Below are 57671 nucleotides of genomic sequence, written 5' to 3'. Positions count from 1 at the left end.
TTGTCATTGCCCGGTTTGGTTCGCGGTCGAAAAAACATGGCCCGGCGCTGCATAGATGGCGGTTTGATGGCTCACTGTGCCTCAACTGCCAGGGCCTTGACCAGCCAGGCAGCGCGCAAGCCGCCGACCACGGGCGGTTGACTTGCCCGCCACAGCCCTTAAAGTGCTGCCCCATGCACAAGCACATCTGCCCAATTTCCGCGTTCTATTACGCCCTGCCCCCTCTCACCAGGCGGTAGATGCGTTGTTGCATGTCCGATCCGCCTGAGGCGGCCCGGATAGCACTCCCTCACTCCAGTCTCCTCAGGCCTTTGCCTTAACCAGGAGACACTTATGCCCAGCAACACCCTTGATCTGCTCGACCAGCTTGATGCCCGTGGTTTTATCCACCAGAGCACCGACCTCGATGGCCTGCGCCTGGCGCTAAGCCAGGGCCCGATCACCTTCTACCTCGGTTTCGATGCCACGGCGGACAGCCTGCACGTCGGCCATTTGCAGGCGCTGATGCTGATGCGCCACCTGCAACGCGCCGGGCATAAACCGATCCTGCTGATCGGCGGCGCCACCACGCGCATCGGCGACCCGAGCTTCCGTGATAGCAGCCGGCCCGTGCTGACGGAAGCGCAGATCCAGCACAACATCGCCGGGATTACCGGCTGCTTTGCCCGCTACATCCAGCTGGGCGACGGCCCCAGCGACGGCCTGGTGGTGGACAACGCCGACTGGCTGGACGGCATCGGCTACCTGCAGTTTCTCGATCAGGTCGGCCGGCACTTTTCGATCAACCGCCTGCTGACCTTCGACGCCGTGCGCAACCGCCTGGAGCGTGAGCATTCGCTGAGCTTTCAGGAATTCGGCTACACCCTGCTGCAGGCCCATGACTTCACCGAGCTGGCGCGCCGGCACAACTGCACCCTGCAACTGGGCGGTGCCGACCAGTGGGCGAATATCATCAATGGCGTGGAGCTGGGCCGGCGTCAGGGTTGCCAGCCGTTGTTCGGCCTGACCATGCCACTGCTGACCACCCGCGACGGGCGCAAGATGGGCAAATCGGCCAGCGGCGCGGTGTGGCTGAATGGCGACAAGCTTTCGCCGTACGACTTCTGGCAGTTCTGGCGCAATTGCGATGACGCCGATGTGGGGCGCTTTCTCGCCCTGTTTAGCGAACTGCCGCTGGATGAAGTGGCGCGTTTGAGCGCCCTTGCCGGCGCCGAGCTGAACCAGGCGAAAATTATCCTGGCCAACGCCGCCACCGCCCTGGCCCACGGCGAACAGGCCGCCCGCGACGCCGCAGCCACCGCCCTGGCGCTGTTTAGCGCACAGCAAACGGATGCTGAGTTGCCGCAGCTAAGCGTCAGCGCCGAAGATCTGGCTGGCGGTTTAAGCCTGACCGACCTGCTGCTGCGCCATGATCTGCAGCCCTCACGCAGCGCCGTACGCCGCCTGGCGAGCGGCGGCGGGTTGCTGCTGGATGGCGAACGCCAGAACAACCCGGACCAGCCGCTGCAAGCCTGGCAGTTGGGCCGACGGCTAAGCCTGGGCAAGAAGCGCCATTACCTGTTGCAGGCGCAGTAACTGGGTTTATCGCGGGCATGGAACTAGGCGTCCCCCGCTCCTACGAGGTAGCTACGTTCGTGGGAGGGGCTGGGCGGCATTCCGCTTTAGCCGCGATAACAGAGGTTACAAGCTCGCCGCTAAAGCGCCTCCCACAGACTGTGCCCGACGGGCTTAGCTGTTGTAGCGGGCCATGCCCGCGATGCTTTTATCAAGCGTATGCCGGCGGCGTGCATAGCGCCCGCCGGTTGCCCCCTGCGCGCAGCGCCACCCATAATCGGCCGCACCTGATTCTGGATGCGCAGCCACCATGGCCATTGCCCGCGACGACCTCGACCAACACGGCCTGATCATCGGCGTTTCGCCCGAGCGCTTCCGCGCCGTGGCCATGCCGCTGCTGTTCGACCATCTGAATGCACAGTGCGAGGGCACCATCGCGGTCAACCGCCAGGCGCGCATCGTCTGGATCAACGACAAGTACGCCGAGAAGGTCGGCATCAGCGACCCGCGCAGTGTGCTCGGCAAGGAGATCGAAGAAGTGCTGCCGGCCAGTCGCCTGCGCGAGGTGGTGGAAAGCGGCCAGCCGAGCATGCTCGACCTGATGGCCTTCGGCAGCGAGCATTTCGTGGTCACCCGTATCCCGTTGCGCGACGAAGACGGCACCCTGGTCGGCGCGCTGGGCTTTGTACTGTTCGACCGCGCTCGCCACCTAAAGCCGCTGATGGCCAAGTTCAACACCCTGCAAAGCCAATTGGTCGCCACCCAGCACGAACTGGCCAAGGCGCGCCGCGCGCGTTACACCATCGCCGGGTTTATCGGCGCCAGCAGCGCAGCCAGCGAAGTCAAACGCCAGGCCCGCCGCGCCGCGCAGCTGGACGCCACGGTGCTGCTGCGCGGCGAAACCGGCACCGGCAAGGAGCTGCTGGCCCAGGGCATCCACAACCTGTCGCCACGGGCCAACGGGCCGTTTGTCGCGGTCAACGTGGCGGCCATTCCGGAAACCCTGGTCGAGGCCGAACTGTTCGGCACCGCGCCCGGCGCCTTTACCGGCGCGGATCGCAAAGCGCGGATCGGCAAGTTCGAGGTGGCCAACGGCGGCACCCTGTTTCTCGATGAAATCGGCGACCTGCCGCTGCCGCTACAGGCCAAACTGCTGCGCGTCTTGCAGGAGCAGGAGGTTGAGCCGCTGGGCTCCAATCAGGTCAAACCGCTGAATGTGCGAGTGATTGCAGCGACGCATATCGACCTGGAAGCCAAGGTGGCTGCCGGGCAGTTTCGCGATGACCTCTACTACCGCCTTAACGTCCTAGCCTTGCGCGTACCGCCGCTGCGCGAGCGCCGCGAAGACATTCCGGCGCTGCTGGAACACCTGCTCGACGACATCGCCAATCGCTCCACCCAGGCCCCGCTGGAAGTCAGCGACGAGGCCCTCGCCCTGCTCAGCGCGCAGCCCTGGCGTGGCAATGTGCGCGAGCTGCGCAACCTGCTGGAACGCGCGCAATTGGACGTCGATGGGCGTCTGGATGCGCAGACTGTGCGGGCGTTGTTGGTTGATCCGGTGACGCCCGCAGCACACAGCCCTGCGCCGCAGCCAGCGGCCACAGTCACGCAAACATTGGCTGAACAGCTGGCGCAAGCCGAGCGCCAGGCGCTGATCGATGCCCTGCACGCCACGACCGGCAACCGCCAACAGGCTGCGGAACGCTTAGGCATCTCCCGCGCGGGGCTGTATGCCAAATTGGCGCTGCATGGGTTGGGTAAGCACGATTGAGCCAGTCGCGCGCCCTCCTAACGCGAACGCAATTCCCTGTAGGAGCGGGCAAAGCCAGCCGTGCGTGTGCTGTGGGAGGCGCTGGGCGGCATTCCGCTTTAGCGGCGAGTTTTTAACCGCTGTTGTCGCGGCTAAAGCCCCTCCCACGATCCATGCTCGCGTCAGAGTTGTAGCCCGGATGTAATCCGGGAAGTACCGCACAACCGAGCATTCCCCGGATTTCATCCGGGCTACGGAATATACGAACGCTCCTACAGGTGTAAAAAATCCAAAATTCTGGACTTAAAACCAACTCACCCGTCCAGTTATATGGACAAATTCCAAAAATAAAGACAAGCCCTCCTCCCCCAGCAACCCCGCCGTATCCCCTAAAAACCCACGCAACCCATCAAGCACAAGCCTTCCAGCCACCTAGACCAAAGTCGTAACCCCGTCTGGCACAGCTTTCGCTCTAGTCTGCTTAACGCTTTGCCTCGCTGCCTGACTTAACGAGCAAGCTCATCAGCGTCGCCATAGAGCGGTGCTTAAAACAACAACAAAAGGAACCAGCCATGGGTACCCTCGGTATTCTGATTTCCCTCGCATTGTTGATGTACCTCGCCTACCGCGGCATCAACGTGCTGATTCTCGCCCCGCTGCTCGCGCTGCTGGCCTTGCTGTTTGCCGGCGATATCGGCCTGCTGCTGCCCACCTACACCCAAGTGTTTATGAAGGCCATGGGCGGCTATGTAATTCAATTTTTCCCACTGTTTCTGCTCGGTGCGCTGTTCGGCAAGTTGATGGACGACTCGGGATCGGCCCGCGCCATCGCCCATGGCATCGTTGCCAAGGTCGGCAGCGAGCGGGCGATTCTGGCCATTGTGCTGGCGTGCGGCATCCTCACCTACGGCGGCGTTTCGCTGTTTGTCGTGGCCTTTGCGGTGTACCCGATTGGCGCTGCGTTGTTCCGTGAAGCGGGCATTCCCAAGCGGCTGATCCCCGGCGCCATCGCCCTCGGCTCGTTCACCTTCACCATGACCGCCCTGCCCGGCACTCCAGCGATTCAGAACGCCATCCCCAACCCATTCTTCGGCACCGACGCCTTTGCCGCGCCAGGCCTGGGAGTAATTGCCGGGCTGATCATGTTCGGCCTCGGCACCTGGTGGCTTACCGCGCAGTCGCGCAAGCTGATGACCGCCGGTGAAGGCTACGGCGAGCACCGCGACGAGCCGGTGGCCGACAAATCGGTCGTCGAGGACAACCGCACGATCCCCGGCTTCTGGCTGGCCCTGCTGCCGATCTTTGTGGTGATCGGCCTGAACTTCCTGATGGCCAAGCAGATTCTGCCGAGCATCGACACCAGCTACCTGGCCAAGCCGGAGTTCGGCGGCCTGCAGGACGCCAAGTCGCTGATCGGCATATGGTCGATCATCGTCGCCCTGAGCGCGGCCATCCTGCTGTTGATCGCCATGCACTGGAAGCGCTGGATGGACCTGAAGAAGAGCGTCAACGACGGCGCATTCGGCTCCATGCTGCCCATCCTAAACACCGCCGCCGAAGTGGGTTACGGCACGGTGATCGCCTCCCTGGCCGGCTTTGTGATCATTCGCGACCTGGTGCTCGGCGTCTCCGATAACCCGCTGATCTCCGAAGCTGTAGCGGTGAATATCCTCGCCGGCATCACCGGTTCGGCGTCTGGCGGTATGTCGATTGCGCTGAAGACCCTCGGCGAGCAGTACCTGACCCTGGCCAACGCCGCTGGCATCAGCCCCGAGCTGCTACACCGCGTCGCCGCCATGGCCTCCGGCTGCATGGACACCCTGCCGCACAACGGCGCGGTGATCTCGCTGCTGGCGATCTGCAAACTGACCCACCGCGAGTCGTACAAATTTATCTTCGTCAACACCGTGGCTTTCCCGATGGTGGCGCTGGTTGTCGTCATTACTCTGGGCACCATGTTTGGCAGCTTCTGATCCCAATACACGTAGGAGCTGCCCATGGCTGCGATGGGTTTCGCGGGCATGGCCCGCTCCTACGGCCGAGATCCCCTTTCGCTTTTCGAGTACCCGCTATGAGCAAGATCATGACCGCCGCCGCCGCTGTGGCGCGCATCCCGGATAACGCCAACCTGGCCACCGGCGGCTTTGTCGGCATCGGTTTCGCCGAGGAAGTTGCCATCGCCCTGGAGCAGCGCTTTCTTGCTGAACAAGCGCCACGCGGCCTAACTCTGGTGTATGCCGCCGGCCAAGGCGATGGCAAAGGCCGTGGCCTTAATCACCTGGCCCATGAGGGCCTGGTGCGGCGGGTGATCGGCGGCCACTGGGGCCTGGTGCCGGGGCTGCAAAAGCTCGCGGTGGATAACCGTATCGAGGCCTACAACCTGCCACAGGGGGTGATCTCCCAGCTGTTTCGCGATATCGCCGCCGGCAAGCCGGGACAGCTGTCGCGGGTAGGCTTGGGCACCTATGTCGACCCGCGCCACGGCGGCGGCAAGCTCAATGCGTGTACCACCACCGAGCTGGTGCGGCTGATGCCGATCGACGGAGAGGACTACCTGTTCTACCCGACCTTCCCGATTGACGTGGCGGTGGTGCGCGCCACCAGTGCCGACCCGGACGGCAACCTGAGTTTCGAGCGTGAGGCGCTGACCATCGAGAGCCTGGCCATCGCCATGGCCGCGCGCAACTCGGGCGGGCTGGTGATCGCCCAAGTCGAGCGCATTGTCGAACGCGGTTCGCTAAATGCCCGCGAGGTGAAGATCCCTGGGATTCTGGTGGACTGCGTGGTGCTGGCCGAGCCGGCCAATCACCAGCAAACCTTCGCCACCGCCTACAACCCGGCCTTCGCTGGCGAAACCCGGGTGCCGATGGACAGCCTGAAAGCCATGCCGCTGGATGTGCGCAAACTGATCGCCCGCCGCGCGGCGCTGGAGMTGAAAGCCGGTGCGGTGGTCAACCTCGGTATCGGCATGCCCGAAGGTGTGGCCGGGGTAGCCGCCGAAGAAGGGGTGATCGAGCGCCTGACCCTGACCGCCGAACCCGGGGTGATCGGCGGCATCCCCGCCTCGGGGCTGGATTTTGGCGCAGCGAGCAACCACAGCGCGCTGCTCGACCAGCCTTATCAGTTCGATTTCTACGACGGCGGCGGCCTGGATATCGCCTTTCTCGGCCTGGCCCAGGCCGATGCGGCGGGCAACCTCAACGTGTCCAAATTCGGCTCACGCCTGGCCGGGGCCGGCGGCTTTATCAATATCAGCCAGAACGCCAAGCAGGTGGTGTTTCTCGGCACCTTCAGCGCCGGGCCGCAGGATATCCGCATCGAGGATGGCCAGCTGCGCATCATTAAGGACGGCGAGCTGCGCAAGTTCGTCGCCGAGGTGGAACACCGCACCTTCGCCGGCCACCAAGCTGCCGAGCGCGGCCAGCCGGTGCTCTACGTCACCGAACGCTGCGTGCTGCGCCTGACCCTGGAGGGCCTGGAGCTGATCGAAGTAGCACCAGGCGTGGATATCCAGCGCGACATCCTCGACCGCATGGACTTCACCCCCATCGTGCGCGCACCGCAGCTGATGGATGCGCGGCTGTTTCTGCAGCCACCCATTGGCCTGTGCGAGCAGCTAAACGCTGACTAAAGCTTGAGTGTGAATTTACGGGCCCGATGGGCCCGTTTTTTATGGCGAGGCCTGAATTGGCTTTGGCCGACATGCTCAGTTCTTGTAGGAGCGGGGGGGACGCCTAGTCCTTGCCCGCGAATCAACGTGAATAATCAAAATCGCGGCCAAGGCCGCTCCTACAGGTTTCGCTGAGCCCATCAGGACGTAGCACCACCATGAGCAGCCGAAGTAAGTGCCAATGGAGAAAATAAACAGCCATTTCCACCCTAGGTTTTTTCGCCCAATTTATGCCGCGCCGCATACAAACACACCAATTCCATCGCCACCGTGGCGCCAGCCAGGGCAGTGAGTTCGGCGTGATCGTAGGGTGGCGAGACTTCCACCACATCCATGCCCACCAGGTTGATACCGCGCAGGGCACGCAGAATCTCCAGCGCCTGGTGCGTACTCAGGCCGCCGCACACCAGCGTGCCCGTGCCAGGGGCAAAGGCCGGGTCGAGGCAGTCGATGTCGAAGGTCAGGTACACCGGGTTATCACCGACTCGCTCGCGGATTTGCGCGGCGATCTGCTCCGGCGTGCTGCGGTGCACCTGGCGCGCATCCAGCACCTGAAAACCCATTACGTCGTCATTGGTGGTGCGCAGGCCGATCTGCACCGAGCGTGACGGATCGACCAGGCCCTCGCGGGCGGCGTGATAGAACATGGTGCCGTGGCTGACGCCCTGCTCGCTGGCGTCGCTGTCCGGCCAGGTGTCGCTATGCGCATCGAAGTGCACCAGCGACAGCGCGCCGTACTTGCGCGCATGGGCCTTGAGCAGCGGGTAGCTGATGAAGTGGTCGCCGCCCAGGGTGAGCATGGCGCAACCGGCCTGAACGATATGCTCGGCATGCGCTTCGATGGCCGCCGGAATCTTGTGCGGCAGGGCGTGATCGAAATTGCAGTCGCCGTAATCGATCACTGCCAGGTGGTCGAAGGGGTCGAACTCCCAGGGGTAATGCCGCTCCCAGGCACTGGTGATCGAGGCCGCGCGAATCGCTCGCGGGCCGAAACGTGTGCCGGGCCGGTTGGTGGTGGCGGTGTCGAATGGCACCCCACTGACCACCAGATCCACGCCCTGCAGGTCGCGGCTGTAACGCCGGCGCATAAAGCTGGTGACGCCAGCATAGGTCGGTTCGGAGAAGGTGCCGTAGAGGCTGTCGCGGGTAAATGCCAGGTCGTTGCCGTTAAATTCTTCCATTGCCTTGTACTCAATACTGACTGCGGAAAGTGGTCCAGATGCGCGTACGTTCGCGCTGTTGGCGCAGCGGCATCAGTTGTTCGGCGAACAGCCGCGCGCGCACCGCTTCACCGGGGTAGATATCGGCATCGCCGGTAATCGCCGGGTCAACCAGCTCAGTGGCCGCATGGTTGGCGTTGGCGAAGAACACGCTGTTGGTTAGCTCGGCGATGGCCTCGGGGCGCAGCATGTAATCAATAAAGGCGTGGGCGGCCTTGGGGTGCGGCGCGTCGGCAGGAATCGCCATGGTGTCGAACCACAGCAAAGTGCCCTCACGTGGGATGCGGTACTGCACCTCGAACGGCTGCTTGGCCTCGGCCGCGTTGGCAGCTGCCATATAGGCGTCGCCGTTATAGGTCAGCGCCAGGCAGATTTCGCCCTTGGCCAGGTCATTGATATGCCGTCCGGCACCGACGTAGCGCAGGTTCGGTTGCAGCTGGGTGAGCAGCTGCGCCACCGCATCGAGGTCGGCGCGTTCGCTGCTGTAAGGGTCTTTACCCAGGTAGTTGAGGACGATGCTGATCACTTCCTGCGGCGAGTCGATTACCGCGATGCCGCAATCCTTGAGCTTGCTGGCGTACTCGGGTTTGAACAGCAAATCCAGGCTATTCAGCGGTACACCGGGCAAGCGCTGCTCCAGCGCCTGGCGGTTAAAACCCACGCCGACCGTGCCCCAGGTGTACGGCAGGCCGTACTGGTTGCCGGGGTCGGTACTGGCAAGTTTGCCCAGCAGCTCACTATCAAGATTGTCGAGATTTTGCAGCTGCGTGCGATCCAGCGGCTGCACGGCCTTGGCCTGAATCGCTCGCGCCAGCCCGCTGGAGGCTGGGAAGACGACGTCATAACCGCTGCCGCCAGTCAGCAGCTTGCTGTCCAGGGCTTCGGCGCTGTCGAAGATGTCGTATTTGACCTTGATCCCTGTCTCGGCCTGAAAGCGCTGTAGCGCTTGCTCCGGTACATAAGCGGACCAGCTGTAGAGATTCAGGGCCTTCTCCTCGGCCTGCGCAGCAAATGCGCAACACAGCAGCAACAGTGGAATGACCGGGCGCATGGCGAACTACCTCATCGGTTTTTATCGGGCAAGGGCATCCTGCGCCGCCATTTGCGTTGTAAAAATATGAAGTGGCGCACGCTGACATTGCTATCAATCAATGTTTAACCGCGTGAACCCATCCGCTACATCAGCAGCCTACTAGTCTTGCTAGACCACCGCGGAGAACACCCCCATGACTGAGCTGCATGTCGAAGAACACTTCTGGCTTGATGCCGACCAAGACAAGCGTGACGTTGAAGGGCTATGCGCCGCCTTGCAGCAGCGCGCGCAAAGCGGCGAGGCCATGCGCGGCTTTCAGCTCAAGTACGCCAAGCTGGCTGGCGTCGATCTGGTCAACCACCACCAGCGCACCGGCTACGACCTGCGCGATACCGACCTGTACCGTGCCGACCTGCAGAAAGCCCACCTGTTTGGCCTCGACCTGCGCGGCAGCTCGCTGATGAAAGCCGATATGCGCGGCGCCAACCTGCATTGCTGCGACCTGCGCGACTGCAACCTGCTCGGCGTGCAACTCGACGGCGCGCGACTGGACAACGTGATCTGGGATCGGCGCCTGCGCCAGGAGCGCCAGGGCAGCGCGCACCAGCGCCTTGGCGACTACGACGCCGCTAAACGCTGCTTTGAAGAGGCCGAGGAAACCTATCGCAACCTGCGCCTGCACCTGGAGAAAGCCGGGCTGTTCGAACAAGCCGGCATGTTTTTCCACCGCGAAATGGTTATGCGCCGCCTGCAACTGCCGCGCTATGGCGGCAGGCGCCTGCTGTCCTGGCTGGTCGACCTGTTCAGCGGCTACGGCGAAAAGCCGCTCAACGTTGTGCTGTTCTCCATCGCGCTGATCGTTTTCTGCGGCCTGCTGTACTTTCTGGTCGGCGTACAACATGCCGGGCAATCCCTGGGCCTGGCCCTGGAACGCGGCTGGCTGGCCAATCTGGATGACCTCGGCGACTGCCTCTACTTCAGCGTGGTGACCTTCACCACCCTCGGCTACGGCGATATCACACCACACGGCCTGGCCCGCCCGCTTGCCGCCTTCGAGGCCTTCGCCGGCAGCTTTACCATGGCACTGTTTGTCGTGGTGTTTGTGAAAAAGATGACCCGCTAGCGTGCGGCACGGCGAGTTGCATTGAAGAAAAGCCAAGTGATCTACTCGCGCATCTATAACCAACAATGTTTGGAGCCGGCATGCTCAGCCAGTTGCGTGACCTTGACCTGCAGTTGCTGCGCCTGTTTGTCACCGTGGTGGAGTGCGGCGGCTTTAGCGCTGCTCAGGGTGAACTGGGGATTGGCCAGTCGACCATCAGCACGCAGATGGCCAAGCTGGAAACGCGGCTGGGCTTTCGCCTGTGCGAGCGCGGCAAGGGCGGTTTTCGCCTGACGCCCAAGGGCGAGCAGGTGTTGAGCGCCACGCGCAAACTGTTCAGTGCCATCGACACCTTCAAGGACGAAGCCCAGGGCATGGCCGATAAGCTTTTGGGCGAGCTACGAATTGGCCTCTCCGAAGGGCTGGCGGCTAACGTGCTGGAACAGGTAGCCGACGCCATCGGCCGCTTTCGCGGGCGCAATCAGGCGGTGCAGATCGAGCTGCTCACGGCCATGCCGGCTGAACTGGAACGGCGCCTGTTGCAGGACCAACTGCACCTGGCTATCGGCTACTTCTCCGGCAACCAGGCCGCGCTGGATTATCAGCCGCTGTTTCGCGAACGCCAGGTGCTGTTCTGCGCGGCAAGTCATCCATTGTTCAAGCACGCACACATCAGCCTGGCCGACCTGCAACAGGCCGACCGGGTGCATCACCCCTACCGTTTCGTGCAAGCCCGCGAGCCCTTTCAGAGTGCAGCCAGCACAGCGCAAACCGAGCAGGTGGACGGCACCCTGGCGTTTATCCTCTCCGGCCGGCATATCGGTTATTTGCCCGAACATATCGCCGCGCCCTGGCTCGCCAGCGGCCGTTTGCGCGCACTGCAGGCCGATGCGTTGAGTTTCGAGGTGCAGTTTCACCTGGCCAGCCATCGAGGCCAGCACCCCAGTGATGCCCAGCAGGCGTTTAGCGAAGATTTGCTGCAGGCCTTTGCGACGGCTGATAGATAAAGCGCCAGGCGACAGCCATGTCGCCTGGCGCGGGACTGCTTAGCGCATCTGCGGCGGATCAGGGGGCCGCTGCCAGTGCGCAGTCAGTTGGTCGATAGCGGCGATGGTGTGGATGATTTCCGCGTGGATGCTGGCGTCGTGCCGCTCAGCCTCAAGCGCATCAGGCTCGGCCTCAAGCTGTAGCTGCGGATCAAACAACCCAGCGGTGACGGGCTGCAACAGGTTCATGGCTCTCTCCTTGCCGCTTAAAAACGGCGTGACGGGGTCAGGAGGCAGTGCAATGAAGGGGCGAACGCCCTAAAGGTGGTTGTTATTGGCCAGTTCAGCATTGCCCGGTTTGATGACCAGGGCATGACAGTGCGCCGCCGTTTTACAGTCTACCGCCCGCGGCGCAGGGTCAAGCCGCACCGCCGGACGGTCAGCCGCGTGTGGCGAGCAAGGGCGGCATCGGGCAATCGAGGATATCTGCCACGGCGCGCATCAGCTCGGCCTCGGCGGGGTTGATCTGGCCGTCATGTTCGATGCAGCGCGCCATGGCCTTGAGCAGCTGCGGTTTCTGCAACGGCCAGAGCAGGCTCAGGCGACGTAGCGCAGGTTCCAGTGCCGCCAAGCCACTGGCGCTGGCCGGCAGCAGTTGCTCAAGCGGGAACGCCAGCTCGCTGCCAGCATGCTGGAAAGCCAGCTGCGCGGCCGGCTCATCCACCCCGCCGGCACGGGCCAGCAGCGACAGCACCACGCGAGTCTCAGCGGCCAGCTCCTGCAGCTGGTAGCGGCTGGTCTGCGCACGCGCGCCTTCGACATTGCGCTCGACAATCCGCAGCAGCGTCCATTCCAGCAGCGCGACCCGGCCGTCGGCACGAATCAGCAGAGCCAGATTGGCCTTGAGCGCAGCGAACTGATCGGCCGCCAATTGCTTGAGGGCCGGCATGGCCAGATCCAGCAACGACAAGCGCATTCCAGGCGCCAGCTGGCGCAGCGGCTCACGCAACTGCTCAAGCTGCGTGGCAACCTCGGCGGCGATACGCGGCTGCAACAGCTGTAATTGCTGCACAGCTTGCGTCTCGACAGGGTCGAGCAGCAGGCCGTAAAGCAATGCCTGGGCGCCACTGCAGCTGTGCGCCGCCTCACTCAGGGCCAGATCCAGCTGCGCCAGGCTGCTGCGCGCGGCCAGCAGGTGCGCTGCCTGTGGGTCGCCAATGGCGCCAATCGCCTCACTCGCCGCGGCGGCGCTCAGGCCGGGGACAAAGGCACTCAGGTCATACAGATTCACGGTCGAATCGCTGGCTGCCGCCACCGGCGTTGCCGCGCTAAGCTCCGCCACATGAGGATAACGACCGTCCCAACTTGGCGTGATGCGGCGGATGCGCTGATCTAGCGGTGGATGGGTCGCCAGCATGCCTTCCAGGGCCTGGCTGATGCCGGCGGCAAAATACATATGGCTGAACTCGGCAGCATGCCCGGCCTGCAGTTGTGAGCCATACAGATTGCCGCCGATCTTCTTCAAGGCCCCGGCGATGCTGTCTGGATTGCGGGTGTACTGCACCGCCGAAGCATCGGCGAGAAACTCGCGCTGGCGGCTTACGGCGGCCTTGATCAGGTTGCCGAAAAAGGTCCCGGCATAGCCCAGCACCCACAGCGTGACCCCAATGGCGAGCACGATCGCCACCGAGTTGTTACGGCTGGAGCGGCCACTGCGCCCGCTGCTGCGCAACAGAAAACCGCCTATCAGGCCCAGCAGCAGAATGCCGTGCAGCACCGACACCAGGCGCGTGTTGAGGCGCATATCGCCGTGGAAGATATGGCTGAATTCATGGGCGATCACGCCCTGCAATTCATCACGACTGAGCTGACAGATCGCCCCACGGGTAATCCCGATCACCGCATCCTGCGGCGTCAGGCCGGCAGCAAAGGCGTTGATCCCGGCATCATCGAGCACATACACCGGCGGCACCGAGGTGCCCGAGGCCAGGGCCATTTCCTCCACCACATTGAGCAGCCGACGCTCTTCAAGGTTCTGTGGCGACAGGTTGATCAAACGTCCGCCCAGGCGCTCGGCAATCGCCTGGCCACCACGGCTCAGCTGCAGCTGCTTGTATAGACTGCCCAGCAGCACCACACCGATCACCACCAGCGCCACACAACCCACCAGTGGCCAACTAGGCAGAACGCTGTTTGGCGCGTCACTGGCCAACCACAGCGAGGAGTGACTTTGGCCAAAGAGCTGCCAGACCAACCCAAGCACCAGACTGGTCAGAGTGATCAGGCTAAGCACCGCCAGCGCCATCAGAATCAGCAGACGCCCGCTGTTACGCCGGGCGCGATCCTGTTGCTCGAAGAAATTCATCGTGCCGGGCCCTTAACTCAGAACGACACCTTCGGTGCTTCCTGGATCGCCGCGCTGTCGGCGAACTCCAGCAGGCTGGCGTCCTGGGCATGGCCAAAGCTGGCGGCCAGCAATACTGGCGGGAACGCCTGCTTGTAGGTGTTGTAGGCCATCACTGCATCGTTGAAGGCCTGACGGGCGAAGGCCACCTTGTTCTCGGTGCTGCTCAGCTCTTCACTGAGCTGCTGCATATTCGCCGAGGCCTTGAGGTCGGGGTAAGCCTCAAGCGTGACATTCAGGCGGCCCAGGGCGCTGTTCAGCAGCCCTTCCGCGCCGCCCAGTTGCGCCATGCTCTGCGCGTTACCCGGCTGCGCCGCTGCGGCCTTGAGCCCGGTTACCGCGTTATTGCGCGCGGCAATCACCGCCTCCAAAGTTTCCCGTTCATGGGCCATATAGCCCTTGGCGGTTTCCACCAGATTTGGGATCAGGTCATAGCGACGCTTGAGCTGCACCTCGATCTGCGCAAAAGCGTTCTGAAAGCGGTTACGCAAGGTCACCAGCTGGTTGTAGATGCCAATCACGTAAAAGATCAGCGCGGCAACAACCGCCAGGAAAATCAGCGTGGAGATGGACATGGGGAAATCCTTATCGCATGCGGGAGAGAAGCAGATGGTAGCGGAAAAGCGCTAAAGGAAATGCTCACCGGCGCACTCTGCGCGGCACGCCTGAAGGTGCGCCGACAGCAAAGCCAACTTATGCCGCGCCATATCGGCTGGCTATGGCGAAGAAAATCCTTGGCAAAATAGACCGACCGGTCTATATATTTAGCCCATGAAAAAGACCTCAACCCGCGACAAACTGATTCACGCCATGGCCGACGCCCTGCAACGCAAGGGGCTGCACGGCGTTGGTCTGAGTGAACTGCTGGAAATTGCCGGCGCGCCCAAGGGCAGCCTCTATCACCACTTCCCTGGCGGCAAAAGCGAGCTGGCGGTGGCGGCTATCGAGCATATCAGCCGGCATATCGACGGCCTGTTCAGCCAGCTTTTTGCTCAGCAAACCGACCCGCTCAAGGCGCTGCACAACTGGTTGCAAGGCGCGCTGCAGCAGTTGGAGAGCAGCCAGTTCGAGCGTGGCTGCCCGCTGGCCACCATCGCCCTGGAAAGCGGCCCGGAAGATCTGGAGATTCGCGCCGCTCTGCAGCGCAGTTTTACCGCCGTGCGTCAGGCATTGAGTGCGCAACTGCATGCCTACGGCTACCCCAGCGAACAGGCGGATAACCTCGCCGCACTGTTTGTCGCGCTGTATGAAGGCGGGCTGCTGCAAGCCCGCGTGGCCGGCAGCAGCGAACCGCTCAAGCGCGCCGCCACTGCCCTGTTCAACCTGACCCGCGAACAGTTTCCGGGAGGAGTCCGCCCATGAATACCCCAGCCATTCTTAGCGAAAGCGTGCAGCTGCCGGCACTCGACGGTTATCCGCTGACCGCCACGCTTTATCACGCCCCGGAGCCGGTGGCGCAGCTGGTGATTGCCGGCGCCACCGGCGTGCCCCAGGGTTTCTACCGACGCTTTGCCGAGTACGCAGCGCAGCGCGGCTACAGCACCCTGACTCTCGATTACCGTGGTATCGGTCAATCGAAACCGGCCAGTCTGCGCGGCTTTGCCATGGATTATCTGGACTGGGCGCACCTCGACCTGGCGGCCGCCGTCGACCAGCACCGTCATCCGCAGCGGCCGCTGTATATGGTCGGTCACTCCTTTGGCGGGCATGCCTTCGGTCTGCTGCCGAACCATGATCAGGTCCAGGGTTTCTACACCTTTGGCACCGGGGCCGGCTGGCACGGCTGGATGCCCAAGGCCGAGCAGCTGCGCGTGCTGACCATGTGGCGGCTGATCGGTCCACTGCTGACCCGTTACAAGGGCTACCTGGCCTGGAGCAAGCTGGGCATGGGCGAGGATTTGCCGCTGGGCGTGTACAAACAGTGGAAGCGCTGGTGCGGCTACCCGCGCTACTTCTTCGAAGACCCGCAGATGCCCGATCTCGCCAAACGCTTTGCTCAGGTCAGCACGCCAATCATTGCCGCCAACGCCCTGGACGACCTGTGGGCCCCGCCCGCCTCGCGCGACGCCTTTATGGCCGCTTACAGCGCAGCGCCCTATCAGGCGCGCACCATCGACTCAGCCGCCAGCATCGGTGCCATCGGCCATATGGGCTACTTCCGTCCGGCGGCGCAGTCGCTGTGGGATGAAACGCTGAACTGGTTCGCCGAGTTGCAGGCGCAGCGCCAGGCCGCCTGAATATCCCAGAGCAAAGGAGGTTTCGCTGATGAACATGATCCCCGCAGGCTTTAGCCCGCTATTCAGAAGCAGCCCTTTCCTTGATCTGCTCGGGCCGATCTACAACCAGCGCAGCGATAAAGGCCTGGTGATTGGCCTGCACGTCGAGGAGAAACACTGCAATGCGCGCGGCCTGGTGCATGGCGGCGTACTCAGCAGCCTGGCGGATGTCGCCCTGGGCTATAACAGCGCCTTCGCCCAGGAGCCACCGACGCCGATAGTCACCAGCAGCCTGAGCATCGACTACGCCGGCACCGCCAAACTCGGCGACTGGATCAGCATCGAAAGCGATGTGCAGAAGGTCGGTAAAAGCCTGGCGTTTGCTAATTGCTACTTTGTCGTCGAGTCGGTGCGGATTGCTCGGGCGAGCGCGGTATTTAGCGTGATCACGCGATAGCTTCGGTAGGGCGAGAAGAGTGGCAGCAATGGATGGCGGGCCACAAAAACGTCGGGAGCGTTTTTGCGCGCAAGCCCCGGAGGGGTGAAGCGCATGGATGCGCTGAGCACAAAAAAGAAAACCCCGCATTGCGGGGTCTTTGCAGACTGTTTGCTGACATCCTTGATCTGCTTGCCATCCTGGCAGCTGTCCCACGTATCCCTGTTGCTAAAGTGCGCTTCCTGCGCGACGTCCATGGGTGGCAGATTAGTCGCCGGCCGGTTCCCGGCATAGTGGCGATCTGCAGCACGCTGTGTAAGCCATAGCTTACACAGCACCTTTCCCAGCAAAACCGAGCAAACGCTTGGCTTTATTTTGTGACGCAGGTCTTGTTAGACTCGATCTTGTCTTACAAAAACAACAGACCCCGTCAACGGCGGTCATTGGGGCCACACATGCGCTCATTGTTTCTTGCCATCGGCTGCCTGGCAGCCAGCATCAGCCTACCCACCCTGGCCAACGGGCAGAACCAGCTTTCCGATCCCAAAGCCGCCGTGCAACTGTTCTGGAGCCAGCTTTATGGCCAGGGCGGCAGCACGCTGTACTGCGGTAAAGAGTTCACCGAAGAAAGCGGCCAACTCAAGGCCAGCGCGATCTACAGCAGCAAACAGCTGAAAAGCGCGCTGCGCTGCGTCACCGACCGCCAGTGCGGAATTATGAACCCGCGCTACGTCTATATGGCCTCCGACCTGCACAACCTCTACCCAGCGCTAACCCGTGTCGAGTTGGTGCGGCGCAATGCGCAGTTCGGTGATCTGGATGACAGCGTGCCGAGCAAGTTCGCCGACATCGGCTGCGACATGAAAACCAGCTTCCAGCTAGTGGAACCGCGCGATGAAGCCAAAGGCAATGTGGCGCGGGCGATCTTCTATATGCATGTCGAGTACGACCTGCCCATCGTCGGCCAGGTGCAGATGTACAAGAAGTGGCACCAGATGGACCCGCCGGATGCCGAGGAAAAAGCACGCAACGACAAAGTCGCCGGCCTGCAAGGCACCCGCAACCGTTTTATCGACAATCCCGAACTGGTCGAGCAGCAGATCAACAACTGATCGGTTTTAGCGGCGCGGCTTGTGCGATGAACGCAGCTTGTAGCGATCGCCCGGATGGATCAGCCGGGCGTAGCTGATCAGATGCTCATCCGACCAGGTTCGGCGGATCACACTCAGGCACGGCGCGGCCACTTCGATAGCCAGCCAGGCGGCCACCTGCTGATCGACCAGCACCGCCTCGACCACATGCTCGACATCGGAAATCGGGCAGCTGCTAACCAGCACCTCGTTGGGCGTCTGCCGAGAGAAATCACTGTCCAGGTAATGCGGCACCCAACGCGGGTTGACGAAGCGATCTTCCAGCTGGATCGGCACACCATCCTCGCGGTGCACCAGAATGCTGTGAAACACCTCGGCCCCCAGACGCAGGCCCAGACGCAGCGCCACCTCATCATCTGCCGCCAGCGCTTCACAGCGAATAATGTCGTTGCTGTAGGCATGCCCACGGCCGCGCACTTCATTGGCGATATTCAGCACTTCATGCAGCGATGACTCGGCCTTGCGGTCGGTGACGAAGGTGCCCAGCCCGGCCTGGCGCTGCAGGTAACCCTTCTGCACCAGATCGCGGATAGCCTTGTTAGCGGTCATCCGGCTGACCCCAAAATCCCGCGCCAGCTGCTCTTCCGCCGGGATCTGATGATTGACCGGGTAAGCGCCGCTGTGGATGCGCTCCAGCAGGAACGCTTCAATCGCCTTGTAGCGCGGGGTTGTACTGCTCACAGCGGCTCCTTGGGGTGGTCCCGATGCGCGGATAATAGCGCGTCAACACGCTGCAACGTAGGGTGGGCAACGCTGTGCCTGCCCACCGTTGCCACACCTGAGCTGGTGGACAAGCTGCGCGTTGTCCACCCTACCCACTGCGCATATCCCGACGTAGCCCGGATGCAATCCGGGACGGACCACACCCGAGCCCCCGGATTACATCCGGGCTACGCCAGCGACGGCAATACCCCGCTCGGCAACAACGGGGTCAGCACGCGCTCGGCGAGCAGGGCATTGGCAGCCTCGATATCCGGGGCGAAGAAGCGGTCTTCCACGTAGTACGGCACCTGCGCACGCAGGGCCTGGCGCGCCTGCTCAAGCAGCGGTGAGCTTTTCAGCCCTTCGCGGAAATCCAGGCCCTGGCAGGCGCCCAGCCATTCGATGGCCAGTACGCCACGGGTGTTGGCGGCCATTTCCCACAGACGCTTGCCAGCAGCCGGGGCCATGGACACATGGTCTTCCTGATTCGCCGAGGTCGGCAGGCTGTCGACGCTGTGCGGGTGGGCCAGCGCCTTGTTCTCGCTGGCCAATGCGGCGGCGGTGACCTGGGCGATCATAAAGCCGGAGTTGACCCCACCATTGGCCACCAGGAACGGCGGCAACTGCGACATATGCTTGTCCATCATCAGCGAGGTGCGGCGTTCGCTCAGTGCACCGATTTCGGCGATGGCCAGGGCGATATTGTCGGCAGCCATGGCCACCGGCTCGGCGTGGAAGTTGCCACCGGAAATCACCTCGCCTTCGGCGGCAAACACCAGCGGGTTATCCGACACCGCGTTGGCCTCCACCGCCAGCACCTCGGCGGCCTGGCGCAGCTGGGTCAGGCAGGCGCCCATCACCTGCGGCTGGCAGCGCAGCGAATACGGGTCCTGCACCTTGTCGCAGGCTTCGTGGGAGCGACCGACCTCGCTGCTGTCGCCGAGCAGATGGCGATAGACCGCCGCTGCGTCGATCTGCCCACGTTGGCCGCGAGCCGCGTGGATGCGCGCATCAAAAGGCGCACGCGAGCCCAGCGCAGCTTCGACAGTCAGGCCGCCGCAGACGCTGGCCGCAGCGAACAGATCCTCGGCCTCGAACAAGCCGCGCAAAGCGTAGGCGGTGGACACCTGGGTGCCGTTAAGCAGCGCCAGACCTTCCTTGGCTGCCAGGGTCATCGGCTGCAAACCGGCGATGGCCAATGCCTCAGTTGCCGGCAGCCATTCGCCGCGATACCGCGCCTGGCTTTCACCGAGCAGCACCAGCGACATATGCGCCAGCGGCGCGAGGTCGCCGGAGGCACCGACCGAGCCCTTGAGTGGGATATGCGGGTAGACCTCGGCGTTGATCAGAGCGATCAGCGCCTCGATCACCTGACGGCGAATGCCAGAGAAGCCGCGCGCCAGGCTGTTGACCTTGAGCAGCATGATCAGCCGCACCATGGCGTCGTCCAGCGGCGCACCGATGCCGGCGGCATGCGACAGCACCAGCGAACGCTGCAGCTTTTCCAGGTCTTCATTAGCGATGCGGGTCGAGGCCAGCAGACCGAAACCGGTGTTGATGCCGTAAGCGGTACGGCCTTCGGCAATGATGCCGTTAACGCAGGCCACACTGGCCTCGATGGCGTTATGAGCGCTGGCATCAAGCCGTAACTGCAGCGGCGCCTGATAGGCGGCGCGCAGTTGGGCCAAGCTCAGTTGGCCGGGGGTCAGGGTAAACAGGCTCATGCATGGGCTCCTTGGGTTGCGCCAATCATAGGCAGGTCCAGGCCCTGCTCGCGGGCACACTCTACGGCAATCTCATAACCGGCATCGGCGTGACGCATCACCCCGGTGCCCGGGTCGTTGCGCAGCACGCGACCGAGGCGGACGCGGGCTTCTGGCGTGCCGTCGGCGACGATTACCACGCCGGAATGCTGCGAGTAACCCATACCAACGCCGCCACCGTGATGCAGCGACACCCAGGTCGCGCCGCCTGCGGTATTCAGCAGGGCGTTGAGCAACGGCCAGTCGGAGACGGCGTCGGAACCGTCCTGCATGGCTTCGGTTTCACGGTTGGGGCTGGCCACCGAGCCGGAGTCGAGGTGGTCGCGGCCGATCACAAKCGGCGCTTTCAGCTCGCCGCTGGCGACCATGTCGTTGAAGGCCTGAGCAAGGCGCGCGCGGTCTTTCAGGCCGACCCAGCAGATACGTGCCGGCAGGCCCTGGAAGCTGATGCGCTCGCGGGCCATGTCCAGCCAGTTGTGCAGGTGAGCGTCGTCCGGGATCAGCTCCTTGACCTTGGCATCGGTCTTGTAGATGTCCTCGGGGTCACCGGACAGCGCCACCCAGCGGAACGGGCCGATACCCTGGCAGAACAGCGGACGGATATAGGCCGGGACGAAACCAGGGAAATCGAAGGCGTTGTCGACACCCTCCTGCAAGGCCATCTGGCGGATATTGTTGCCGTAGTCGAAGGTCGGCACGCCCATCTGCTGGAAGGCCAGCATGGCGCGCACGTGCACGGCCATGGACTGCTTGGCGGCCTTGACCACCACGGCCTCCTCGGTTTTGCCACGGGCCACGTACTCGTCCCAGCTCCAGCCGGCCGGCAGGTAGCCGTGGCGCGGGTCGTGGGCACTGGTCTGGTCAGTGACCATATCCGGACGCACGCCGCGCTTGACCAGCTCCGGGAGGATCTCGGCGGCGTTGCCGCAGAGGGCGATGGACACCGCCTTGCCTTCGCTGCAGTACTTGTCGATACGCGCCAGGGCGTCGTCCAGATCGCTGGCCTGCTCGTCGACATAACGGGTCTTCAGGCGGAAATCGATACGCGACTGCTGACACTCGATATTCAGCGAACAGGCCCCGGCCAGAGTCGCCGCCAGCGGCTGCGCGCCGCCCATGCCGCCGAGGCCTGCAGTCAGTACCCACTTACCTTTGAGGTTGCCGCCGTAATGCTGGCGACCGGCCTCGACGAAGGTTTCATAGGTGCCCTGGACGATGCCCTGGCTGCCGATATAGATCCAGCTGCCAGCGGTCATCTGACCGTACATGGCCAGACCCTTGGCATCCAGTTCGTTGAAGTGCTCCCAGGTGGCCCAATGCGGCACCAAGTTGGAGTTGGCCAGCAGCACGCGCGGTGCGTCTTTGTGGGTTTCGAACACGCCCACCGGCTTGCCGGATTGAATCAGCAGGGTCTGGTTGTCTTCCAGGCGGGTCAGCACGTCGACGATCTTGTCATAGCATTCCCAGTTGCGCGCGGCGCGGCCGATGCCGCCATACACCACCAGTTCCTTGGGGTTCTCGGCCACTTCCGGGTCGAGGTTGTTCATCAGCATGCGCAGCGGCGCTTCGGTCAGCCAACTCTTGGCGGTCAGCGTGGTGCCACGGGCGGCGCGAATTTCGGTGTCACGGAAAAGGCTCATAGCAAGCTCCTTATCAACAGATCGTTAGGTGCGGGCGGCTTACAGCCAGCCCATGTAGAGCGCCAGGTAGCCCAACGGAATGCTGAACAACAGGCTTAAGAACGTGCGCTGCAGCCAGACCAGCAACAGGTCGCGCAGGCGCAGGGGAATTCGCGTGGCCAGCACGCAGGGAATCGAGGCAGAGAGAAACAGCACGCTGCTCACCGAGACGATGGCGGTGACGAACTTGACCAGCATGTCGGAGTCTTTCAGCAACATGGCCGGCAGGAACATCTCCGCCAGGCCGGACGAAATGGCGCGGGCCACCTGCATCGGCTCATGCAGGCCAAACAGCCAGGTCAGTGGGTAGAACAGCACGCCGAGGGCATCGAACAGCGGGGTGTATTTGGCGGCGAGTAAACCGAGCAGGCCGACGGCGAGGATGCTCGGCAGAATGGCGGCGGTCATGCGCAGGCCATCGACAAAGGTCTCGCGCAACGCGCTAAGCAGCGAGGGCGCGCAGGCCGCCTGGCTCAGGCCGGCACGCCAAGCATTGCCGAGGCGGCTTTCGCCCGCTTGCAGTTGCGGCTCGGGGCGGCTTTCGCTGGGCAGGCGTGACAAAGGATAGATACGCGCGCTGACCGCAGTGACGCTGAAGGTCACCAACATCGCGCTCCAGAAATACAGGTTCCAGATTTCCATCAGGCCCAGGGTCTTGGCGATGATCACCATAAAAGGCGCCGAAACGGTGGAGAAGCCGGTGGCGATAATCGCCGCCTCACGCACGCTGTAATGGCCCTGCTGGTACATGCGATCGGTGATCAGCAGGCCCACCGAGTAACTGCCGACGAACGAGGCCACGGCATCGATTGCCGACTTGCCCGGCGTGCGCCAGATCGGCCGCATCACCGGCTGCATCAGCACGCCGACCAGCTCCAGCAGACCGAAGCCGATCAGAAACACCAGGGCCAGCGCACCCAGCGGCACGATCAGCGCCAGGCTCAGCACCAGCTTGTCGAACAGAAACGGCAGCATGCCCGGCTGATACAGCGCTTCAGGCCCGACACGGAACAGATAGGCCACGCCGATCAGCAGACCGAACACCTTGAGCACGCTGAACACGGTGCGCGTCAGGTCGCCGCGCCAGCTGCCGCTAAACCAGGGCTGCAGCGCGCCGTAGAGCATAAATAGCATGGCAATAGTGATCACCAGCGGCCGTGCATGGGTTTGCAAGGCCGTGGCCGCATGGTCGAGGAGGATGGTGCTGCGCCCGCCGACTTCGAACGGCACAAAGAAGATCAGCAGACCGATCAGGCTGTAGCCGAGCAACCGGGCCAGGGCGCGCCCCTTGGACACGCTGGCAAACGCCGTGAGCTGTTCAGACATGACGGCTCTCCGCGCGCAACAAACAGGGTGCCTGGCTGCCGCCGCGGCGGTGCTGGGTGCTGGGTGTCATCTGTGCATTCCTCTGTATTTATTGTTGTCAGGGAAGTGGCCAAGTAGCGCTTAGCCGGTCAGGGTCAACAGGTGAATCAGCCGCGCCGCGACCTTGGCAGTGCGGCTGTCGATGTCGTGTTCGGGGTTGAGTTCGGCCAGGTCCATCAGGCGCAACTTGCCGCTGTCGCGCACGGTTTCCAGCAGCGGTTCGAGCAGCGCCAGGGGCACGCCACGCGCGGCCGGGGCGCTGACGCCTGGGGCTTCGCAGGCCGGCAGCACGTCGATATCGATGGTCAGGTAGATCGCGTCGCAGCCGGCGATAAAGGCCTGTAACTCGGCACTAAGCGCCGTCAGGCTGCCTTCGCGAATCTCGCGGTCTTCGCGCACCAGCACGTTCAGCTCGGCGGCGCGCTGGAACAAGGCGCGGGTATTGCTGGCGCGGCTGACGCCGAGGCAGGCATAGGCGAACGGCCAGCCACGTACGGCGCACTGCTCGGCAATCTGCGCGAACGGCGTGCCGGAGGAATGGGCATGGGCCGGGTCGCGCAGATCAAAATGCGCATCGAAATTGATAATGCCGATACGCGGCGCAGTGCCGCCCGCCATATGTTCGGCAATGCCCTGCCAACTGCCGAAAGCCACCTCATGGCCGCCACCTAGAACGACCGGCAGATGCCCCGCATCCAGCAGCGCGCAGACGTTATGGCCGAGGCGTGCCTGGGCGCTTTCCAGATCACCATCGGCGCACAGCACATCACCGGCGTCATAGGCCGCACCCTGGCGATGCCAGGCCAGGTTGGCCAACGCCTTGCGAATGGCCAGCGGCCCATTTACCGCGCCAACGCGGCCATGGTTACGGCGTACGCCTTCGTCGCTGGCGAAACCGAGCAGGGCGACGCCAGGCTGGCTGTCGGCGCTGAGCGCCTGAATGCGCTGGTGCCAGCGCGGGCTGTCGGCTTCCGGGTCGATACGGCCCTGCCAGAGCTGCATGGAATGACGATCAGCGTGCATGGCTGTTGGCCTCTTTGCTGTAGCTAATGGCGCCGTTGAAGATGCGCTGACGCAGCCGGCCCGGCTGGACTGCATAGGCCAGTTCGGCAGGTTGCTGCACATCCCACAGGCACAGATCGGCGGGGGCCCCAACCTCGATCCGCCCCAGGTCAGGGTGGCCGAGGGCGCGGGCGGCATGGGCGGTCATACCGGCCAGGGCTTCGCGCGGGGTCAAACGGAACAAGGTGCAGGCCTGGTTGAGGCACAGGGTCGGAAAGCAGATCGGCGAGGTGCCGGGGTTGGCATCGCTGGCCAGGGCCATCGGCACGTTGTACTGACGCAGCAGCGCGATGGGCGGCAACTGGGTTTCCCGCAGGGTGTAAAAGGCCCCCGGCAACAGGGTGGCCACGGTGCCGGCGGCAGCCATGGCCTGCACCCCGGCCTCATCGAGAAACTCGATATGGTCGGCCGAGAGGCCCTGATAACGCGCGGCCAGGGCGCTGGCACCCTGATTGGACAGCTGCTCGGCGTGCACCTTGATCGGCAGACCGTGGCGTTGCGCAGCCTGGAACACCAGCTCGCACTGCGCTGGGCTAAAGGCGATGTTTTCGCAGAACACATCCACCGCATCAGCCAGACCTTCGGCAACGGCCGCCGGGATCATCTCGTTGCACACCAGGGCGATATAGCCATCGCTATCGCCGGCGAACTCCGGCGGCAAGGCGTGGGCGCCGAGCAAGGTGGTGGTGATGCGCAGCGGCAGCAACTCGCCGAGGCGGCGGGCAACGCGCAGCATCTTCAATTCATCAGCGGTGCTCAGGCCATAGCCGGATTTGATTTCCAGGGTGGTCACACCGTCGTCCAGCAGCGCCTGCAAACGCGGCAGGCTCTGCGCCAGCAGCTCATCCTCGCTGGCAGCACGGGTGGCGCGCACGGTACTGAGAATGCCGCCGCCGGCCTTGGCGATCTCAGCGTAGCTGGCACCTTCGAGGCGCTGCTCGAATTCAGCGGCGCGGTTGCCGGCGTACACCAGATGCGTGTGGCAATCCACCAGACCCGGGGTCATCACCCCGCCACGCCCAGCTTCGAGCGCACCCTCAGCCATAGCTTCAGGAAACGCGCTGGTTGGCCACATGCCGGCTACCTTGCCATCCGCCACCAGCAGATTGATCGGCTCAGCCAGCGTGGCCAGGCCGTCGAACAGACAGAGCTCGCGCCACAACAGAGAGGGGGTGGATGAGGGCATGGAACGCTCCTTGATCGAAGTTGTATATACATTAGAAGCTGACCGGACAGTCGTCAACCCCATCCGTCGCCCAATAATTGCAGTCACGCCTCAGCCATGCCCCGGCCTTTGCCGCGAGAACCCACAGCAATCATCTAGATAGAGAGTGCGCACGAGGCTTTATTCGCCAGCAGGCGCAGACCAACGGCCGCATTCGACGCGCGCGCCATCTGGGCAGAACCGCCCATACAATGTATATACATATACCAAAGCCAACGATGAGATATCCCCGTGAGCATCCGCATTATCGACAGCCGTACTACCCGCCAAGTGCCGTGGAAGAATGGCCAGGGCGTCACCCTGGAACTGGCTATCGCCCCGCCCGGTGCCGGCCTGGAAGATTTCGACTGGCGTATCAGCAGCGCCAAGGTGGAGGCTGCCGGCGCCTTCTCGCACTTTCCCGGTATCGATCGCAGCCTGGCGCTGCTGAGCGGCGCGGGCTTGCGCCTGAATCTGCCGGAACCGGTGATCCTCGATGCGAGCAACCCCGTGCTGAGCTTTGCCGGCGAACTGGATGTGCAGGCCGAACTGCTCGACGGCCCGGTGCAGGACTTCAACCTGATGAGCCGCCGTGGGCGCTGGCAACAACGCCTGGAGTACAGTGAGCTGAAGGGCGAAGCAGGCTTCGACTGCAGTGAGGTGCTGTTTATCTACTGCATGGCAGGCAGCGCGCTGGACTGCCTGTTGCCGGATGGCAGCCGGATGCAGTTGACCGACGGCCAAGGCCTGCTGCTGGAGCAGGAAGCGGGGCGCTGCCGGTTGAGCAGCAGCGGCACTACCCGGCTACTGCTGGCCAGACTGGAGCGGGTGGGAAAATAGATTTTTGCAGCCTAAGAAAGGCTACGCACCCGCTAGCCATTGCATACATGGAGAGCGTGCGCCGTACGCCCCCCACGTAGGGCTCTTGCGGGTAGGTTGGGTTAAGGAGCAACGCGACGAAGCCCAACGAGACATGCCGCCGCTTGTTGGGCTTCGCTGCGCTCAACGCCAACCTACGATTTGTCGCCTCGCAACACGCAATGGGTACAGAGCCACAAAAAAGCCCCGGCTATTTAGGCCGGGGCTTTTTTGTAGCGACGCGGGCTTAGAACTGCGCAGCGTCGAGCAGGTACAGGCTCTCGCTACCAGCTTTGACCGAAGCAGTCAGCGAGTGGATACGCGGCAGCAGGCGGGCGAAGAAGAAACGCGCGGTGCCCAGTTTGCTCACGTAAAACTCGTCCTGATCCTGCTTGGCCAACGCGGTGCGTGCCATCAGGGCCCACATGTAGGCGTAGGCGGTGTAGCCAAACACCTGCAGGTACTCGACCGAGGCGGCGCCGACTTCGTTCGGGTTGGCCTTGGCGCGTTCCAGCAGATCGGCAGTCATCAGCTCCAGGTTGGCGATGGCGCCTTTCAGCGGCTCGATAAATTCGGCCAGGCTGCTGTCGGCGGAATCGGTGAAGGCTTTGATCTCTTCGGCGAAGTGCTTGTAGAACGCACCGCCGCTGCCAACCACTTTACGGCCGACCAGATCGAGCGCCTGGATACCGTTGGTGCCTTCGTAGATCTGGGTAATGCGGCAGTCGCGGATCAGCTGCTCCTGGCCCCACTCACGGATATAACCGTGGCCGCCGAAGATCTGCTGGCCATGGGTGGTGGTTTCCAGCGCCATGTCGGTGAGGAAGGCCTTGGCTACCGGGGTCAGCAGAGCAACCAGCTCTTCCGCGCGCTTGCGGGTGGCGGGCTCGATGCTGAACTTGGCGGTGTCGAGCTGCATAGCCACGTAGCTGGAGAAGGCACGACCGCCTTCGTTCAGCGCTTTCATGGTCAACAGCATGCGACGCACGTCCGGGTGCACGATGATCGGGTCGGCGGCTTTGTCCTTGGCGACCGGGCCGGTCGGCGCGCGGCTCTGGATACGGTCACGGGCGTATTCCACGGCGTTCTGGTAACTGCGTTCGCCCAGGGACAGGCCCTGGATGCCCACGCCCAGACGCTCGTAGTTCATCATGGTGAACATGGCGGCGAGGCCCTTGTTCGGCGCATCGACGATCCAGCCGGTGGCGCCGTCGAAGTTCATCACGCAGGTGGCCGAGGCCTTGATGCCCATCTTGTGCTCGATGGAACCGCAGGACAGCGCGTTCTTCTCGCCCAAGGAACCGTCGGCGTTGACCATGACTTTCGGCACCAGGAACAGCGAGATGCCTTTCGGGCCCGCTGGAGCATCTGGCAGCTTGGCCAATACCAGGTGAATGATGTTCTCGGTCAGGTCGTGCTCACCACCGGTGATAAAGATCTTGGTGCCGGACACCTTGAAGCTGCCATCAGCCTGCGGCTCGGCCTTGGTGCGGATAATGCCCAGGTCGGTACCAGCATGCGGCTCGGTCAAGCACATGGAACCGGCCCAGACGCCCGAATACATGTTCGGCAGGTATTTTTCTTTCAGCTCTTCGCTGGCGTGGGCGTTGATCGACAGGCAGGCGCCGGCCGTCAGCATCGGGTACAGGCCGAACGACAGGTTGGCCGAGTTGACCATTTCTTCGACCTGGGCCGAGATCGCCTTGGGCATGCCCATGCCGCCGAATACCGGGTCGCCACCGACGCCTACCCAGCCGCCTTCGGCGTAGGTTTTGTAGGCATCCGGGAAACCAGCTGGGGTTTTCACCGCGCCGTTGGCCCAGGAGCAACCTTCTTCGTCGCCGCTGCGGTTCAGCGGGGCGATCACGCCGCCGGTGACCTTGCCGGCTTCTTCGAGAATCGCCGCTGCAGTGTCTTCATCGACCACTTCAGCCAGGGCCGGCAATTGGGCCCACAGCTTGGAAACTTCAAACACTTCATTGAGCACGAAGCGCATATCGCGCAGGGGAGCTTTGTAGTCAGCCATGGGGCAAATCCTCGGACGAAGCAGCAGGTGTAAAGATGTGCAGGGAGTCTAACCGAACAACTTTTTAGACACATAGCGTCGCGTCATGACCGGCAGGTCACCATTCGTTTGTTAGGCCAGACAGGCTCTATGTAACGGCAAAACCCGCCGGATGGCGGGCTTTGCAGGGCTTGTAACCGTCGGTCAGAGGGCGAAGTGCTCGGCCGGCAAACGCATCAGGCACTCGCTGCCCGCCTCGGCACCGGCCAGGTGGGTGGCGGTACGCGGCAACAGGCGCTTGAAGTAGAACTCGCAGGTCGCCAGCTTGGCCTGATAGAACGCCGCCTCACCCGCACCCGCCGCCAGCTTCTGCTCGGCCACCAGGGCCATGCGCAGCCAGAAGTAGGCCAGGATGACGTAGCCGGAGTACATCAGGTAATCCATCGACGCCGCGCCGACTTCGTCCGGGTTCTTCATCGCAGCCATGCCGATCTTCTGGGTCAGCGTGCCCCACTGCTGGTTGAGCGTCGCCAGTTGCGCGACATAACCCTTGAACTGCGGATGCTCGGCCTGGGCCTCGCAGAACTTGTGGACGATCTTGGTAAAGCCGCGCAGCAGCTTGCCCTGGCTGCCGAGCACCTTGCGCCCGAGCAGGTCGAGGGCCTGGATGCCGTTGGTGCCTTCATAGATAGGTGCGATGCGGCAATCGCGGACCAGCTGCTCCATGCCCCACTCGCGGATAAAACCATGGCCGCCGAACACCTGCATGCCGTGGTTGGTCACCTCCAGGCCGGTCTCGGTCATAAAGGCTTTGCAGATCGGCGTGAGGAAGGCCAACAGGTTCTCCGCCTCTTCACGCTGCTCGGCGCTGTCGCCACGGTGCGCCTGGTCGATCAGCTGCGCGGTGAAATAGGCCAGCGCGCGATTGCCTTCGTTGAAGGCTTTCATGGTCAGCAGCATGCGCCGCACATCGGGGTGGACGATGATCGGGTCGGCGGCTTTATCTGGCGCTTTCGGCCCGGTCAGCGCACGCATCTGCAGGCGCTCAGTGGCGTACTTGATCGCGCCCTGGAAGCTGGTTTCACCCAGACACAGACCCTGCATGCCGGTGCCCAGGCGTGCGTGGTTCATCATGGTGAACATGCAGTTGAGGCCCTTGTTGGCCTCACCGATCAGGTAGCCGGTGGCACTGTCGAAGTTCATCACACAGGTGGCCGAGGCCTTGATGCCCATCTTGTGTTCGATTGAGCCGCAGCTGACGCCATTACGCTCGCCTGCCTGACCTTCAGCGCTGGGCAGGAACTTGGGCACGATAAACAGCGAGATGCCCTTGGTGCCGGCCGGCGCGTCGGGCAGTTTGGCCAGCACCAGATGCACGATGTTCTCGCTCATATCGTGCTCGCCGGCAGAGATAAAGATCTTGCTGCCGCTGACCGCATAGCTGCCGTCAGCCTGCGGTACGGCGCGGGTCTTGATCAGGCCCAGGTCGGTGCCGCAGTGGGCTTCGGTCAGGCACATGGTGCCGGTCCAGCTGCCTTCGGTGAGCTTGCTCAGGTAGGTCTGTTTCTGTGCTTCGGTACCGTGGGCGTGGATCGCCGACATTGCGCCGTGGGTCAGGCCGGGGTACATGCCCCAGGAGGTGTTGCTGGCGCCAACCATTTCGCCGATCAACAGACCGAGGGAATGCGGTAGTCCCTGACCGCCGTATGCCGGGTCCGCCGCCAGGCCGTTCCAGCCGCCTTCAACGTACTGAGCAAAGGCTTCCTTGAACCCCTTGGGCGTGATCACCACGCCGTCGTTGATCTGGCATTCCTCTTCATCGCCGGAGCGGTTCAGCGGGGCCAGTACCTGCTCACAGAACTTCGCACCCTCGGCGAGGATCGCGCTGACCATATCCGGGGTGGCGTCGCTGGCACCCATCGCGGCGTAGCCAGCATGAAAGTCGAAGACCTCGTCGATCAGAAAGTGCATATCGCGCAGGGGGGCTTTGTACTCGGGCATGCTGGCATCTCCGTCAGCTAGAGCGTGGATTAGCCCCCTACGCTACGGCTCACGCGCCGCCTCAACAATCACAGTGCAGATGCTGAATACACTGCCATTCGCCCTGGCAGCCTCAGGTGCGCGCGGAATCCAGCTTGACCGCGCCGCGCCGCTGACCATAACTGCGCACACAGTTACGCCCGGCGCCCTTGGCGTTATACAGCGCCTGGTCGGCGGCCTTGAGTACCTCCTCCGGGCTGCGTTGCTCCAATCCGCGCTCAGCCACGCCCATGCTGACGGTCACCGACACCTGACTCGCCGCGCTGCCGGCCCGCCGTGCACGCCCCTGTTTATCGTTCTGCGGGCGCTGCTGCTTGTCGCGCAGTTGAATGCGGTAGACCTCGATGGCCTGACGCACCACCTCGAGGTGCGGCAGACACTCGTCAAGCGTCTTGCCGGGGAACACCAAGGTGAATTCCTCGCCGCCATAACGGTAGGCCTTGCCCCCGCCGCCGATCTTGCGCAGCTGAGCCGCGACCAGGCGCAGCACCTGATCGCCGACATCGTGGCCGTGGGTGTCGTTGAATTTCTTGAAGTGGTCGACGTCGGCCATGGCGATCACATAGCTGCGGCCCAGGCGCTGCAGGCGCTCATTCAAGGCGCGGCGTCCCGGCAGGCCGGTAAGTTCGTCACGGAAGGCCATCTGATAGGCCTCGTGCGCCACGGCAGCAACCAGAATCAGCATGATCTGGCTGCTCATCACATTCAGTGCATTGGGCAGAATAAAGGTGTTCGGCAGCATCCACAGCAGGCCGCAAAGCCCCAGCAACTGCGCCGCATGCAACGGCCGCGGCGCACGCAGGTACTGCACCAGCAGCAGAATCAGACCGAGGATAAACACCGGGTAGGCCAGCTGCACCAGCGCCAGCCACTCGACCTGCAGCGCCGGCCAGCGCACCAGCGACAACCAGTGCAGCAACGCCTCGGGAAAGCGCTGCGCCAGGCCCACCGCTACCGCACTGACTGCCAGCAGCACAGCGGCGCGGGCGATCAGGTCCTGCAGCAGATGGGTACGCTCCTGCCAGGCGGCGTAAAGACTGTAGAGCAGCGGCAGCAACAGGCTACACAGATGAAAAATCAGCGCCGCATCACTGCGCACCTGTCCCGTGGCGCGGAAATGATCGACCTGGGTATCCAGCAGAAAGTAGCCGAGGTACAGCGTCAGCAGCAGAAACACTTCGCGCTGGCGGCCATAGACCAGGCAGAACGCGCCGCCGAGCAATAGCAGCAGGGTCGGCAGCACATTGAACAGCGAGGTGAAAAACTCGCTCAGCACCGCCAGCTGCGCCAACAGCAAGCCGCCGAGCAGAAGCAGCAGCGAAGGCAGAAAATGACTGAAGCGCACAGCAGCAAGACGCGACAAGACGGGCTCCACACAGCGATAAAAAGTGGACAACGCCGCGCAGTTTGCCTGTAACGAGCGCGATGCGCACGGAACCTGACAGGCAAATCGACAAGCTGCCTGGGACTTTTTATTCGCCCAAATAAAAACTGTCTGGAACAGTTTTAAACGTCGCGCGGCGACGGCCCGAAGGGTGGCTGCCAGGGATGGCCGGACACAAAAGCGCCGGGAGCGCTTTTGCGCGCAAGCCCCAAAGGGGTGAAGCACATGGATGTGCTGAACATAAAAAATGGCCAGGAGCGATTTTTAACGTCGCGCAGCGACGGCCCGCTGGGTGACTACCAAGGATGGCAGGCATAAAAAAACCGCCACCCCAAGAGGCAGCGGTTTTTCGACCTGCGCTGGAACTAAGGCTTAGTAGCCCAGAGCGAAGTGCTCTTCGTCCATGTCCATCAGGTTGTTGGCGCCGGACAGCATGGCCTCTACGTGGCTACGGGTACGCGGCAGGATGCGCGCGAAGTAGAAACGAGCGGTCTGCAGCTTGGCCTTGTAGAAGGCTTCGTCTTCAGTGCCGGCAGCGATTTTCTCGGCAGCCAGGCGCGCCATGTCAGCCCAGAAGTAGGCCAGGCAGACGTAGCCGGAGTACATCAGGTAGTCCACCGAAGCAGCACCGACTTCTTCGCGGTCTTTCATCGCTGCCATGCCCACTTTCATGGTCAGGTCGCCCCACTCCTTGTTCAGCTTGGCCAGAGGCTCGACGAACGCTTTAACGGCGTCGTTGGCTTCGTTGGCCTGGCAGAACTTGTGCACGATCTTGGTGAAGCCTTTCAGCGCTTCGCCTTGAGTCTGCAGCACTTTACGGCCCAGCAGGTCGAGTGCCTGGATACCGGTGGTGCCTTCGTACAGCATGGAGATACGGCTGTCGCGAACGTTCTGCTCCATGCCCCACTCGGCGATAAAGCCGTGGCCGCCATAGATCTGCACGCCGTGGTTGGCTGCTTCGAAGCCAACTTCGGTCATGAATGCTTTGGCGATAGGCGTGAGGAAAGCCAGCAGTGCGTCGGCTTGCTTCTTCTCGGCTTCGTCTTTGCTGTACTTGACGATATCAACCTGCTTGGCGGTGAAGTACACCATGGCGCGGTTGCCTTCGGCGAAAGCTTTCATGGTCAGCAGCATGCGACGCACGTCCGGGTGGACGATGATCGGGTCAGCGGCTTTTTCCGGCGCTTTCGGGCCAGTCAGGGAACGCATCTGCAGACGCTCGCGAGCGTACTTCAGGCCACCCTGGAAACCGATTTCAGCGTGAGCCAGACCTTGCAGAGCAGTACCCAGGCGAGCCGTGTTCATAAAGGTGAACATGCAGTTCAGGCCTTTGTTGGCTGGGCCGATCAGGTAACCGGTAGCGCCGTCGAAGTTCATCACGCAGGTGGCGTTACCGTGGATGCCCATCTTGTGCTCAAGCGAGCCACAGGAAACGGCGTTACGTGCGCCAACGGTGCCGTCAGCGTTAACCGAGAACTTCGGCACGATAAACAGCGAGATGCCTTTGGTGCCTTGCGGCGCGTCGGGCAGGCGGGCCAGCACGATGTGGACGATGTTATCGGCCATGTCGTGTTCGCCAGCGGAGATAAAGATCTTGGTGCCGGAAACCTTGTACGAACCGTCAGCCTGAGGCTCGGCCTTGGTACGCAGCATGCCCAGGTCGGTGCCGCAATGCGGCTCGGTCAGGCACATGGTGCCGGTCCACTCGCCGGATACCAGCTTGGTCAGGTAGGTGTGCTTCTGCTCGTCGGTGCCGTGCTCGGAGATGGTGTTCATCGCGCCGTGCGACAGGCCTGGGTACATGCCCCACGACCAGTTCGAGGTGCCGACCATTTCGCTGACAACCAGACCCAGGGACTCCGGCAGGCCTTGGCCGCCGTGGTCAACGTCGTGAGCCAGGCTCGGCCAGCCACCTTCTACATACTGCTTGTAGGCAGCTTTGAAGCCGGTTGGGGTTTTCACGCCTTCGGCGGACCAGGTGCAACCTTCGGTGTCACCTACACGATTCAGTGGCGAAAGCACTTGCTCACAGAACTTGGCGCCTTCTTCAAGGATGGCGTCGACCATGTCCGGAGTAGCGTCCTGGCAGCCAGGCAGGCTCTGATAATGCGCTTCGTAGCCGAGCAGTTCGTCGCGTACGAAACGGATATCACGCAAGGGGGCCTTGTAATCAGGCATAGCGGTTAACCTCTGCGGTGGATTCTTAGTGTGTAGGTGACCGGATATTCGGTCGTTTTCGGGAGCAATCCCGGCGCTCGCCTGCCCCTTGGCAACCGAGCTAATCAAACAAGCGTTTGAAACATACGTTTATGCCTATTTAATGTCAAGCACCCCTAACGCCGTTCAGGCCACCAGATCGACAACCGGGGCCGGCGTCTGCAAACCGCTGAGCTGCCTGTACAGATCAAGACTAGGTGGTGGCGGCAGATCCTGCTGGACGGGCGCGGTGGATTTTTCCTCCTCCTCGGGCTTCTTTTCGTCCTCTTGTTTACGCTGCTCGGCACGCGCTTCACTGGCGGCCTCTGCCTCACTGCGCTGCTGTTGCGCCAACTGGGCACGCGCTTCGGCCATTTGCGCCTGGGCTTGCGCCGCCACCTGACGATCCTGCGCCGACGGCTCGGCAGGTGCCAGGGCCGCGCGAATCACCACCTCCATCTTGCGCAGGGTGGCTTCGGGGTCGTTGGGGATCGGACTGGTATCGATGCCCACCTCACCGCCTACCGCATAGCGCTTGCCGTCCGGGCCGCGCTCATAAGTGTAAGTCGGTGCACCGGCATAGCGCCCACCGACGGCAGCGTGCGCCTGCTCGTGGGTGCGCACCTCCTGATCACGGCTGACCAGTTTGGCAATTTCCAGTTGCTCAAGGCGTTGCTGCTGCGGGCTGGGCTCGCCTTCGCGGCTTTTGGCTTTATCGGGATTGGCCGAGGTGTCGGCAGGTTTATCGGCCTCTTCACGCGCCGACGCCGATTGCTCATCGGCCAGCGGTTGGGCGGCAGTTATCGGCGCCTGGGCGGCGCGGGTAATATCGGGGGACACATCAGGGGAAACATTGGACGCAAGAGGCCGAGCCGGCAGTAGAGTTGCTGCAGGCGCAGGATAAGACGTTGCGCCGCCAATCTGCATGCAATGACTCCTCGCCCCTGACTGCTAAAACTCCGTAACAGAGCCGGACTACGCTAGGGGCAAGCGTATCAAGCCGTGGTGTCGATCAGGGTGCCGAGCACCTCATCGGCAGTCTTCACCACTTTGGCGCCCGCTTCCGCCTCATTCTGACCTTGGCGCAGGGCGACCAGACTTTCCGCCAGATCGGGGCGAGTCTGCTCGGCCGAGCTCGGCGCAGGGTTGACCTGATTGGCCGGCGGCGTGGAGGTCGGCTGCTGTGGCTGGGTAACCGCATTGCTGGCGATATCCGCCGCAGCCTGATCGACCCGGCGCTGGCCGGACTGAATGGTGCTGATGCCCGAGTTGAAAGCGCTTCCAGAAATTTCCATGCCCAAGCTCCCGCTATGGCAAACCACTAACGGCTTAATTGAAGCAGAAATTGCTCGAAAAACGTACAAGCAAAAGGCTATGGCACTTGGCCTGCTTATAGCGCGCGGTGCAATAGATCGAGATTGAGATAGCCAGAAACCGCAGCCGGCGTGGCCTCGGCCAGGCGCGGCAGATAACCCAGACAGGGTGCAGGCAGGCGCTCGGCCAGGGTCGCCAGATTGTCCCCAAGGCGCGAGGTGTGCGGGTCGACCAGATTGGCCACCCAGCCCGCCAGCGGCAGGCCGTCGCGCAGGATGGCTTCAGCGGTGAGCAATGCCTGGTTGATGCAGCCCAGGCGCACGCCGACCACCAGAATCACCGGCAACTGCAGGGCAATCGCCAGATCCGAAAGCGCCGCATCCCCGGCCAGCGGTACGCGCCAGCCACCCGCACCTTCGACCAGGGTGAAGTCCGCCTGCTTGTCCAGAATCGCCTGCACCGGCCCTTGCAGCGCGGCAACATCCAGCAATACACCCGCCTCGCGCGCAGCCAGATGCGGGGCAATCGCCGGCTCGAATGCCAGCGGATTGACCTCTTCATAGCGCAGCGCCAGGGTGCATTCACCAAGCAGCGCCAGGGCGTCGTCGTTGCGCAGGCCATCCACTGTGCGCACGCAGCCGGATGCCACCGGTTTGGCCGCCGCAGTCGACAACCCCGCCATTCGTGCCGCGTGCAGCAGCCCGGCGGCGATGGTGGTTTTGCCGATTTCTGTATCGGTGCCGGTCACGAAAAATGCTTGGCTCATAAAGATCTCTGGTGAGGAGTAGTGACGACGTGCTGCAGACATTCAGGGCAGGCCGCGCTTATCTCAACCCTTGCGCAATACGCCGTAAACCACCTGATAGGTCGCCGGCAGGCCTTGCGGCTGACGGAACTGTTCGTAGGCATTGAGCAGCGCCAGCATGCGCGCCCGCCCGGTCAGGCCACCTGGACGGCCGGGGTTGAGGTTATGCGCGCCGAGAGCTTTCAGCTCATGGGTCAGGCTGCGTACATCGGGGTAATAAAGCGTCTCAGACGTGGCTTGCAGGCTGAGCAGCGTCAGCCCGCTGTCACCGCACAGCTGCTGATAATCCTCAAAGCGGCGGAAGCGATTGACGTGGACAAAACCATCCACCGCCTGCCAGCTGTCGCGCAGCTCCTGCAGGGTGCCGACGCACAGGCTGCTAAAGGCCAATACACCACCAGGCCTGAGTACCCGCGCGGCTTCGCCAAGCACGGCGGAAAAGTCCGCGCACCACTGCAAGGCCAGACTGGAGAACAGCAGGTCGCAGGACGCACTTTGCAACGGCAAACGCTCGGCATCGCCGGCAATAAACTGCTGCGCGCCGCCCAGGGGCCGGGCGTGCTGCAACATACCTTCGGCGATATCCAGAGCTACGCCCTGGCTGGCAGGAAAACGCTCACCCAGCGCGCGACTGAAATAGCCGGTGCCACAGCCTAGATCGAGCCAACGAGCCGGGCTGATCGCCGCCGGCAACTGCCCTAGCAACTGCTGGCCGACACTGCGTTGCAGAGCCGCCACGCTGTCATAGCTCTGCGCCGCGCGGGAGAACGACGCCGCTACCTGACGTTTATCCGGCAGGCCGCCGAGTGGGTTATGCGCCAGATCAGTCATCACCGGCCTCATGCAGAAAGGCCTGAATCGCCGCGGCAATTTCATGCGGGCGCTCCAGGGCAAAAGCGTGACTGGCGTTATCGATCAGACCGATCTCGACATCCGGTAGCAGCGCCAGCAAGGCCGGGGCGGCAGCCGCAGGCACCAGCGCATCCTGGCCGGCAAACAGATGCAACTGCGGGCCGACAAAGGCTTGCAGCGCTGCGCGCGTGTCCAGGTTGGCGAGCAGATCCAGCCCGGCCAGCAGTGCCTCGGGCTGCACCTGCGGAGCCGCCGCTAGCAACTGCCGCGACAGGCCGCGAGCATCCGCCGCGCCCTGGGCGCAAAGTAGGGTAAACCGCTTCAGGGTGGCGGACGCATCAACGGCGCAGCCCTGGCGGAAAGCCTTAAACGTCTCGGCAGGCATAGCCGCAGGCCAGCCTGGCTCAGCAACAAAACGCAGATTGCTGGCCAGAGTCAGCAGCCCGCTGCAGCGTTCGCCACGCCGCGCCGCCAGTTCAGCGGCAAGCATGCCGCCGAGGGACCAGCCGCCAAGCCAGGCATCCTCAGGCAGGTTGGCGTCGAGTTCGTCCAGCCAGTCGGCTGGGTCGCTAGAAACCAATAAAGGCAGCGGTTCGACCTGCACCTGCAAACGCGGATCGAGGCCGCGCAAGGCCTCGGCCAGCGGCTGCAGAGGCGCAGTGCCAAGGCCCCAGCCAGGCAACAGAATCAGTCGATCACGCACGGGCGGCAGCCTCGCCAGTGAGCAACGGCCAGCATTCGGCCAGGGCTTCCAGCAGCAGCTCCAGCTGCGCCAGGCTATGCGCGGCGGAAAGAGTCACACGCAGACGTGCGCTGCCGGCCGGCACGGTGGGCGGACGAATTGCGGTGACCAACAGACCGCGCTCGCGCAGCATCTGCGACAGCTGCATGGCGAGGCCGCTGTCGCCGATCAGGATCGGCTGAATCGGCGTTGCACTGTCCATCAACTCCAGGCCGATGGCCTGGGCGCCCTGGCGAAAACGCTGGATCAGGGCATTCAGATGCTCGCGGCGCCAGTGTTCGCTGCGCAGCAACTCCAGACTTTTCAGGGTGGCGCAGGCCAGTGCCGGCGGCTGACTGGTGGTGTAGATATAAGGCCGGGCGAACTGCACCAGGGTCTCGATCAACTCCTCGCTGCCGGCGACAAAGGCGCCAGCGGTGCCAAAGGCTTTGCCCAGGGTGCCGACCAGCACCTGCACATCGTCGACGCCCAAGCCGAAGTGCTCGACGATGCCGCCGCCGGTGGCGCCCAGCGGGCCGAAACCATGGGCATCATCGACCATCACCCAGGCATTGGCGCGGCGCGCTTCGGCGCACAGTGAAGGCAGATCAGCCAGGTCGCCATCCATGCTGAATACGCCATCGGTGACGATCAGGGTATTGCCGCTGACCTTGCGCAGGCGATTGGCCAGGCTGACGCCATCGTTATGCAGGTAACGGGAAAAGCGTGCGCCACTGAGCAGGCCGGCATCCAGCAAGGAGGCATGGTTAAGCCGATCCTCCAGCACGCTATCGCCCTGCCCGACCAGCGCGGTGACCGCACCGAGGTTGGCCATATAACCGGTGGAAAACAGCAGCGCACGGGGGCGCCCGGTGAACTCGGCCAGCGCTTCTTCGAGCTGGTGATGCGGCGTGCTGTGGCCGATCACCAGATGCGAGGCGCCGCCGCCCACGCCCCACTTCTGCGCACCGGCGCGCCAGGCTTCGATCACCTGCGGATGATTGGCCAGGCCGAGGTAATCGTTGGAGCAGAAGGCCAACAGCTCACGGCCATCGACCTGCACCAGCGGCCCCTGCGGTGATTCCAGCAGCGGGCGTTGGCGATAAAGGTTGGCAGCGCGGCGCTCGGCCAGGCGAGTAGAAAGATCGAACGGCATGCAAGCCTCGGGGGAGCATGGAAGTAGGAGCGGGGGGGACGCCTAGTCCCATGCCCGCGAAATGCTCACAGCCTTCGCGGGCATGGCCCGCTCCTACCCTACCTGGGGAAATCAGACGGCGGCGTTATAGAACAGCTTGGAGTCGCGCTGTTCGACCAGCGCCTGCTCAATGGCCGCCTGGTGCACTTCATCGGCGTGCTCTTCGCGCTCTTCCGGTTTGATGCCGAGGCGGGCGAACAGCTGCATGTCCTGATTGGCTTGCGGGTTGGCGGTGGTCAGCAGTTTTTCGCCGTAGAAGATCGAGTTGGCACCGGCGAAGAACGCCAGGGCTTGCATCTGCTCATTCATCGCCTCGCGGCCGGCGGACAGGCGCACATGCGACTGCGGCATCATGATCCGCGCCACGGCGAGCATGCGGATAAAGTCGAACGGATCGACGTCCTGCTCATCGGCCAGCGGCGTGCCTTTGACCTTGACCAGCATGTTGATCGGCACCGACTCCGGGTGCTCCGGCAGGTTGGCCAGTTGAATCAACAGGCCGGCGCGGTCGTCTAGCGACTCGCCCATGCCGAGGATGCCGCCGGAACAAATCTTCATCCCCGAGTCACGCACATAGGCCAGGGTTTCCAGGCGCTCGCCATAGGTGCGGGTGGTGATGATATTGCCGTAGAACTCCGGCGAGGTGTCCAGGTTGTGGTTGTAGTAATCCAAGCCGGCAGCGGCCAGGGCCTGGGTCTGTTCTTTATCCAGCTTGCCCAGGGTCATGCAGGTTTCCAGGCCCAGGGCTTTGACGCCTTCGACCATTTGCAGCACGTAGGGCATGTCTTTGGCCGACGGGTGTTTCCAGGCCGCGCCCATGCAGAAACGCGTAGAGCCGATGGCCTTGGCCTCGGCGGCGGCCTCCAGCACCTTCTGCACTTCCAGCAGTTTTTCCTTCTCCAGACCGGTGTTGTAGTGGCCGGATTGCGGGCAGTACTTGCAGTCTTCCGGGCAGGCGCCGGTCTTGATCGACAGCAGGGTCGAGACCTGCACGCGGTTCTGGTCGAAGTGCGCGCGGTGCACGGTCTGCGCCTGGAACAGCAGGTCGTTGAACGGTTGCTCGAAGAGCGCCTTGACCTCATTGAGAGTCCAGTCGTGACGCAGGTTGGCGGCGGTGGTGGCGCTCATCGGTAATTCCTTATTGTTGGCTGCGCCCTGCTAGATTCAGCGGACGCGACACGGATGTTCGGCATAGTTATGGAAGGCGTATGCGCTGTCAACCCAACTCACAGCACTCGGTTTACAACTGGTCAAAAAGCAAACAAATCTGTTTACTCTGCGATGAAGCCGCCGATGCCGCACTGGCCATCTGCACCAGCTGCGAAGCCGAGCTGCCGTGGCTCGGCGGGCATTGCCAGGTCTGCGCCCTGCCGCTGCCCAGCCACGGCTTGGTCTGCGGGGCCTGCCTGAAAAAGCCGCCCAGCTTCAGCAAGGTCGAAGTGCCCTGGCGCTACGCCTTCCCCATCGACAGCCTGATCACCCGGTTCAAGCATCAGGCCAAGTGGCCATTGGGACGTCTGCTCGGCGAGCTTTTGTCACAGCATCTGCAACATGCCTTCGATGAAGGCCTGCCGCGCCCCGATCTGCTGCTGCCTGTGCCCTTGGCGGACAAGCGTCAACGCCAGCGTGGCTTCAACCAGGCCGGCCTGCTCGCTGAATGGCTGAGCGCCAGCCTACAACTGCCGCTGCAGGCGCACTGGTTGCAGCGGGTTGTCGACACCCCAGCGCAACAGCAACTGGACGCCGCCACCCGTAAACGCAACCTGCGTAAGGCCTTTGCCTTGGCGCCGGGCAGCGCAGTGAGCGGCCGGCATGTGGCGCTGGTCGATGATGTGCTGACCACTGGCGCCACCGCCGAAAGCCTGGCGCGGCTGTTAAACAAGGCCGGTGCAGCGCAGATTGACGTGTATTGCCTGGCGCGCACGCCAAAGCCCGGCGATTAACCCGCCTCGTAGCCCGGATAAGCCTTGGCGCAATCCGGGAGCGCTATCCGAAGTGCTATCCAGACAGCTATCCCGGATTGCGCTGCGCTTATCTAGGCTACGAACTGGTGATGGGTATCGCTGCGCTCAACGCCATCCTACGCAGCGCTCAAACACCGCCCGAGCCTGCATAAGCGCTACACTCTGCGGCCAATTACCCCGGAGTCGCCCATGTCCCATCCATTTGCCGCACTCACACCCGACCTGGTGCTGGATGCCGTGGAGAGCATCGGCTACCTCAGCGACGCCCGCGTACTGGCGCTGAACAGCTATGAAAATCGCGTCTATCAGGTCGGCATCGAGGATGAAACGCCGCTGATCGCCAAGTTCTATCGCCCAGACCGCTGGACCGATGAAGCGATTCGCGAGGAGCACAGCTTCACCTTCGAGCTGGCCGAGTGCGAAGTACCGGTGGTTGCACCGCTGGTGCGCGACGGCGAAACCCTGTTCAGTTACCGGGGTTTTCGCTTCGCCCTGTTTCCCCGGCGTGGCGGCCGCGCGCCGGAGCCGGGCAACCTCGACCAACTGTACCGCCTCGGCCAACTGCTCGGCCGCCTGCATGCGGTCGGCTCACTCAAGCCGTTTGCCCACCGTGAAGCCTTGCAGGTGAGCAACTTCGGCCACGCCTCGCTGGCCACCCTGCTGGACGGCAACTTTATTCCACGCAGCCTGCTGCCAGCCTACGAGTCGGTGGCGCGTGACCTGCTCAAGCGCCTGGATGTGCTGTTCGCTGCCAATCCGGTGCAGGCGATCCGTCTGCATGGCGATTGCCACCCCGGCAACCTGCTGTGCCGCGACGACACCTTCCATATGGTCGACCTCGACGACTGCCGCATGGGGCCGGCGGTGCAGGATTTGTGGATGATGCTGGCCGGCGAACGTCACGAGCGCCTCGGCCAGCTCTCGGAACTGATGGATGGTTATCAGGAGTTTCACGATTTCAACCCGCGCGAACTGCCGCTGATCGAAGGCCTGCGCGCCCTGCGCCTGATGCATTACAGCGCCTGGCTGGCGCGACGCTGGGACGACCCGGCGTTCCCCATGAGCTTCCCCTGGTTTGGCAGCGAGCGTTACTGGGGCGATCAGATTTTGATCCTGCGCGAGCAACTGTCCGCGCTGGACGAAGAGCCGCTAAAGCTGTTTTGACACTGCTTGCCTAGCCCGGATGTAATCCGCGAATGGCAACCCCGGATTGCATCCGGGCTACAGGGCTGACTTGTAGGGTGCGCCGCGCGCACCAAGATCCCTCGGCCCATGCAGTCCGTAGCCTGGATAAGCGCAGCGCAATCCGGGATAGCACTCCCGGATTGCGCCACGGCTTATCCGGGCTACAGGGCTGACCACTACAGTTAGCCGCACAGCCGTAACGTCTTTGTTACAGCCAAGCGGCCTAGACTGCCGAAGAAAATCCTGCCCATCCAGACAAGCCCGCGCCATGCCGACTAGAATCGCAAGCCTCTCGTTAGCAGCCTAAGCAAGGACCCTGCATGGCCACCGCCAACCCGCGCCGCGGGTATATTCTCGGCCTGACCGCCTACATCATCTGGGGCCTGTTCCCGCTCTACTTCAAAACCATCCAGAGCGTGCCGGCGCTGGAAATCATCGTCCATCGCGCACTCTGGTCCGCGCTGTTCGGTGCGCTGTTGCTGCTGGTGTGGAAACATCCCGGCTGGCTGCGCGAACTGCTGAATAACCCCAAACGCTTTGCCGTGCTGGCCCTGAGCGGCGTGCTGATCGCCAGCAACTGGCTGGTGTATGTCTGGGCGGTAAATAACGAGCGCATGCTCGAAGCCAGCCTGGGCTACTACATCAACCCGTTGGTCAACGTGCTGCTGGGCATGCTGATTCTCGGTGAGCGTTTGCGCCGCCTGCAGTGGCTGGCCGTGGCCCTGGCCGCGCTGGGTGTGCTGCAGCAGTTGTGGCAGGTGGGCAGCATTCCCTGGGTATCCCTGGTGCTGGCGCTGACCTTTGGCTTCTACGGGCTGATCCGCAAACAGGCGCCGGTGGCCGCACTGCCCGGCCTGGTGGTGGAAACCTGGCTATTGCTGCCACTGGCGCTCGGTTGGTTGCTAGTGCACCCGGCGGCCATGAGCACTCAAGCCGACTTCTGGAGCACCCCGGAAGCGCTGTGGCTGATTGCCGCCGGCCCGATCACCCTGGTGCCGCTGGTGTGTTTCAACGCCGCCGCCCGCCATCTGCCCTACACCACTCTGGGCTTTCTGCAGTACCTGGCGCCGACCCTGGTGCTGCTGCAGGCGATTTTCCTGTTCGGTGAGCATTTCGACCCAAGCAAGCTGCTGGCCTTTATCTGCATCTGGGCGGGCTTGGCGATCTACAGCGTGGATGCCTGGCTGAGCCTGCGCAAACGCCAGGCTGGCTAAAAAACAACCAACAGCTTGTAACGCCCGAAGCAGCTGGCCTGCAGCTAGTTGCCCCCGGCTTATCCACAGAAGCATCCCCGGCCTTTGTGCACAACCAGTTGCTAAGTGCTTAAAAAATAAGCACTTAGCAAAAAGCCCCGGGGCACTAAGCAGTGCCCGGGGGCTCCTCATGCTACGCACAGAGTTATCCACATGGATCGTGGATAAAGCTGCCTAGTCCTCGACCTGCAGCTTTAGCTCCACCATCAGATCATCCGCCAGGGTTTCCAGATGGGTCTGCAGCTGCTCCAGACTCAGACTCTGCGGCACGCCCAACACAGCCTGGGCCTGAAACAGCAGTTCGCCACTCATGGGCGCCGGCACCACTTCGGTGTTCAGGCTTTCCAGGTTGACCCCATGGCTGCTAAGCAGGCGGGTGATATCGCGCACGATGCCTGGGCGATCATTGCCCACCAGCTCCAGGCGAATGGCCTGCCAAACCGTTACCGGCTCGGTGCCGCCGGCAGCGATCTGCACACGAATGCCATGGCCCTGCAATTCCTCCAGCGCAGTGGCCAGGCCGGCATGCGCATCCAGCGGCACATCAACGCGCAGGATTCCGGCGAACTGCCCAGCCATACGCGACATGCGGCTCTCCAGCCAGTTACCGCCGTGCTCGCTGATGCACTGGGCGATGCGCTCGACCAGCCCCGGCTGATCCTGGGCAATAACCGTCAATACCAGATGATCCATAAACAACTCCTTATACGAGGCTTATTTGAGCGCCAGCCAATAGGTATAAAACACCTCATCACGCACATAACCCAGGCGTTCGTAGAGGGCTTGTCCTGGCAGATTGCTCTTTGCCGTCTCCAACTGCAAACCGCATGCGCCAGTAGCTTCGGCATGGGCGCGAGCAGCGTTCATCAACGCCTCACCAACACCCTGGCGGCGCGCCTGCTCGCTGACATACAGGTCACTCAGCAGCCAAGCCGGCTGCAGCGCCAGCGAGGAGAAAAAGGCATAGAGCTGGACAAAGCCCTGCGCCTTACCCTGCGCATCACGGGCCAGCAGGATGGTCGAATCACTGTTGCGCAGGCGCGCGGCGAGGAAGTCCCGCACCTGCGGCTGAGGCTTGGCCACCTCATAAAAGCGCAGATACGCGCCAAACAGCTCGGCCAGCTCATCCAGATCCACGGCAGTGGCTGCCTGTATATGCATGGTGATCACTCTCCATAAACGGTGGAGCAGCAGTATAGGCATGCGCGCCTATAGCAGTAGATCGAGCAACACGCGCAATAAACTGTGTACTGTTTTTTAACTTTTATGAAACAATATTCAAAGTTCACCGCGACAATACGCCACACACAGTGACTGCAAAGCACTTCTTGGTCGCAGAGCGACGCGCACCCACTGATTTTCCCCGGATCTTGATGTAGTATGCCGCGCCTCGGACTACATGACGTATTTCCCATGTCCGACGCGGCTATTGAGTAGAGCTGAGCAGAGTGAGGCAAGTGATGACTGAACGCGTTCAAGTAGGCAGCCTGCAGGTTGCCAAAGTGCTGTTCGACTTCGTGAATAACGAAGCCATCCCCGGGACCGGCATTGCTGCCGAGGCGTTCTGGGCGGGTGCCGAAGCGGTCATCAATGACCTGGCCCCGAAAAACCGTGCGCTGCTCGCCAAACGCGATGCGATTCAGGCGCAGATCGACGCCTGGCACCAGGCCCGCGCAGGCCAGGCCCATGACGCCGCTGCCTACAAAGCCTTCCTTGAGGAAATCGGTTACCTGCTGCCAGAGCCGGCTGACTTCCAGGCCACCACGCAGAACGTCGACGAAGAAATTGCCCGTCTGGCCGGCCCGCAGCTGGTCGTGCCGGTGATGAACGCGCGTTTCGCCCTCAACGCCTCCAACGCCCGCTGGGGTTCGCTGTACGACGCCCTGTACGGCACCGACGTGATCAGCGAAGAAGGCGGCGCCGAGAAAGGCCGTGGCTACAACAAAGTTCGCGGCGACAAGGTGATTGCCTTCGCCCGCGCCTTCCTCGACGAAGCCGCGCCGCTGGCTGCTGGCTCCCACGTCGACTCCACCGGTTACCGCATCGAAGCCGGCAAGCTGGTTGTCAGCCTCAAAGGCGGCAGCAACAGCGGCCTGCGTGACGACGCGCAACTGGTTGGTTTCCAGGGCGCAAGCGACGCGCCTATCGCCGTCCTGCTCAAGCACAACGGCCTGCATTTCGAAATTCAGATCGACGCCAACACCCCGGTCGGCCAGACCGACGCTGCCGGTGTTAAAGACGTGCTGATGGAAGCTGCGCTGACCACCATCATGGACTGCGAAGACTCCGTAGCGGCCGTCGATGCCGACGACAAAGTGGTGATCTACAAGAACTGGCTCGGCCTGATGAAGGGCGACCTGGCGGAAGAAGTGGTCAAAGGCGGCCAGACCTTCACCCGCACCATGAACCCGGATCGCGTCTACACCAAGGTCGACGGTAGTGAGCTGACCCTGCACGGTCGCAGCCTGCTGTTCGTGCGCAACGTCGGCCACCTGATGACCAACCCGGCGATTCTCGATGCCCAGGGCAACGAGATCCCAGAAGGCATCCAGGACGCGCTGTTCACCAGCCTGATTGCCATCCACAACCTGAATGGCAACACCAGCCGCAAGAACACCCGCACCGGTTCGGTCTACATCGTTAAACCAAAGATGCACGGCCCGGAAGAAGTCGCCTTCACCACCGAAATTTTCGGCCGCGTTGAAGACGTATTGGGCCTGGCGCGCAACACCCTGAAAGTCGGCATCATGGACGAAGAGCGCCGCACCACCGTCAACCTGAAAGCCTGCATCAAGGCCGCCAGCGAGCGCGTGGTGTTTATCAACACCGGCTTCCTCGACCGTACCGGTGACGAAATTCACACCTCCATGGAAGCCGGCGCCGTAGTGCGCAAGGCTGCCATGAAGTCCGAGAAGTGGATCAGCGCTTACGAGAACTGGAACGTCGACATCGGCCTGGCCACCGGCCTGCAAGGTCGCGCGCAGATCGGTAAAGGCATGTGGGCCATGCCCGACCTGATGGCTGGCATGCTTGAGCAGAAGATCGCTCACCCACTGGCCGGTGCCAACACCGCCTGGGTTCCGTCGCCGACCGCCGCTGCGCTGCACGCACTGCACTACCACAAGGTCGACGTGTTCGCCCGTCAGGCCGAACTGGCCAAGCGTGAGCGCGCGTCCATCGACGATATCCTGAGCATTCCGCTGGCCAAGGACACCAACTGGTCGGCTGAGGAGATCCAGAACGAACTGGACAACAACTCCCAGGGCATCCTCGGTTATGTAGTGCGCTGGATCGACCAGGGCGTCGGCTGCTCCAAGGTGCCGGATATCAATGACGTTGGCTTGATGGAAGACCGCGCCACCCTGCGCATCTCCAGCCAGCTGCTGGCCAACTGGCTGCGTCATGGCATCGCCACTGAAGAGCAGATCGTTGCCAGCCTCAAGCGCATGGCCCCGGTAGTTGACCGGCAGAACGCCAGCGATCCGCTGTACCGTCCGCTGGCACCGAACTTCGACAGCAACATCGCCTTCCAGGCCGCCCTGGAACTGGTGGTCGAAGGCGCCAAGCAGCCGAACGGCTACACCGAGCCAGTCCTGCACCGCCGCCGCCGCGAATTCAAGGAAAGGGACAAGGCCGCCAACGGCCTGTAACCCGCAGCTGTAGCCACATAAAAAACCGCCCCTCGGGGCGGTTTTTTATTGCGGCCAAATACCCGGCAGCAGGCCGCACCAGGACATGACTGACCTCTAGACTTACGTCCAATGGCCCGGGCGACAGCAAAGGCCGATCATGCCTATATAGCCAACTCCCGAGGCCGCCCATGAGCAGCGCAGACGCAATCGCCCAGGCAGGCAAGACGGCGGTGCTGCAGAACATCCATGGCACCATGGCCTTTCTGCAGAAATTCCCGCCGTTCAACCAGATGGATACCGCGCACCTGGCGTATCTGGTGGAGAACTGTCAGCTGCGGTTTTATGGCGAAGGCGAAACCATCATCAAGCCGACCGACGGCCCGGTTGAGCACTTCTTTATCGTCAAACAGGGCCGCGTGCATGGCGAGCGCCCGCATTCGGCGCGCCGGGGCACGGAAACCACCTTCGAGATCACCACCGGCGAATGCTTCCCGCTGGCCGCGCTGATTGGCGAGCGCGCCACCCGCACCGAACACCTGGCTGCCGAAGACACCTTCTGCCTGCTGCTGAACAAGCCGGCCTTTATCAAGCTGTTCTCGCTGTCCAACCCGCTGCGCGACTTTGCCCTGCGCGGGGTCAGCAGCCTGCTCGACCAGGTCAATCAGCAGGTGCAGATGCGCGCGGTGGAAACCCTCGGCGCGCAGTATTCCCTCGACACCCGCCTCGGCCAGCTGGCCATGCGCAACCCGATCAGCTGCGGCCCTGAAATGCCGATGCGTGACGCGGTGCAGCTGATGCACGAGCAGCAGGTCGGCAGCATCGTGATTGTCGACCCGGCGCAGAAACCGCTGGGCATTTTCACCCTGCGTGACCTGCGCCGCGTGGTGGCCGATGGCGTCGACCTGACCCAACCCATCGACCGCCTGATGACCCAGTCGCCCTTCCATCTGCCGCCGGATGCCAGCGCCTTCGACGCGGCGATGGCCATGACCGAGCGGCATATCGCCCACGTCTGCCTGGTCGAACATGGCCGGCTGTGCGGGGTGATTTCCGAGCGTGATCTGTTCAGCCTGCAGCGGGTCGACCTGGTGCACCTGGCGCGCACCATTCGCCACGCTGGCCGGGTGGAAACCCTGGCGGCGCTGCGCAGCGATGTGCGCCAACTGGTCGACAGCATGCTCGCCCACGGCGCCAGCTCGACGCAGATCACCCAGCTGATCACCCTGCTCAACGACCACACCGTCTGCCGGGTGATCGAGCTGACCCTGGAAGACATGGGCGACCCTGGCGTGCCGTTTACCTGGCTGGTGTTCGGCAGCGAGGGCCGCAGCGAGCAAACCCTGTACACCGATCAGGACAACGGCATTCTCTTCGAAGCCGCCGACGCAGCCGAGGCCGCCGCCATTCGCGGCCGCCTGTTGCCACTGGCCCATGAGATCAACCTGCGTCTGGCGCAGTGCGACTTTACCCTGTGCAAGGGCAATATCATGGCCGGCAACCCCGAGCTGTGCCTGTCGCGCCAGGAGTGGTCGCGGCGTTTCAGCAGCTTTGTCCAGGAAGCTACGCCGGAGAACCTGCTGGCCTCAAGCATCTATTTCGACCTGCGCGCGGTATGGGGCGAGACAGACGGCTGCGAGCAATTGCGCCAGGGCCTGCTGCTGCAGGTGGCCGGCAATAGCCTGTTCCAGCGCATGCTGGCCGAGAACGCCCTGCGCCAACGCCCGCCGGTAGGGATGTTTCGCGACTTTGTCGTAGCCCGTAAAGGCGCGGAGAAAGACACCCTGGACCTCAAGGTGCAGGGCCTCACGCCCTTTGTCGACGGTGCCCGCCTGCTTGCTCTGGCCCATGGCGTAACCGCCGTGGGCACCCTGGAACGGCTGCGCGCGCTGATCAAGCTGGAGGTCATCGACGCCCAGGATGGCGCGGCCTATGAAGAGGCCTACCACTACATTCAGCAGGCACGGATGCAGCAGCACCAGTTGCAGGCACGCAGCGGCCTGCCCTACTCCAATCGGGTCGACCCCGATAATCTCAACCACCTCGACCGACGCATCCTGCGCGAGTCCTTCCGCCAGGCGCAGCGGCTGCAGAGCAGCCTGGCTGTGAGGTATCAACTATGAGCAAGTTCACCTGGTTTAGCGGGCGCGGCCCGGCGCTGACCCAACTGCAACTGCAGCGGCGCGGCAAGCTGGCCGAGCCCTGCGCACTCGATGAGCGTCCGCTGCAGCAGCAGCGCTTGGTCATCCTCGACCTGGAAACCAGCGGCCTGAATATGCGCCGCGATCAGGTGCTATCGATTGGCGCGGTGGTGATCGACAACGGTGCCATCGACCTCAGCCAGCAATTCGAATGCACCCTGCAGCGCCTGGATCATCAGGCCAGCGCCAGCACCCTGATCCACGGCATCGCCCCCAGCGAGATCGCCAATGGCGAGGAGCCGGCCGAAGCGCTGCTGAGCTTTATGGAGTTTGTCGGCGACAGTCCGCTGCTGGCGTTCCACGCCGAATTCGACCAGCGCATGCTCGCCCGCGCACTCAAGCAGAGCCTGGGCTATCGCTTGCGCCATGCCTTCTTTGATGTCGCCGAGATCGCCCCGCTGGTCTGTCCCAAAGCCAATCTGCCTCACGCTGGGCTGGACGACTGGACTGCGCACTTCGGCCTGCAGGTGCAACAACGCCACCACGCCAGCGCCGACGCCCTGGTGACTGCCGAGCTGGCGCTGATCCTGTTTAGCAAGGCGCGCCAGCAGCAGCTCGACAGCCTGCCGGCACTGCTGCAGCAACTCAACAGCCGCCGCCGGCAGCGCGCGCATTCTATGTAGGCTGGGCCACCCAGACTGCCGGCTCTCTCACGACGCCTGTAGGGTGGATGACGCTCTGTTCATCCACCACAGGGCAGCCCCGCAACCCTGGTGGATGGATAAAGCGTCATCCACCCTACCCAACGCACCTTCATTAGGGCAGATAACACTCTTTCATCCACCACTGAGTAGACCGTCAATCCTGCTGGATGGATAAAGCGTCCCCCTACGAAAGCCCTACAGATCGCGCATCAACAAACCATATTCCAGCTGCACCTCAGGCGGCACCGGCAGGTACAGCACATGGCCGTCGCCCGGGGCGACCGCCATGCCGTGGCCCTGACGGTTTTCCAGCTGGTCCAGGGTAAAGCGCAGATTGCCCTGGGGCGTCATCAGCTCCAGGCCATCGCCTACAGCAAAGCGGTTCTTTACCCGCACCTCAGCCAGTTCACCACGCCGCTCGCCGGTAAGCTCACCGACAAACTGCTGCTGTTCGGACACCGAGCTGCCGCGCTGGTAGTTCTGATATTCGTCATGCACATGGCGGCGCAGAAAACCCTCGGTGTAGCCACGATGGGCGAGGGATTCCAGAGTATCCATCAAGCTCTTATCAAAGGGCTTGCCCGCGACGGCATCGTCGATGGCCTTGCGATACACCTGAGCGGTGCGCGCCACGTAGTAGTGGGATTTGGTGCGGCCCTCGATCTTCAGCGAATGCACACCCATCTGCACCAGGCGCTCGACATGCTGCACCGCGCGCAGGTCCTTGGAATTCATGATGTAGGTGCCGTGCTCATCCTCATAGGCGGCCATCTGCTCGCCAGGGCGGCTGGCGTCTTCCAGCAGAAACAGCTGCTCGGTCGGTGCGCCCACACCCAGGGTCGGTTCGACCAGCTGCACCACCTCGCCCAACTCATTCTCGCCAGCGGGCTGAGCCTGGTACTGCCAGCGGCAGGCATTGGTGCAGCTGCCCTGGTTGGGGTCGCGCTTGTTGATATAGCCCGACAGCAGGCAGCGCCCGGAATAGGCCATGCACAACGCGCCATGGACAAACACCTCCAGTTCCATGCCCGGTACTTCATTGCGGATTTCGCCAATCTCCTCCAGCGAAAGCTCACGCGACAGAATCACCCGGGAGAGGCCCTGCTGCTTCCAGAACTGCACGCTGGCCCAGTTCACCGCATTGGCCTGCACCGACAGGTGAATCGGCATCTGCGGGAAATGTTCGCGTACCAGCATGATCAAACCGGGGTCGGACATGATCAGCGCATCCGGGCCCATCAACACCACCGGCAGCAGATCGCGCAGAAAGGTCTTCAGCTTGGCGTTATGCGGCGCAATGTTGACCACCACATAGAATTGCTTACCTTGGGCATGCGCCTCACGAATACCCGCCTCAAGATTGGCGTGATCGAACTCGTTGTTACGCACCCGCAGGCTGTAGCGCGGCTGCCCGGCGTACACCGCATCCGCGCCGTAAGCAAAGGCGTAGCGCATGTTTTTCAGGGTGCCGGCTGGCGAGAGCAGCTCGGGGTAATACGGAGTCGATGCCATGGGTCAAGCGCTCAGCCAACAGGGCCGGTCACTCTAGCGCGCCAGTTGCCGGCGGCTATTGATCTGCATCTATGTCACAGCGCTGGCAGCACGCGGGCAACCACCCATCGCGGCAGCCAAACGGCTGATTGCAGCGCAGGGGGCGGGCCTGTCATCATATGCGAATAATTCTCGATTTGTTTCCTATCTCCTGTTGCGAGGTCCGCGTGTCGGCCGGCGATTCCACCCACCAGCAACTTGTTGGCCTGTTCTATCGCGATCACCGCGATTGGCTACTCGGCTGGCTGCGCAAAAGCCTGTACAGCCCGGAACGCGCCGAAGACCTCAGCCAGGACACCTTTGTCCGCCTGCTCGGGCGCAGTGATCTGGACCAGGCTCGCGAGCCGCGCGCGCTGCTGACCACCATCGCCCGGGGCCTGCTGATCGATCACTTCCGCCGCAGCGCGCTGGAACGTGCCTACCTCGAAGAACTCGGCCAGCAACCGCAGGACGTGCAACCCAGCGCCGAAGAACAGGCGCTGGCCCTGGACGCACTGCTCGAGATCGACCGCCTGCTCGGCCAGCTGTCGAGCAACGCCCGCGCGGCCTTTCTGCATAACCGCCTGGACGGCATGGGTCATGCGGAAATCGCCGAGCGCCTCGGTGTTTCCGTCTCCCGCGTGCGCCAATACCTGGCCCAGGGCCTGCGTCAGTGCTACATCGCCCTGTACGGAGAGCCACAATGAGCGCGGTATCGGCCCAGGTGCTGGATGCGGCCATCGAATGGCAACTGTGCCTGGACTCCGGCACGGTCAGCGCCGAACAACAGCATGCGTTCGCCGCATGGTTGGCGGCACATCCCGAACATGCGCGGGTCTGGCAGCAGCTCAATGGCCTGGATATCCGCCTGGCTTCGGCCGCCGCCGCACCAGCGCGCCAGGCCTTGCTGCACAGCGCGCGCAGCAAGAGCCTGCGCCGCCTGGGTGGCACCGCGCTCGGCCTGCTGCTGAGCAGCGCCCTGCTGCTCGGTCTGTTGGCGCAACAACGCACGCTTGGCGATTACCTGGCAGATGAACACACCGGCCGGGGCGAACAGCGCGAGCTGCTGCTTAGCGACCACAGCCTGGTGCGCCTGAACAGCGCCAGCGCCGTGGATATTGAATTCAGCGACAGCCAGCGCGCGGTGCGCCTGCGCAGCGGTGAAATCCTCGTACAGACCGCTCACGGCGATTCGCGGCCCTTTGTAGTGCTGACTGAGCACGGCAGCCTGCGCGCCCTCGGCACGCGCTTTCTGGTGCGCCGCGAAGGCACCAGCACGCGCCTCACCGTGCTGCAGTCGGCCGTCGCCGCGCACCCGGCCGAAGGCAGCAGCGAGCGGGTTATCCACAGTGGCGAGCAGGTGTTGATGCAGCGCCAGCGCCTTGGCAGCGTGCTGCCTGCGCCACTCAGCGCGGCGGCCTGGAGCCACGGCATGTTGGTAGCCGATAACCTGCGCCTGGCCGACCTGCTCGACGCCCTGGGCGAATACCGCAGCGGTTACCTGGGCCTCGACCCAAGCCTGGCTGACTTGCGCATCAGCGGCAGCTTCCCCCTGCATGACAGCGACAAGGCCCTGGCTGCGCTACCGCCGAGTTTGCCGGTGCAAATCGAACGCTTTGGCAACTGGTGGGCCAAGGTCGTGCCTGCTGCGCAGTAAGCGGCCGCCTAAAAACCAGGCGGACAGGGGCTGACGTGGGAGGGGCTTTATCCGCGACATTGCAGTGTCGCGGCTAAAGCCCCTCCCACAAAGAACCGGCGCCCGGTTAGGGGTCGACAACAGCGCCTTTGGATCTCGCTAAAAAATAATTTCAGCCGACCCTGTCACTTTTCCATTCTGCTTCGGCAACAGGTCATTGAGATGCATTCCCGCTTAGGAGAGTTTCGTAATGACCCGCGCCCTGCCCCTGTTTCGCCCCGGCCTGCTGGCCGCTGCCATCAGCCTCGCCAGCGTCTGCACACCGGCCCTGGCGGATAGCTACCAGCTGCCAGCCGCGCCATTGGCCAGTACCCTGACGCAGATCGCCAGCCAGGCCGGCATCGTCCTGAGCATCGACCCCGCGCTGACTGCCAATAAGCAATCGGCCCCGGTTGCCGGCGACTACGACGCCCTCGGCGCCCTGCAACAGGCGCTGCAAGGCAGCGGCCTGCAGTTGCAACAGAACAGCGCCGGCAGCTACAGCCTGGCGCCCGTGCCGCAAGCGGCCGTGGCGTTGCCGGACGTTACAGTGACCGCCGCGCAGAATGTGGAAAGCGCCTGGGGCCCTGCTCCCGGCTACCTGGCCTCACGCACAGCGGCTGGCAGCAAGACCGACACGCCACTGCTGGAAGCACCGCGCTCAATCTCGGTGGCCACCCGCGAGCAGATGCAGGATCGTGGCGTGCACAGCCTCGATGACGCGGTGAAATACATGCCGGGCATCGTCTCCAGCAGCTTCGGCAGCGACACCCGCTACGACTGGATGCGCGTGCGCGGCTTCGAGCCAACCCACTTCCTCGACGGCCTGCCGCTGCCCCGTGGCGTATACGCCAACCCGAAACCGGAAACCTGGAATCTCGACCGCCTGGCCTTGCTGCGCGGCCCGGCATCGTCGGTCTATGGCCAGACTCCACCCGGCGGCCTGCTGGACATGGTCAGCCGTCGCCCGAACGCCGAGACCGCCCATGAGATCGAAGTGCAGTACGGCAGCGACAACCATCGCCAGATCAACTTCGCCAGCACCGGCACGCTCGACGAGCAGGGCCAGTTCCTCTATGGCCTGAGCGGCGTGGTACGCGACAGCGGCACCCAGATCGATAAGGTCGACAACAAGCGCTACAACATCGCACCCAGCCTGACCTGGAATATCAACCCCGATACCAGCCTGACCCTGCTGTCGCAGTTCACCCGCGACGATACCGGCACCACCAGCCAGTTCCGCCCAATCCAGGGCACCAAGATCGACATGCCGTTCGGCAAGATCTCCCACCACAAGAACCTGGGCGATCCTGACTACGACTACTACGACCGCACTTACTACGCCCTGGGCTACGCCTTCGAGCATCGTTTCAACGACGTCTGGCAGTTCCGCCAGAACCTGCGCTACACCAAGTCCGACCTGTCGTTCCAGACCGTCACCGTTGGCTCCTACCCCTGGACCCTGATGGACAACGACGGCAACATCGGCCGCGGCACCACCAACACTGAGGAAGACATCAGTCAGTTCGCGGTGGACAACAACTTCCAGGCCGACTTCGCCACTGGCGAAATCAACCACACCCTGCTGCTCGGCCTCGACCACCAGCGCATCGACACCAACTACATGTCAGTCTTCGGTACCGCGTTCAATGGCTACGCCCCGCCGGACATCAACGTCAACAACCCGGTGCACGGCCAGCCTATCGTCCGCCCGCCGCGCTCCCTGGCGTTCTACGACTACAACCAGAAGTCCCACCAGACTGGCCTCTACGTCCAGGACCAGATGGCCTTCGACCAGTGGCGTCTGACCCTTGGCGGCCGCGAAGACTGGGTGCACACCGGCACCACGTTCTTTAACCAGGCCGATGCGACCAACACCGAACGCGACAAGGCCTTCAGTGGCAACGCGGCCCTCAGCTATGTGTTTGACTCGGGCTTCACCCCCTACCTGTCGTACGCCGAGTCGTTCCAGCCAACCAGCAACGCCACTGCCTCGCCGACGCAGTCGATCAAACCGACTGAAGGCAAGCAATGGGAGCTGGGCGTGAAATACCAGCCGCCGGGAAGCGACATCCTGCTGAGCGCGGCCGTCTACGACCTGACCCAACAGAACGTGTCGGTCACCAACCGTATCAACGGCACGGCGGTCACCAGCCAGACCGGCGAAGTGAAGGTCAAGGGCCTGGAACTGGAAGCCGTGGGCAACGTCACCGACAACCTGAAGGTGGTCGCCTCCTACACTCAGGCGAAGTCTGAAGTGCAAGACGGTGAGTTCAAGGGCAAGCGCCTGCAACTGATGCCCAATCGCCAGGCCTCGCTGTGGGCCGACTACACCTGGCACAACGGTGTACTCGACGGTTTCGGCATCGCCGCTGGCGCTCGCTACACCGGCAATACCTTCGGTGACCAGGCCAACTCCGAGCTTGGCTTCGCCAACTCCTACACCGTGTTCGATGCCGCCGTGCACTACGACCTCGGCCGCCTGGACAACAGCCTTACCGGCGCATCGCTGGCGCTCAACGCAAGCAACCTGTTGAACAAGGACTACATCTCCACCTGCGACAGCTACTACTGCTATTACGGCGACCAACGCAGCGTAGTCGCCAGCGCCACGTACAAGTGGTAACCCACTGAGTTTTAACCCGCGCGCCATCGACGCCGCCCCATGGGCGGCCTTCGGCTTTTGGAAAAGCCTATGAAAAGCACCACCATCCGCCGCTGGTCCCAGGTGCACACCTGGACCAGCCTGATCTGCACCCTGTTTCTGCTGATGCTGGCCCTAACCGGCCTGCCGCTGATCTTTCACCATGAGCTGGAGCACCTGCTCGGTGAAGCGCCAGAGCTGCGTGAGCTGCCGGCCGAAACCCCGCATCTGAGCCTGCAACAGCTGGTCGAGGCCGCCGAGCGTTATCGCCCGGGCGAAGTGGTGCAGTACTTCGGTTTCGAGGACGACGAACCCAACGGCGTGGTGGCGATTACCGCCGCCACCGCCGGCACCGAGCCGAACTCCTCGCACACCTTTATGCTCGATGCGCGCAGCGGCGAGGCGATTGAGATGCCGGCGGCCAATGGCGGCATCCTGATGGTCATCCTGCGCCTGCATGTGGATATGTTCGCCGGCCTGCCCGGCAAGCTGTTGCTGGCGTTTATGGGCCTGCTGTTCGTGGTGGCGATCATCTCCGGCGTGGTGCTCTACGCGCCGTTTATGCGTCGGCTGAAATTCGCCGAAGTGCGCCGGGAGAAAGCCACCCGCACGCGCTGGCTCGACCTGCACAACCTGATCGGTATCGTCACCCTGACCTGGGCGCTGGTGGTGGGCGTGACCGGGGTAATCAGCGCCTGCGCCGATCTATTGATCAGCGCCTGGCGTACCGAGTCCCTGGCAGCGATGGTCGAGCCGTACCGCGATGCGCCGCCGCTGACCCAGCGCGCGCCGGTCAACCAGGTGCTGACTATCGCGGCGCAAGCAACGCCGGCTATGCAGCCGGACTTTATCGCCTTCCCCGGCACGCGCTTTTCCAGCGAACACCACTACAGCGTGTTTATGAAGGGCAATACGCACCTCACTGCGCACCTGTGGACGCCGGTGCTGATCGATGCGCGCAGCCTGGAAGTCACCGCCATCGGCCAACGGCCCTGGTATATGGACGCCTTGTCGATGTCGCAACCGCTGCATTTTGGTGACTACGGCGGCATGCCGATGAAAGTGCTCTGGGCAGTGCTGGATGTGCTGACCATCATCGTGCTCGGCAGCGGTCTGTACCTCTGGTGGGTGCGTAGACGCACTCCGGCCATACAGCGTGAACGCACGGAGGCGACGACATGAACTGGCGCCAATCGACCTTCGCCCTGCCGCTGCTGATCGGCCTGCTCAGCGCCATCGGCCTGATCAGTGCGCTATTGGGTGATGGTGGCTGGGATGCCGTGGCCTGGCTTGGCCTCGGGCTACCGGCCGTACTTGGCTGCTGGCCGTTGCTGCAGCGCAGCAAAAACCGGCGCCCGTAAACCCGCAAAGGGATCAGGGCGAGCCGGTCGGCAACCTGTATGTATTCGCGTGGGGAATCGGTGTCGGTGCTGCGGCCTACGACTGGCAAACCTGCAGGTAGAGCGCATCCTCTTTAGCTACGACCTTCAACTGATCCAGCAGCGGCTTTTTGCCTGCGTCCAAAGGCAGCAGTTCTGCCGTGGTGCAATTAAGCAGATGCGCCTGATGGCTGACGTGGTCGATGTGCTGCTTTTCAAAGCGGTAGAGGTTAAAGGCGCTGATCACGCCCGCCTCTGTCTCCTGGCGCTGCAGGCTTTTGCTGTCGAGCACGGTGAAGGCCGTGGTCATCGGCCAGTAAAACGTCCAGGGCCGCCAGAACACCTCACCGGTTTCACTGGCCACCAGTACGGACTCGGCCGGCTGACGCTGCAGCTGGTGCTCGAACCAGGAGTACTCGTAATAAATCTGGTAGCTCAGCATGCCCAAACCGCCAAACGCCGGAATAATCCACTTGGGCAAGCGGTTGCGCGTCAGTTTGCGCAGCAGCATGGCAATACCAGCCGCACCCAGCCCTGACACCACGATGGCAAGTATTGTCCACAACATTGACTGACTCCCGAAAATCAAACGGGCCTCCTAAGGAGGCCCGCTGGTAAGACCCTGATCAAACATGATCCGGGGGGATTATGCTCAGTGGCTTAATGCGCCACCAGCACCTTTGGGAGTACGTACGCTTTCCACCAATTCCTGAATCTCCTTCGGCGGCGCAACGCTGACCAGCGACACGCCGTAGGCAACCGCGAAGTTGATCACCGCACCCACAGTACCGATGGACAGCGGCGAGATGCCGAACATCCAGTTATCCGGGGTGTTGGCGAAGGTCGCAGTGCCAGGGATGAAGAACCAGCCCAGGTACAGGAAGATGTAAACGACGGTGA

50 protein-coding genes (2 of these 50 only partly in view) are annotated in these 57671 nt (G+C 62.9%); 22 read left to right on the top strand and 28 right to left on the bottom strand.

The genetic code is table 11. From position 1 onward, the window contains the following. Positions 1-38 carry the 5' end (the start) of a GGDEF domain-containing protein gene (locus P3C18_RS13495; RefSeq protein WP_275962362.1) on the bottom strand. It extends 1048 nt beyond the left edge of the window, so only the first 38 of its 1086 coding nucleotides appear in the window; the start codon lies at positions 36-38; its stop codon lies beyond the left edge, outside the window. A gap of 295 nt (positions 39-333) precedes the next feature. On the opposite strand from P3C18_RS13495, the gene tyrS reads away from it, so the two are divergent. The 4 genes from tyrS (at position 334) to P3C18_RS13475 (ending at position 6935) form a co-directional block, all read left to right on the top strand. Further along, on the top strand, positions 334-1575 hold the full coding sequence (gene tyrS / locus P3C18_RS13490; RefSeq protein WP_275962361.1) for a tyrosine--tRNA ligase: 1242 nt from the start codon (positions 334-336) through the stop codon (positions 1573-1575). A 289-nt stretch (positions 1576-1864) separates the two neighbouring features. Continuing rightward, positions 1865-3325: a sigma 54-interacting transcriptional regulator gene (locus P3C18_RS13485; RefSeq protein ID WP_275962360.1), complete on the top strand. Its 1461-nt coding sequence runs from the start codon at positions 1865-1867 to the stop codon at positions 3323-3325. A gap of 551 nt (positions 3326-3876) precedes the next feature. Further along, positions 3877-5277 (top strand): GntP family permease, encoded by a 1401-nt coding sequence (locus P3C18_RS13480; protein WP_275962359.1) that lies wholly within the window; start codon positions 3877-3879, stop codon positions 5275-5277. Positions 5278-5375: 98 nt separating this feature from the next. Continuing rightward, positions 5376-6935: an acyl CoA:acetate/3-ketoacid CoA transferase gene (locus tag P3C18_RS13475; protein ID WP_275962358.1), complete on the top strand. Its 1560-nt coding sequence runs from the start codon at positions 5376-5378 to the stop codon at positions 6933-6935. A 248-nt stretch (positions 6936-7183) separates the two neighbouring features. Here P3C18_RS13475 and speB read toward each other — a convergent pair whose 3' ends face one another. Next, positions 7184-8155, bottom strand: coding sequence for an agmatinase (gene speB, locus P3C18_RS13470; RefSeq protein WP_275962357.1), 972 nt, complete (start codon positions 8153-8155; stop codon positions 7184-7186). 10 nt (positions 8156-8165) lie between these two features. Beyond that, complete coding sequence (locus tag P3C18_RS13465) at positions 8166-9245, bottom strand: polyamine ABC transporter substrate-binding protein (protein ID WP_275962356.1); 1080 nt, start codon at positions 9243-9245, stop codon at positions 8166-8168. Positions 9246-9420: 175 nt separating this feature from the next. Between P3C18_RS13465 and P3C18_RS13460 the strand changes: the two genes are divergently transcribed. Together P3C18_RS13460 and P3C18_RS13455 are read left to right on the top strand one after the other, a co-directional pair. Beyond that, positions 9421-10350, top strand: coding sequence for an ion channel (locus tag P3C18_RS13460; RefSeq protein WP_275962355.1), 930 nt, complete (start codon positions 9421-9423; stop codon positions 10348-10350). 80 nt (positions 10351-10430) lie between these two features. After that, positions 10431-11336, top strand: coding sequence for a LysR family transcriptional regulator (locus P3C18_RS13455; RefSeq protein ID WP_275962354.1), 906 nt, complete (start codon positions 10431-10433; stop codon positions 11334-11336). 39 nt (positions 11337-11375) lie between these two features. Here the strand turns inward: P3C18_RS13455 and P3C18_RS13450 are convergent, their stop codons facing one another. The 3 genes from P3C18_RS13450 to P3C18_RS13440 all read right to left on the bottom strand — a co-directional run bounded on the left by P3C18_RS13450 (position 11376) and on the right by P3C18_RS13440 (position 14294). Further along, positions 11376-11564 carry a hypothetical protein gene (locus P3C18_RS13450; RefSeq protein WP_275962353.1) on the bottom strand — a complete coding sequence of 63 codons (189 nt, stop codon included), beginning with the start codon at positions 11562-11564 and terminating at the stop codon, positions 11376-11378. A gap of 190 nt (positions 11565-11754) precedes the next feature. Beyond that, complete coding sequence (locus P3C18_RS13445) at positions 11755-13680, bottom strand: M48 family metallopeptidase (protein ID WP_275962352.1); 1926 nt, start codon at positions 13678-13680, stop codon at positions 11755-11757. Positions 13681-13697: 17 nt separating this feature from the next. Further along, on the bottom strand, positions 13698-14294 hold the full coding sequence (locus tag P3C18_RS13440) for a LemA family protein (RefSeq protein ID WP_160014708.1): 597 nt from the start codon (positions 14292-14294) through the stop codon (positions 13698-13700). A gap of 196 nt (positions 14295-14490) precedes the next feature. Between P3C18_RS13440 and P3C18_RS13435 the strand changes: the two genes are divergently transcribed. The 4 genes from P3C18_RS13435 (at position 14491) to P3C18_RS13420 (ending at position 17483) form a co-directional block, all read left to right on the top strand. Then, positions 14491-15081, top strand: coding sequence for a TetR/AcrR family transcriptional regulator (locus P3C18_RS13435; RefSeq protein WP_275962351.1), 591 nt, complete (start codon positions 14491-14493; stop codon positions 15079-15081). Continuing rightward, positions 15078-15956, top strand: a complete 879-nt coding sequence (locus tag P3C18_RS13430) for an alpha/beta fold hydrolase (RefSeq protein WP_275962350.1) — start codon at positions 15078-15080, stop codon at positions 15954-15956. The genes P3C18_RS13435 and P3C18_RS13430 overlap by 4 nt, the downstream gene beginning before the upstream one ends. A gap of 28 nt (positions 15957-15984) precedes the next feature. After that, entirely contained in the window at positions 15985-16392 is a 408-nt protein-coding gene (locus tag P3C18_RS13425; RefSeq protein WP_275962349.1) for a PaaI family thioesterase, read from the top strand. Between the two features lie 434 nt (positions 16393-16826). Then, positions 16827-17483 (top strand): endonuclease, encoded by a 657-nt coding sequence (locus P3C18_RS13420; RefSeq protein ID WP_275962348.1) that lies wholly within the window; start codon positions 16827-16829, stop codon positions 17481-17483. 6 nt (positions 17484-17489) lie between these two features. Here the strand turns inward: P3C18_RS13420 and hutC are convergent, their stop codons facing one another. The 6 genes from hutC to hutI all read right to left on the bottom strand — a co-directional run bounded on the left by hutC (position 17490) and on the right by hutI (position 25279). Next, a complete protein-coding gene (gene hutC, locus P3C18_RS13415; RefSeq protein ID WP_275962347.1) occupies positions 17490-18203 on the bottom strand; it encodes a histidine utilization repressor in 714 nt (237 codons plus the stop codon). Between the two features lie 209 nt (positions 18204-18412). After that, a complete protein-coding gene (hutH, locus tag P3C18_RS13410; protein ID WP_275962346.1) occupies positions 18413-19948 on the bottom strand; it encodes a histidine ammonia-lyase in 1536 nt (511 codons plus the stop codon). Next, a complete protein-coding gene (gene hutU, locus P3C18_RS13405; protein ID WP_275962345.1) occupies positions 19945-21627 on the bottom strand; it encodes a urocanate hydratase in 1683 nt (560 codons plus the stop codon). Before hutU ends, hutH begins: the two co-directional genes overlap by 4 nt. A 39-nt stretch (positions 21628-21666) precedes the next feature. Further along, a complete protein-coding gene (locus tag P3C18_RS13400) occupies positions 21667-22992 on the bottom strand; it encodes a YjiH family protein (RefSeq protein WP_275962344.1) in 1326 nt (441 codons plus the stop codon). A gap of 120 nt (positions 22993-23112) precedes the next feature. Next, positions 23113-24054 (bottom strand): formimidoylglutamase, encoded by a 942-nt coding sequence (gene hutG / locus P3C18_RS13395; RefSeq protein WP_275962343.1) that lies wholly within the window; start codon positions 24052-24054, stop codon positions 23113-23115. Next, positions 24044-25279, bottom strand: coding sequence for an imidazolonepropionase (gene hutI / locus P3C18_RS13390; RefSeq protein ID WP_275962342.1), 1236 nt, complete (start codon positions 25277-25279; stop codon positions 24044-24046). Before hutI ends, hutG begins: the two co-directional genes overlap by 11 nt. Positions 25280-25549: 270 nt before the next feature. Here hutI and P3C18_RS13385 point away from each other — a divergent pair, with 270 nt between their 5' ends. Continuing rightward, complete coding sequence (locus P3C18_RS13385) at positions 25550-26137, top strand: HutD family protein (RefSeq protein ID WP_275962341.1); 588 nt, start codon at positions 25550-25552, stop codon at positions 26135-26137. Positions 26138-26402: 265 nt separating this feature from the next. Here the strand turns inward: P3C18_RS13385 and P3C18_RS13380 are convergent, their stop codons facing one another. From P3C18_RS13380 to bioB, 11 genes are all read right to left on the bottom strand, one after another. Then, positions 26403-28181 carry an acyl-CoA dehydrogenase C-terminal domain-containing protein gene (locus tag P3C18_RS13380; protein WP_275962340.1) on the bottom strand — a complete coding sequence of 593 codons (1779 nt, stop codon included), beginning with the start codon at positions 28179-28181 and terminating at the stop codon, positions 26403-26405. Between the two features lie 183 nt (positions 28182-28364). Next, the gene (locus tag P3C18_RS13375; protein WP_275962339.1) at positions 28365-30161 is read right to left on the bottom strand and encodes an acyl-CoA dehydrogenase C-terminal domain-containing protein; all 1797 of its coding nucleotides are present in this window, start codon (positions 30159-30161) and stop codon (positions 28365-28367) included. A 112-nt stretch (positions 30162-30273) separates the two neighbouring features. Continuing rightward, positions 30274-31563, bottom strand: a complete 1290-nt coding sequence (locus P3C18_RS13370) for a GGDEF domain-containing protein (protein ID WP_275962338.1) — start codon at positions 31561-31563, stop codon at positions 30274-30276. A gap of 393 nt (positions 31564-31956) precedes the next feature. Further along, complete coding sequence (locus P3C18_RS13365; protein WP_275962337.1) at positions 31957-33762, bottom strand: phenylacyl-CoA dehydrogenase; 1806 nt, start codon at positions 33760-33762, stop codon at positions 31957-31959. Between the two features lie 165 nt (positions 33763-33927). Beyond that, positions 33928-34620 (bottom strand): putative metalloprotease CJM1_0395 family protein, encoded by a 693-nt coding sequence (locus P3C18_RS13360; RefSeq protein WP_346015631.1) that lies wholly within the window; start codon positions 34618-34620, stop codon positions 33928-33930. Between the two features lie 155 nt (positions 34621-34775). Further along, complete coding sequence (locus P3C18_RS13355; protein ID WP_160014726.1) at positions 34776-35075, bottom strand: hypothetical protein; 300 nt, start codon at positions 35073-35075, stop codon at positions 34776-34778. A 95-nt stretch (positions 35076-35170) separates the two neighbouring features. Then, positions 35171-35860 carry a dethiobiotin synthase gene (gene bioD / locus P3C18_RS13350; protein ID WP_275962335.1) on the bottom strand — a complete coding sequence of 230 codons (690 nt, stop codon included), beginning with the start codon at positions 35858-35860 and terminating at the stop codon, positions 35171-35173. 63 nt (positions 35861-35923) lie between these two features. Beyond that, on the bottom strand, positions 35924-36730 hold the full coding sequence (gene bioC / locus P3C18_RS13345) for a malonyl-ACP O-methyltransferase BioC (protein ID WP_275962334.1): 807 nt from the start codon (positions 36728-36730) through the stop codon (positions 35924-35926). Continuing rightward, positions 36723-37454, bottom strand: a complete 732-nt coding sequence (locus tag P3C18_RS13340; RefSeq protein ID WP_275962333.1) for an alpha/beta fold hydrolase — start codon at positions 37452-37454, stop codon at positions 36723-36725. The genes bioC and P3C18_RS13340 overlap by 8 nt, the downstream gene beginning before the upstream one ends. After that, positions 37447-38628 carry an 8-amino-7-oxononanoate synthase gene (gene bioF / locus P3C18_RS13335; RefSeq protein ID WP_275962332.1) on the bottom strand — a complete coding sequence of 394 codons (1182 nt, stop codon included), beginning with the start codon at positions 38626-38628 and terminating at the stop codon, positions 37447-37449. The genes P3C18_RS13340 and bioF overlap by 8 nt, the downstream gene beginning before the upstream one ends. Positions 38629-38739: 111 nt before the next feature. Continuing rightward, entirely contained in the window at positions 38740-39795 is a 1056-nt protein-coding gene (gene bioB / locus P3C18_RS13330; protein ID WP_275962331.1) for a biotin synthase BioB, read from the bottom strand. A gap of 80 nt (positions 39796-39875) precedes the next feature. Between bioB and P3C18_RS13325 the strand changes: the two genes are divergently transcribed. The 3 genes from P3C18_RS13325 to rarD all read left to right on the top strand — a co-directional run bounded on the left by P3C18_RS13325 (position 39876) and on the right by rarD (position 43030). Continuing rightward, entirely contained in the window at positions 39876-40610 is a 735-nt protein-coding gene (locus P3C18_RS13325) for a ComF family protein (RefSeq protein ID WP_275962330.1), read from the top strand. A gap of 210 nt (positions 40611-40820) precedes the next feature. Next, positions 40821-41795, top strand: coding sequence for a serine/threonine protein kinase (locus P3C18_RS13320; protein WP_275962329.1), 975 nt, complete (start codon positions 40821-40823; stop codon positions 41793-41795). Positions 41796-42136: 341 nt separating this feature from the next. Then, complete coding sequence (rarD, locus tag P3C18_RS13315; protein ID WP_275962328.1) at positions 42137-43030, top strand: EamA family transporter RarD; 894 nt, start codon at positions 42137-42139, stop codon at positions 43028-43030. A gap of 213 nt (positions 43031-43243) precedes the next feature. On the opposite strand, the gene P3C18_RS13310 is transcribed toward rarD, so the two are convergent. Together P3C18_RS13310 and P3C18_RS13305 are read right to left on the bottom strand one after the other, a co-directional pair. Further along, positions 43244-43762: an ACT domain-containing protein gene (locus tag P3C18_RS13310; RefSeq protein ID WP_275962327.1), complete on the bottom strand. Its 519-nt coding sequence runs from the start codon at positions 43760-43762 to the stop codon at positions 43244-43246. A gap of 21 nt (positions 43763-43783) precedes the next feature. Next, the gene (locus P3C18_RS13305) at positions 43784-44230 is read right to left on the bottom strand and encodes a GNAT family N-acetyltransferase (RefSeq protein ID WP_275962325.1); all 447 of its coding nucleotides are present in this window, start codon (positions 44228-44230) and stop codon (positions 43784-43786) included. 299 nt (positions 44231-44529) lie between these two features. On the opposite strand from P3C18_RS13305, the gene P3C18_RS13300 reads away from it, so the two are divergent. The 3 genes from P3C18_RS13300 to P3C18_RS13290 all read left to right on the top strand — a co-directional run bounded on the left by P3C18_RS13300 (position 44530) and on the right by P3C18_RS13290 (position 49522). Next, the gene (locus P3C18_RS13300) at positions 44530-46719 is read left to right on the top strand and encodes a malate synthase G (protein ID WP_275962323.1); all 2190 of its coding nucleotides are present in this window, start codon (positions 44530-44532) and stop codon (positions 46717-46719) included. A gap of 170 nt (positions 46720-46889) precedes the next feature. Continuing rightward, entirely contained in the window at positions 46890-48821 is a 1932-nt protein-coding gene (locus P3C18_RS13295) for a putative nucleotidyltransferase substrate binding domain-containing protein (RefSeq protein WP_275962322.1), read from the top strand. Further along, the gene (locus P3C18_RS13290) at positions 48818-49522 is read left to right on the top strand and encodes a 3'-5' exonuclease (protein ID WP_275962321.1); all 705 of its coding nucleotides are present in this window, start codon (positions 48818-48820) and stop codon (positions 49520-49522) included. Before P3C18_RS13295 ends, P3C18_RS13290 begins: the two co-directional genes overlap by 4 nt. Positions 49523-49738: 216 nt before the next feature. On the opposite strand, the gene yegQ is transcribed toward P3C18_RS13290, so the two are convergent. Then, on the bottom strand, positions 49739-51055 hold the full coding sequence (yegQ, locus tag P3C18_RS13285; RefSeq protein WP_275962320.1) for a tRNA 5-hydroxyuridine modification protein YegQ: 1317 nt from the start codon (positions 51053-51055) through the stop codon (positions 49739-49741). A gap of 206 nt (positions 51056-51261) precedes the next feature. Here yegQ and P3C18_RS13280 point away from each other — a divergent pair, with 206 nt between their 5' ends. From P3C18_RS13280 to P3C18_RS13260, 5 genes are all read left to right on the top strand, one after another. Beyond that, entirely contained in the window at positions 51262-51780 is a 519-nt protein-coding gene (locus tag P3C18_RS13280) for an RNA polymerase sigma factor (protein WP_275962319.1), read from the top strand. Then, positions 51777-52730 carry a FecR family protein gene (locus P3C18_RS13275; protein WP_275962318.1) on the top strand — a complete coding sequence of 318 codons (954 nt, stop codon included), beginning with the start codon at positions 51777-51779 and terminating at the stop codon, positions 52728-52730. Before P3C18_RS13280 ends, P3C18_RS13275 begins: the two co-directional genes overlap by 4 nt. Positions 52731-52959: 229 nt before the next feature. Beyond that, positions 52960-55374, top strand: a complete 2415-nt coding sequence (locus P3C18_RS13270) for a TonB-dependent siderophore receptor (RefSeq protein WP_275962317.1) — start codon at positions 52960-52962, stop codon at positions 55372-55374. A 69-nt stretch (positions 55375-55443) separates the two neighbouring features. Next, a complete protein-coding gene (locus P3C18_RS13265) occupies positions 55444-56574 on the top strand; it encodes a PepSY-associated TM helix domain-containing protein (protein ID WP_275962316.1) in 1131 nt (376 codons plus the stop codon). Beyond that, positions 56571-56753, top strand: a complete 183-nt coding sequence (locus P3C18_RS13260; RefSeq protein ID WP_275962315.1) for a hypothetical protein — start codon at positions 56571-56573, stop codon at positions 56751-56753. The genes P3C18_RS13265 and P3C18_RS13260 overlap by 4 nt, the downstream gene beginning before the upstream one ends. A gap of 76 nt (positions 56754-56829) precedes the next feature. Here P3C18_RS13260 and P3C18_RS13255 read toward each other — a convergent pair whose 3' ends face one another. Both P3C18_RS13255 and P3C18_RS13250 read right to left on the bottom strand, forming a co-directional pair. Further along, on the bottom strand, positions 56830-57339 hold the full coding sequence (locus tag P3C18_RS13255; RefSeq protein ID WP_275962314.1) for a hypothetical protein: 510 nt from the start codon (positions 57337-57339) through the stop codon (positions 56830-56832). 84 nt (positions 57340-57423) lie between these two features. Next, positions 57424-57671: the final stretch of a sodium:solute symporter family protein gene (locus P3C18_RS13250; RefSeq protein WP_275962313.1), read on the bottom strand. 1522 nt of this gene lie beyond the right edge of the window; only the last 248 of its 1770 coding nucleotides appear in the window; the start codon falls outside the window, past its right edge; the stop codon is at positions 57424-57426.

It is taken from the genome of Pseudomonas sp. 1928-m (assembly GCF_029269135.1).
In the GTDB taxonomy this organism is placed as follows: Bacteria; Pseudomonadota; Gammaproteobacteria; order Pseudomonadales; family Pseudomonadaceae; genus Aquipseudomonas.
This window is presented reverse-complemented; position numbering and strand designations above follow the sequence as displayed.

Excerpts from the sequence above, each read along its gene's own strand:
- P3C18_RS13290 (WP_275962321.1), top strand. The coding sequence starts at position 48,818 with ATGAGCAAGTTCACCTGGTTTAGCGGGCGCGGCCCGGCGCTGACCCAA.
- P3C18_RS13265 (WP_275962316.1), top strand. The coding sequence starts at position 55,444 with ATGAAAAGCACCACCATCCGCCGCTGGTCCCAGGTGCACACCTGGACC.
- P3C18_RS13400 (WP_275962344.1), bottom strand. The coding sequence starts at position 22,992 with ATGTCTGAACAGCTCACGGCGTTTGCCAGCGTGTCCAAGGGGCGCGCC.
- P3C18_RS13300 (WP_275962323.1), top strand. The coding sequence starts at position 44,530 with ATGACTGAACGCGTTCAAGTAGGCAGCCTGCAGGTTGCCAAAGTGCTG.
- P3C18_RS13460 (WP_275962355.1), top strand. The coding sequence starts at position 9,421 with ATGACTGAGCTGCATGTCGAAGAACACTTCTGGCTTGATGCCGACCAA.
- P3C18_RS13375 (WP_275962339.1), bottom strand. The coding sequence starts at position 30,161 with ATGCCCGAGTACAAAGCCCCCCTGCGCGATATGCACTTTCTGATCGAC.
- P3C18_RS13440 (WP_160014708.1), bottom strand. The coding sequence starts at position 14,294 with ATGTCCATCTCCACGCTGATTTTCCTGGCGGTTGTTGCCGCGCTGATC.
- P3C18_RS13270 (WP_275962317.1), top strand. The coding sequence starts at position 52,960 with ATGACCCGCGCCCTGCCCCTGTTTCGCCCCGGCCTGCTGGCCGCTGCC.
- yegQ (WP_275962320.1), bottom strand. The coding sequence starts at position 51,055 with ATGGCATCGACTCCGTATTACCCCGAGCTGCTCTCGCCAGCCGGCACC.
- P3C18_RS13295 (WP_275962322.1), top strand. The coding sequence starts at position 46,890 with ATGAGCAGCGCAGACGCAATCGCCCAGGCAGGCAAGACGGCGGTGCTG.
- P3C18_RS13380 (WP_275962340.1), bottom strand. The coding sequence starts at position 28,181 with ATGGCTGACTACAAAGCTCCCCTGCGCGATATGCGCTTCGTGCTCAAT.
- P3C18_RS13425 (WP_275962349.1), top strand. The coding sequence starts at position 15,985 with ATGAACATGATCCCCGCAGGCTTTAGCCCGCTATTCAGAAGCAGCCCT.
- P3C18_RS13310 (WP_275962327.1), bottom strand. The coding sequence starts at position 43,762 with ATGGATCATCTGGTATTGACGGTTATTGCCCAGGATCAGCCGGGGCTG.
- P3C18_RS13320 (WP_275962329.1), top strand. The coding sequence starts at position 40,821 with ATGTCCCATCCATTTGCCGCACTCACACCCGACCTGGTGCTGGATGCC.
- P3C18_RS13435 (WP_275962351.1), top strand. The coding sequence starts at position 14,491 with ATGAAAAAGACCTCAACCCGCGACAAACTGATTCACGCCATGGCCGAC.
- hutI (WP_275962342.1), bottom strand. The coding sequence starts at position 25,279 with ATGCCCTCATCCACCCCCTCTCTGTTGTGGCGCGAGCTCTGTCTGTTC.
- P3C18_RS13365 (WP_275962337.1), bottom strand. The coding sequence starts at position 33,762 with ATGCCTGATTACAAGGCCCCCTTGCGTGATATCCGTTTCGTACGCGAC.
- P3C18_RS13325 (WP_275962330.1), top strand. The coding sequence starts at position 39,876 with ATGCGCTGTCAACCCAACTCACAGCACTCGGTTTACAACTGGTCAAAA.
- P3C18_RS13305 (WP_275962325.1), bottom strand. The coding sequence starts at position 44,230 with ATGCATATACAGGCAGCCACTGCCGTGGATCTGGATGAGCTGGCCGAG.
- hutG (WP_275962343.1), bottom strand. The coding sequence starts at position 24,054 with ATGCACGCTGATCGTCATTCCATGCAGCTCTGGCAGGGCCGTATCGAC.
- P3C18_RS13485 (WP_275962360.1), top strand. The coding sequence starts at position 1,865 with ATGGCCATTGCCCGCGACGACCTCGACCAACACGGCCTGATCATCGGC.
- hutH (WP_275962346.1), bottom strand. The coding sequence starts at position 19,948 with ATGAGCCTGTTTACCCTGACCCCCGGCCAACTGAGCTTGGCCCAACTG.
- speB (WP_275962357.1), bottom strand. The coding sequence starts at position 8,155 with ATGGAAGAATTTAACGGCAACGACCTGGCATTTACCCGCGACAGCCTC.
- P3C18_RS13445 (WP_275962352.1), bottom strand. The coding sequence starts at position 13,680 with ATGAATTTCTTCGAGCAACAGGATCGCGCCCGGCGTAACAGCGGGCGT.
- rarD (WP_275962328.1), top strand. The coding sequence starts at position 42,137 with ATGGCCACCGCCAACCCGCGCCGCGGGTATATTCTCGGCCTGACCGCC.
- P3C18_RS13455 (WP_275962354.1), top strand. The coding sequence starts at position 10,431 with ATGCTCAGCCAGTTGCGTGACCTTGACCTGCAGTTGCTGCGCCTGTTT.
- P3C18_RS13480 (WP_275962359.1), top strand. The coding sequence starts at position 3,877 with ATGGGTACCCTCGGTATTCTGATTTCCCTCGCATTGTTGATGTACCTC.
- P3C18_RS13450 (WP_275962353.1), bottom strand. The coding sequence starts at position 11,564 with ATGAACCTGTTGCAGCCCGTCACCGCTGGGTTGTTTGATCCGCAGCTA.
- tyrS (WP_275962361.1), top strand. The coding sequence starts at position 334 with ATGCCCAGCAACACCCTTGATCTGCTCGACCAGCTTGATGCCCGTGGT.
- P3C18_RS13430 (WP_275962350.1), top strand. The coding sequence starts at position 15,078 with ATGAATACCCCAGCCATTCTTAGCGAAAGCGTGCAGCTGCCGGCACTC.
- P3C18_RS13275 (WP_275962318.1), top strand. The coding sequence starts at position 51,777 with ATGAGCGCGGTATCGGCCCAGGTGCTGGATGCGGCCATCGAATGGCAA.
- bioD (WP_275962335.1), bottom strand. The coding sequence starts at position 35,860 with ATGAGCCAAGCATTTTTCGTGACCGGCACCGATACAGAAATCGGCAAA.
- P3C18_RS13355 (WP_160014726.1), bottom strand. The coding sequence starts at position 35,075 with ATGGAAATTTCTGGAAGCGCTTTCAACTCGGGCATCAGCACCATTCAG.
- P3C18_RS13420 (WP_275962348.1), top strand. The coding sequence starts at position 16,827 with ATGCGCTCATTGTTTCTTGCCATCGGCTGCCTGGCAGCCAGCATCAGC.
- P3C18_RS13255 (WP_275962314.1), bottom strand. The coding sequence starts at position 57,339 with ATGTTGTGGACAATACTTGCCATCGTGGTGTCAGGGCTGGGTGCGGCT.
- P3C18_RS13465 (WP_275962356.1), bottom strand. The coding sequence starts at position 9,245 with ATGCGCCCGGTCATTCCACTGTTGCTGCTGTGTTGCGCATTTGCTGCG.
- bioB (WP_275962331.1), bottom strand. The coding sequence starts at position 39,795 with ATGAGCGCCACCACCGCCGCCAACCTGCGTCACGACTGGACTCTCAAT.
- bioC (WP_275962334.1), bottom strand. The coding sequence starts at position 36,730 with ATGACTGATCTGGCGCATAACCCACTCGGCGGCCTGCCGGATAAACGT.
- bioF (WP_275962332.1), bottom strand. The coding sequence starts at position 38,628 with ATGCCGTTCGATCTTTCTACTCGCCTGGCCGAGCGCCGCGCTGCCAAC.
- P3C18_RS13260 (WP_275962315.1), top strand. The coding sequence starts at position 56,571 with ATGAACTGGCGCCAATCGACCTTCGCCCTGCCGCTGCTGATCGGCCTG.